This window comes from Clostridium sp. YIM B02506 (genome assembly GCF_022324845.1).
GTDB lineage: Bacteria > Bacillota > Clostridia > Clostridiales > Clostridiaceae > Clostridium_T > Clostridium_T intestinale.
Genome location: NZ_JAKGTG010000013.1, coordinates 1 through 57,671 on the forward strand (window position 1 = coordinate 1; position 57,671 = coordinate 57,671).

Annotated in this window: 59 protein-coding genes (1 of these 59 running past the window's edge); 55 read left to right on the plus strand and 4 right to left on the minus strand. The window is 30.4% G+C overall.

Going from position 1 to position 57,671, the window contains the following annotated elements:
• Positions 1-262: 262 nt before the first annotated feature.
• Genes rsgA through L1S49_RS11245 form a run of 3 tightly spaced genes read left to right on the plus strand, consistent with a single transcriptional unit; the run spans position 263 to position 2,414 of the window.
• Positions 263-1,132, plus strand: coding sequence for a ribosome small subunit-dependent GTPase A (gene rsgA / locus L1S49_RS11235; protein WP_238904451.1), 870 nt, complete (start codon positions 263-265; stop codon positions 1,130-1,132).
• Positions 1,126-1,779 (plus strand): ribulose-phosphate 3-epimerase, encoded by a 654-nt coding sequence (rpe, locus tag L1S49_RS11240; protein ID WP_238904453.1) that lies wholly within the window; start codon positions 1,126-1,128, stop codon positions 1,777-1,779. The genes rsgA and rpe overlap by 7 nt, the downstream gene beginning before the upstream one ends.
• Positions 1,779-2,414 (plus strand): thiamine diphosphokinase, encoded by a 636-nt coding sequence (locus L1S49_RS11245; protein ID WP_238904455.1) that lies wholly within the window; start codon positions 1,779-1,781, stop codon positions 2,412-2,414. The genes rpe and L1S49_RS11245 overlap by 1 nt, the downstream gene beginning before the upstream one ends.
• Positions 2,415-2,628: 214 nt before the next feature.
• On the opposite strand, the gene rpmB is transcribed toward L1S49_RS11245, so the two are convergent.
• Positions 2,629-2,820 carry a 50S ribosomal protein L28 gene (gene rpmB, locus L1S49_RS11250; RefSeq protein WP_021802147.1) on the minus strand — a complete coding sequence of 64 codons (192 nt, stop codon included), beginning with the start codon at positions 2,818-2,820 and terminating at the stop codon, positions 2,629-2,631.
• Between the two features lie 192 nt (positions 2,821-3,012).
• Between rpmB and L1S49_RS11255 the strand changes: the two genes are divergently transcribed.
• From L1S49_RS11255 to L1S49_RS11280, 6 genes are all read left to right on the plus strand, one after another.
• Positions 3,013-3,360, plus strand: a complete 348-nt coding sequence (locus tag L1S49_RS11255) for an Asp23/Gls24 family envelope stress response protein (RefSeq protein ID WP_021802146.1) — start codon at positions 3,013-3,015, stop codon at positions 3,358-3,360.
• A 14-nt stretch (positions 3,361-3,374) separates the two neighbouring features.
• Positions 3,375-5,009 carry a DAK2 domain-containing protein gene (locus L1S49_RS11260; RefSeq protein ID WP_238904457.1) on the plus strand — a complete coding sequence of 545 codons (1,635 nt, stop codon included), beginning with the start codon at positions 3,375-3,377 and terminating at the stop codon, positions 5,007-5,009.
• 45 nt (positions 5,010-5,054) lie between these two features.
• Positions 5,055-7,088 carry an ATP-dependent DNA helicase RecG gene (gene recG / locus L1S49_RS11265; protein ID WP_238904459.1) on the plus strand — a complete coding sequence of 678 codons (2,034 nt, stop codon included), beginning with the start codon at positions 5,055-5,057 and terminating at the stop codon, positions 7,086-7,088.
• Between the two features lie 66 nt (positions 7,089-7,154).
• Positions 7,155-7,712: a 16S rRNA (guanine(966)-N(2))-methyltransferase RsmD gene (gene rsmD / locus L1S49_RS11270; RefSeq protein ID WP_073015952.1), complete on the plus strand. Its 558-nt coding sequence runs from the start codon at positions 7,155-7,157 to the stop codon at positions 7,710-7,712.
• 1 nt (position 7,713) lies between these two features.
• Entirely contained in the window at positions 7,714-8,196 is a 483-nt protein-coding gene (gene coaD, locus L1S49_RS11275; protein ID WP_238904462.1) for a pantetheine-phosphate adenylyltransferase, read from the plus strand.
• A 12-nt stretch (positions 8,197-8,208) separates the two neighbouring features.
• Positions 8,209-8,748: an ATPase gene (locus tag L1S49_RS11280; protein WP_073015954.1), complete on the plus strand. Its 540-nt coding sequence runs from the start codon at positions 8,209-8,211 to the stop codon at positions 8,746-8,748.
• On the opposite strand, the gene ylbJ is transcribed toward L1S49_RS11280, so the two are convergent.
• Positions 8,738-9,775: a sporulation integral membrane protein YlbJ gene (ylbJ, locus tag L1S49_RS11285; RefSeq protein ID WP_238904464.1), complete on the minus strand. Its 1,038-nt coding sequence runs from the start codon at positions 9,773-9,775 to the stop codon at positions 8,738-8,740. The genes L1S49_RS11280 and ylbJ overlap by 11 nt on opposite strands.
• Before the next feature lie 40 nt (positions 9,776-9,815).
• The gene (locus L1S49_RS11290) at positions 9,816-11,048 is read right to left on the minus strand and encodes a nucleotidyltransferase (RefSeq protein ID WP_238904466.1); all 1,233 of its coding nucleotides are present in this window, start codon (positions 11,046-11,048) and stop codon (positions 9,816-9,818) included.
• A 209-nt stretch (positions 11,049-11,257) separates the two neighbouring features.
• Here L1S49_RS11290 and pta point away from each other — a divergent pair, with 209 nt between their 5' ends.
• The 20 genes from pta to L1S49_RS11390 all read left to right on the plus strand — a co-directional run bounded on the left by pta (position 11,258) and on the right by L1S49_RS11390 (position 28,271).
• Positions 11,258-12,259, plus strand: coding sequence for a phosphate acetyltransferase (gene pta / locus L1S49_RS11295; RefSeq protein WP_238904468.1), 1,002 nt, complete (start codon positions 11,258-11,260; stop codon positions 12,257-12,259).
• Between the two features lie 23 nt (positions 12,260-12,282).
• A complete protein-coding gene (locus L1S49_RS11300; protein ID WP_238904470.1) occupies positions 12,283-13,473 on the plus strand; it encodes an acetate kinase in 1,191 nt (396 codons plus the stop codon).
• A 96-nt stretch (positions 13,474-13,569) separates the two neighbouring features.
• Entirely contained in the window at positions 13,570-14,076 is a 507-nt protein-coding gene (locus L1S49_RS11305; RefSeq protein ID WP_238904472.1) for a DUF177 domain-containing protein, read from the plus strand.
• Between the two features lie 2 nt (positions 14,077-14,078).
• Positions 14,079-14,261 (plus strand): 50S ribosomal protein L32, encoded by a 183-nt coding sequence (gene rpmF / locus L1S49_RS11310; RefSeq protein ID WP_021802135.1) that lies wholly within the window; start codon positions 14,079-14,081, stop codon positions 14,259-14,261.
• 53 nt (positions 14,262-14,314) lie between these two features.
• Positions 14,315-15,307: a phosphate acyltransferase PlsX gene (plsX, locus tag L1S49_RS11315; RefSeq protein WP_073015959.1), complete on the plus strand. Its 993-nt coding sequence runs from the start codon at positions 14,315-14,317 to the stop codon at positions 15,305-15,307.
• Between the two features lie 112 nt (positions 15,308-15,419).
• On the plus strand, positions 15,420-15,653 hold the full coding sequence (gene acpP / locus L1S49_RS11320) for an acyl carrier protein (protein ID WP_021802133.1): 234 nt from the start codon (positions 15,420-15,422) through the stop codon (positions 15,651-15,653).
• Between the two features lie 98 nt (positions 15,654-15,751).
• A complete protein-coding gene (gene rnc / locus L1S49_RS11325) occupies positions 15,752-16,441 on the plus strand; it encodes a ribonuclease III (RefSeq protein ID WP_073015960.1) in 690 nt (229 codons plus the stop codon).
• Positions 16,434-17,465 carry a radical SAM protein gene (locus tag L1S49_RS11330; RefSeq protein WP_238904474.1) on the plus strand — a complete coding sequence of 344 codons (1,032 nt, stop codon included), beginning with the start codon at positions 16,434-16,436 and terminating at the stop codon, positions 17,463-17,465. The genes rnc and L1S49_RS11330 overlap by 8 nt, the downstream gene beginning before the upstream one ends.
• 166 nt (positions 17,466-17,631) lie before the next feature.
• The gene (locus L1S49_RS11335; RefSeq protein ID WP_197283172.1) at positions 17,632-17,727 is read left to right on the plus strand and encodes a DUF4044 domain-containing protein; all 96 of its coding nucleotides are present in this window, start codon (positions 17,632-17,634) and stop codon (positions 17,725-17,727) included.
• A 10-nt stretch (positions 17,728-17,737) separates the two neighbouring features.
• Positions 17,738-21,298 carry a chromosome segregation protein SMC gene (smc, locus tag L1S49_RS11340; RefSeq protein ID WP_238904477.1) on the plus strand — a complete coding sequence of 1,187 codons (3,561 nt, stop codon included), beginning with the start codon at positions 17,738-17,740 and terminating at the stop codon, positions 21,296-21,298.
• An 11-nt stretch (positions 21,299-21,309) separates the two neighbouring features.
• On the plus strand, positions 21,310-22,218 hold the full coding sequence (gene ftsY, locus L1S49_RS11345) for a signal recognition particle-docking protein FtsY (RefSeq protein ID WP_073015963.1): 909 nt from the start codon (positions 21,310-21,312) through the stop codon (positions 22,216-22,218).
• Between the two features lie 78 nt (positions 22,219-22,296).
• On the plus strand, positions 22,297-22,635 hold the full coding sequence (locus tag L1S49_RS11350) for a putative DNA-binding protein (RefSeq protein ID WP_073015964.1): 339 nt from the start codon (positions 22,297-22,299) through the stop codon (positions 22,633-22,635).
• Between the two features lie 10 nt (positions 22,636-22,645).
• Complete coding sequence (gene ffh, locus L1S49_RS11355) at positions 22,646-24,019, plus strand: signal recognition particle protein (RefSeq protein ID WP_073015965.1); 1,374 nt, start codon at positions 22,646-22,648, stop codon at positions 24,017-24,019.
• A 31-nt stretch (positions 24,020-24,050) separates the two neighbouring features.
• A complete protein-coding gene (gene rpsP, locus L1S49_RS11360) occupies positions 24,051-24,299 on the plus strand; it encodes a 30S ribosomal protein S16 (RefSeq protein ID WP_021802126.1) in 249 nt (82 codons plus the stop codon).
• Between the two features lie 44 nt (positions 24,300-24,343).
• Positions 24,344-24,571, plus strand: a complete 228-nt coding sequence (locus L1S49_RS11365) for a KH domain-containing protein (RefSeq protein ID WP_021802125.1) — start codon at positions 24,344-24,346, stop codon at positions 24,569-24,571.
• Positions 24,572-24,623: 52 nt separating this feature from the next.
• A complete protein-coding gene (gene rimM / locus L1S49_RS11370) occupies positions 24,624-25,121 on the plus strand; it encodes a ribosome maturation factor RimM (RefSeq protein WP_238904480.1) in 498 nt (165 codons plus the stop codon).
• Positions 25,111-25,821, plus strand: a complete 711-nt coding sequence (gene trmD, locus L1S49_RS11375) for a tRNA (guanosine(37)-N1)-methyltransferase TrmD (RefSeq protein ID WP_238904482.1) — start codon at positions 25,111-25,113, stop codon at positions 25,819-25,821. Before rimM ends, trmD begins: the two co-directional genes overlap by 11 nt.
• Positions 25,822-25,943: 122 nt before the next feature.
• Positions 25,944-26,294, plus strand: coding sequence for a 50S ribosomal protein L19 (gene rplS / locus L1S49_RS11380; RefSeq protein ID WP_021802122.1), 351 nt, complete (start codon positions 25,944-25,946; stop codon positions 26,292-26,294).
• A 305-nt stretch (positions 26,295-26,599) separates the two neighbouring features.
• Positions 26,600-27,442, plus strand: a complete 843-nt coding sequence (ylqF, locus tag L1S49_RS11385; RefSeq protein ID WP_021802121.1) for a ribosome biogenesis GTPase YlqF — start codon at positions 26,600-26,602, stop codon at positions 27,440-27,442.
• Positions 27,443-27,452: 10 nt separating this feature from the next.
• Positions 27,453-28,271, plus strand: coding sequence for a ribonuclease HII (locus tag L1S49_RS11390; RefSeq protein WP_238904483.1), 819 nt, complete (start codon positions 27,453-27,455; stop codon positions 28,269-28,271).
• Here L1S49_RS11390 and L1S49_RS11395 read toward each other — a convergent pair whose 3' ends face one another.
• On the minus strand, positions 28,272-28,637 hold the full coding sequence (locus L1S49_RS11395; RefSeq protein ID WP_238904485.1) for a YraN family protein: 366 nt from the start codon (positions 28,635-28,637) through the stop codon (positions 28,272-28,274).
• Positions 28,638-28,730: 93 nt separating this feature from the next.
• On the opposite strand from L1S49_RS11395, the gene L1S49_RS11400 reads away from it, so the two are divergent.
• The 26 genes from L1S49_RS11400 to L1S49_RS11525 form a co-directional block, all read left to right on the plus strand.
• Complete coding sequence (locus tag L1S49_RS11400) at positions 28,731-30,245, plus strand: YifB family Mg chelatase-like AAA ATPase (protein ID WP_238904487.1); 1,515 nt, start codon at positions 28,731-28,733, stop codon at positions 30,243-30,245.
• A 2-nt stretch (positions 30,246-30,247) separates the two neighbouring features.
• The gene (gene dprA, locus L1S49_RS11405; protein WP_238904489.1) at positions 30,248-31,315 is read left to right on the plus strand and encodes a DNA-processing protein DprA; all 1,068 of its coding nucleotides are present in this window, start codon (positions 30,248-30,250) and stop codon (positions 31,313-31,315) included.
• Between the two features lie 39 nt (positions 31,316-31,354).
• Positions 31,355-33,445, plus strand: a complete 2,091-nt coding sequence (gene topA, locus L1S49_RS11410) for a type I DNA topoisomerase (RefSeq protein ID WP_238904490.1) — start codon at positions 31,355-31,357, stop codon at positions 33,443-33,445.
• A gap of 160 nt (positions 33,446-33,605) precedes the next feature.
• A complete protein-coding gene (codY, locus tag L1S49_RS11415; protein WP_073015972.1) occupies positions 33,606-34,382 on the plus strand; it encodes a GTP-sensing pleiotropic transcriptional regulator CodY in 777 nt (258 codons plus the stop codon).
• A gap of 232 nt (positions 34,383-34,614) precedes the next feature.
• Positions 34,615-35,316: a 30S ribosomal protein S2 gene (rpsB, locus tag L1S49_RS11420; protein WP_073015973.1), complete on the plus strand. Its 702-nt coding sequence runs from the start codon at positions 34,615-34,617 to the stop codon at positions 35,314-35,316.
• Positions 35,317-35,384: 68 nt separating this feature from the next.
• Positions 35,385-36,299 (plus strand): translation elongation factor Ts, encoded by a 915-nt coding sequence (gene tsf / locus L1S49_RS11425; RefSeq protein ID WP_238904492.1) that lies wholly within the window; start codon positions 35,385-35,387, stop codon positions 36,297-36,299.
• Positions 36,300-36,364: 65 nt separating this feature from the next.
• Positions 36,365-37,075, plus strand: coding sequence for a UMP kinase (gene pyrH, locus L1S49_RS11430; protein WP_073015975.1), 711 nt, complete (start codon positions 36,365-36,367; stop codon positions 37,073-37,075).
• A gap of 17 nt (positions 37,076-37,092) precedes the next feature.
• Entirely contained in the window at positions 37,093-37,650 is a 558-nt protein-coding gene (gene frr / locus L1S49_RS11435) for a ribosome recycling factor (RefSeq protein ID WP_073015976.1), read from the plus strand.
• 52 nt (positions 37,651-37,702) lie between these two features.
• Positions 37,703-38,464, plus strand: a complete 762-nt coding sequence (locus L1S49_RS11440; protein WP_073015977.1) for an isoprenyl transferase — start codon at positions 37,703-37,705, stop codon at positions 38,462-38,464.
• A gap of 13 nt (positions 38,465-38,477) precedes the next feature.
• On the plus strand, positions 38,478-39,272 hold the full coding sequence (locus L1S49_RS11445; protein WP_238904494.1) for a phosphatidate cytidylyltransferase: 795 nt from the start codon (positions 38,478-38,480) through the stop codon (positions 39,270-39,272).
• 116 nt (positions 39,273-39,388) lie between these two features.
• Complete coding sequence (gene dxr / locus L1S49_RS11450; protein WP_238904496.1) at positions 39,389-40,543, plus strand: 1-deoxy-D-xylulose-5-phosphate reductoisomerase; 1,155 nt, start codon at positions 39,389-39,391, stop codon at positions 40,541-40,543.
• Between the two features lie 13 nt (positions 40,544-40,556).
• On the plus strand, positions 40,557-41,567 hold the full coding sequence (rseP, locus tag L1S49_RS11455; protein ID WP_073015980.1) for an RIP metalloprotease RseP: 1,011 nt from the start codon (positions 40,557-40,559) through the stop codon (positions 41,565-41,567).
• A gap of 11 nt (positions 41,568-41,578) precedes the next feature.
• Complete coding sequence (gene ispG, locus L1S49_RS11460) at positions 41,579-42,631, plus strand: flavodoxin-dependent (E)-4-hydroxy-3-methylbut-2-enyl-diphosphate synthase (protein WP_238904498.1); 1,053 nt, start codon at positions 41,579-41,581, stop codon at positions 42,629-42,631.
• A 107-nt stretch (positions 42,632-42,738) separates the two neighbouring features.
• Positions 42,739-47,061 carry a PolC-type DNA polymerase III gene (locus L1S49_RS11465; RefSeq protein ID WP_238904500.1) on the plus strand — a complete coding sequence of 1,441 codons (4,323 nt, stop codon included), beginning with the start codon at positions 42,739-42,741 and terminating at the stop codon, positions 47,059-47,061.
• Between the two features lie 218 nt (positions 47,062-47,279).
• Complete coding sequence (gene rimP, locus L1S49_RS11470; RefSeq protein WP_073015983.1) at positions 47,280-47,741, plus strand: ribosome maturation factor RimP; 462 nt, start codon at positions 47,280-47,282, stop codon at positions 47,739-47,741.
• An 18-nt stretch (positions 47,742-47,759) separates the two neighbouring features.
• Positions 47,760-48,812, plus strand: a complete 1,053-nt coding sequence (gene nusA, locus L1S49_RS11475; protein WP_073015984.1) for a transcription termination factor NusA — start codon at positions 47,760-47,762, stop codon at positions 48,810-48,812.
• 13 nt (positions 48,813-48,825) lie between these two features.
• Entirely contained in the window at positions 48,826-49,092 is a 267-nt protein-coding gene (locus tag L1S49_RS11480) for a YlxR family protein (RefSeq protein ID WP_021802104.1), read from the plus strand.
• Positions 49,088-49,405: a ribosomal L7Ae/L30e/S12e/Gadd45 family protein gene (locus tag L1S49_RS11485; RefSeq protein ID WP_034856827.1), complete on the plus strand. Its 318-nt coding sequence runs from the start codon at positions 49,088-49,090 to the stop codon at positions 49,403-49,405. The genes L1S49_RS11480 and L1S49_RS11485 overlap by 5 nt, the downstream gene beginning before the upstream one ends.
• Positions 49,406-49,425: 20 nt before the next feature.
• Positions 49,426-51,486, plus strand: coding sequence for a translation initiation factor IF-2 (infB, locus tag L1S49_RS11490; RefSeq protein WP_238904502.1), 2,061 nt, complete (start codon positions 49,426-49,428; stop codon positions 51,484-51,486).
• A gap of 12 nt (positions 51,487-51,498) precedes the next feature.
• A complete protein-coding gene (rbfA, locus tag L1S49_RS11495) occupies positions 51,499-51,849 on the plus strand; it encodes a 30S ribosome-binding factor RbfA (protein WP_021802101.1) in 351 nt (116 codons plus the stop codon).
• Positions 51,846-52,802: a bifunctional oligoribonuclease/PAP phosphatase NrnA gene (locus L1S49_RS11500; RefSeq protein ID WP_238904590.1), complete on the plus strand. Its 957-nt coding sequence runs from the start codon at positions 51,846-51,848 to the stop codon at positions 52,800-52,802. Before rbfA ends, L1S49_RS11500 begins: the two co-directional genes overlap by 4 nt.
• Positions 52,802-53,677 carry a tRNA pseudouridine(55) synthase TruB gene (gene truB / locus L1S49_RS11505; protein WP_238904504.1) on the plus strand — a complete coding sequence of 292 codons (876 nt, stop codon included), beginning with the start codon at positions 52,802-52,804 and terminating at the stop codon, positions 53,675-53,677. Before L1S49_RS11500 ends, truB begins: the two co-directional genes overlap by 1 nt.
• 20 nt (positions 53,678-53,697) lie before the next feature.
• Entirely contained in the window at positions 53,698-54,630 is a 933-nt protein-coding gene (locus L1S49_RS11510) for a bifunctional riboflavin kinase/FAD synthetase (protein WP_073015990.1), read from the plus strand.
• A gap of 119 nt (positions 54,631-54,749) precedes the next feature.
• On the plus strand, positions 54,750-55,013 hold the full coding sequence (gene rpsO / locus L1S49_RS11515; RefSeq protein ID WP_021802097.1) for a 30S ribosomal protein S15: 264 nt from the start codon (positions 54,750-54,752) through the stop codon (positions 55,011-55,013).
• An 89-nt stretch (positions 55,014-55,102) separates the two neighbouring features.
• A complete protein-coding gene (locus L1S49_RS11520; RefSeq protein ID WP_073015992.1) occupies positions 55,103-57,208 on the plus strand; it encodes a polyribonucleotide nucleotidyltransferase in 2,106 nt (701 codons plus the stop codon).
• Positions 57,209-57,251: 43 nt separating this feature from the next.
• Positions 57,252-57,671: the 5' portion of a pitrilysin family protein gene (locus L1S49_RS11525; protein ID WP_238904506.1), read on the plus strand. The gene runs 861 nt beyond the window's last position; only the first 420 of its 1,281 coding nucleotides appear in the window; it begins with the start codon at positions 57,252-57,254; the stop codon falls past the right edge of the window.

Genomic DNA, 57,671 nt, shown 5'->3' on the forward strand with positions numbered 1-57,671 from the left:
TTCAAGAAAAGAAGAATTCAAGAAAAGAAGAATTCAAGAAAAGAAGAATTCAAGAAAAGAAGAATTCAAGAAAAGAAGAATTCAAGAAAAGAAGAATTCAAGAAAAGAAGAAAAAAGGAATCTAATGGAGTTTGAGAAGAAACTCCTACAGGTCAGAAGTGTAAGAATTTAAGAAAAGTTTTCAAATAAATGAGTAATTTATTTGCATTTTATACCTAAAAGTGTTTATTATAAGTATGTAAATAAAAATTTTGGAGGATATATGAAGGGAATTATTATTAAAGGTATTGGCGGTTTTTATTATATAAAAACTAATGAAGGGACATTTGAGTGTAAGGCTAGAGGTATATTCCGTCATAAGGAACAAAAGCCTATGGTAGGGGATTGGGTAGAAATTGAGGTTAATAACGAAGAAGGGGTAATCGAAAAGATTTATGATAGAACTTCTGAGTTAACTAGACCAACAGTTGCAAATGTTACTCAAGCTTTTGTGGTTTTTGCTATAAAGAATCCAGATTTAAATTTTGATTTACTTAACAAGTTTTTATTGTTATGTGAGTATAATTCAATAAAAGCTGTGGTTTGTTTAAATAAAGGTGATTTAATATCTGCAGAAGAGAAAGAAGTTTTAAAAGATAAAATTAATAATATTGGTTATGAAGTTATATTTATTAAGGCTAAGTTTAAAGAAGGAATAGATGAATTAAAAGAAAAATTAAATGACAATGTTACTGTTCTTTGTGGTCCTTCTGGAGCAGGAAAATCAACTTTAATAAATGTTTTAGGTAGAAGAAAGCTAATGGAAACTGGTGAGGTTAGCGAAAAGATAGGTAGAGGAAAACATACTACAAGACATAGTGAGCTTTTAGAGGCAGCAGAAGGTTTTATTGTTGATACACCGGGATTTTCAACCTTAGATATATCTTTTATAGAAAGAGATCAGTTAAAATATTATTTTCCTGAGTTTAATGAATATAACGATGGATGTAAGTTTACAGGATGTGTTCATCATAAGGAACCAGGATGTCTTGTTAAAGGAGCCCTTGAGGAAGGTCATATTAATAAATCAAGATATGATTTTTATATAAAAACTTTAGAAGAAGTAACAAACGGGAGGAAAAATAAATGGTAAAAATAGCACCATCAATATTATCAGCAGATTTCGCAAAACTTGGAGAGGATATAGTAGCTATAGATAAAGCTGGAGCAGATTTTATACATATAGATGTAATGGATGGAAACTATGTTCCTAACATAAGCATTGGATTACCTGTAATAAAATCAATAAGAAAATATACAGAAAAAACTTTTGATGTACATTTAATGATTGAGGAACCAGGTAGATTTATAGATGATTTTATAGCTGTAGGAGCAGATTTAATTACAGTACATTATGAAGCAGATAGACATGTAGATAGAACTATTCAATATATAAAAAGTAAGGGAATAAAAGCAGGGATTGTTTTAAATCCAGGCACTCCAGTAAGCATGATAAAGGATCTTATTCCAGCTTTAGATATGGTACTTATAATGTCAGTAAATCCAGGCTTTGGAGGACAAAAATTTATAGAGTATTCTTTAAATAAAATTGCTGAAGTTAAAGAATTAAGTGAAAAGTACAACAAAGACCTACTTATACAGGTTGATGGAGGAATTGACGTCTCTAATATAAAAAAGGTAGTAGATGCAGGGGCAAATGTTATAGTTGCAGGTTCAGCTGTATTTAAGGATGGAAAAGTTGAAGAAAATATAGCAGCACTTAGAAAGAGTTTAGAGTAATGAAAATTTTAATTGTCTCTGGAGGTAAAGCACCTTCTAGGGAACTTTTGATGGAACAAGTTGTAACCTCATCTTTAATTCTAGGCGCAGATAGAGGCTGCCAAGTTTTAATAGAAAATGGAATCTTTCCAAACTATATTATGGGAGATTTTGATTCTATAGATAAGGAAGTTTATAAAAAATTAAGAGACTTAAAGATTGAGATGTTTGAATTTAATCCTGAGAAGGATTTTACAGATAGTGAACTTGCTTTTGAAAAAGCTATTGAACTTGGAGCAACAGAAATTGTGCTTTTAGGATTCACAGGAACTAGATTAGATCATGTTTTAGCTAATTTAGGACTTTTAGATAAAGCTTTAGCTTTGGGGATTAAATGTGAAATCCTAGATGATAATAATAGAATATTTCTAGTAGATAAGAATACCATATTAAAAGGAAAAAAAGGACAAACCATTTCTTTTAATTTCTATAATACTGTGGTAGAAAAATTTAATATTAGAGGAGCGAAATATCCTTTAGTTGATTATAGATTTGATGGATTTACTGGAAGAACTGTATCTAACGAGTTTATAGATGGGGATATATCCATAACATTTAAAAGTGGAAAAGTTTTAGTTTTTTATACAAATGATTAGTAACCAATTTACCTAAACTTTCATATAATAAAACAGGAAGCTATTATATATGGGAGGAAAAATGAAAATAGTTGCAATAAAATTACCTAAGTTTGTATCAAAAATAATAAGAATTTTCTATAGAAAGAAATAATAAACTACATAAGACCCTTAGGGGTCTTTTCTTTTTTTATTTAGAGAAAAAGAAAAAAGCGTCTTTAGACGCTTTGTAAGGCTATATAGCTCTTTGAACTTTTCCTGATCTTAGGCATCTAGTGCATACATGAACAGTTTTAGGAGTTCCGTTAACTATAGCTTTAACTTTCTTTATGTTTGGAGCCCATGTTCTCTTAGAAGCTCTATGAGAATGGCTATATTGCGCTCCAGCAATTACACCTTTATTGCAAACTTCACATTTTCTTGACATACGAAAGCACCTCCTTGCTTTATGAAGATAGGCTTTAAATAAGACCTTATTATTCTAACATATTATGTATAAATTATGCAAGTAAAATATATAATTAAATGAAGAGATAAAAGCTAGAAAATGAAAATCTTGAATATTGCTATCAATTAATATAGAATAGATTATATGGATAAAGATTTAGGAGGAATTACCATGTTAGGATTAATCAATAATAATGGGAATGTGACTTACTCTGAAGAAGTAATCTCAAAGATAGTAGGTCTTTCAACTATGGAATGTTATGGTGTAGTAGGAATGGTTTCTAAGAATGCTACAGAAGGACTATGGGAATTAATAAGAATAGAGAATTTAAGCAAGGGTGTTAAAATAGCTTTTAAAGAAGAAAAACTTAACATAGAAGTTTTTGTTATGATAGAATATGGAACTAATATATCTACTATATCAAATAACATAATCCAAAAAATTAAATATAATGTTGAAAACTATACAGGATTAAAGGTTTCTTCTATTACTGTTAACGTTCAAGCAGTTAGAGTCTAGGAGGTAAAGTTACAATGAAGTACACTAAGATTAATGGGCAGCAATTTTACAATATGGTTGTAAATGCAAGTAATAAACTAGAAGAGCAAAGTGAATATGTAAATTCACTTAATGTATTCCCAGTTCCAGATGGAGACACAGGAACTAATATGTCAATGACTTTTAAAGCTGCCGTAAAGGAAATAGAAAATATAAATTCAACAAATATAGGTGAAGTATCAAAAAAGTTAGCTAAAGGAGCTCTTATGGGAGCTAGAGGTAACTCAGGAGTAATTCTTTCACAAATCCTTAGAGGTATATCTAGAGGATTAGAAGGAAAGGAAGAAGTAACTTCAAAAGAAATTTCATTAGCTATTCAAGAAGGTGCTAAATCAGCTTATAAGGCTGTAATGAAGCCAACAGAGGGAACTATATTAACTATTATAAGAACAGCTGGAGAAGCTGCAGTTTCTAATACTAATGTAGATATAACTGCACTTATGAAAGATGTATGTAAAGAATCAGAAGATATGTTAAATAAAACTCCTGATATGTTACCAGCTTTAAAACAAGCAAAAGTTGTTGACTCAGGTGGTATGGGGTTATTAATAATCCTAAAGGGAATGTATCAAGCTATTGATGAAAACATAGAAGCTAAAATAGGAAATGTAACTAAAGTTCAAGCTGGAGAAGTTAAAAGAGCACAAGAACTAGTAGATCAAGATATTAAGTTTGGATATTGTACTGAATTTATAGTATTAGGTGATGGCTCTAAAGCAAAACAATTACAAGAAAAGATAACTTCTTTAGGTGATTCAATGATAGTTGTTGGAGATGAAGATGTTATAAAGGTTCATATACACTCAAACGATCCAGGAGCTGTTTTATCACATGCGGTTCAATTTGGAGAATTATCTAAGATTAAAATAGATAATATGAGAGAAGAACATAGAGCTTTATTAACAGAAGGATATCAGCCTACAGAAATAGCTGTTGAGGAAGAAGCTGAAAAGAAAAAATATGGCTTTATTTCAGTAGCTATGGGAAGCGGAATTAGTGATATTTTTAAAGATTTAGGTGTTGATTATATTATTGAGGGTGGTCAAACAATGAATCCATCTACTCAAGATATGATTGAAGCTATAGAAAAGATAAATGCTGATCATATATTCATATTGCCAAACAATAAGAATATACAAATGGCAGCTACACAAGCAGCTGAAATATCAGAAAAAGATGTAAGGGTTATCCCAACTAAAACTATACCTCAAGGTATTACTGCTATAACAATGTTTAATCCAGATGGAGAGGTTGAATCAAATGTAGATTCTATGAATGATTCACTTAGCGCAGTTAAGTCTGCATCTGTAACTTACGCTGTAAGAGATACAGAGATGGATGGAATAGAAATTAAAGAAGGTAATATATTAGGATTAGTTGAAGGTAAAATCAATGAAGTTGGAGATGAGGTAACTTCTGTAACTAAGAATGTTATAGATAACATCGTTGATGAAGATTCAGAACTTATAACTGTTTTTTATGGTGAAGATGTTAAGGACGAGGATGCAGAGAAATTTGCAGCTGAGTTAGAAGCTAAATATGAAGATTTAGATGTTCAATGTTATAAAGGAAGTCAGCCTTTATACTATTATATAATTTCTGTTGAGTAAAAAAGCGACTTTAGTCGCTTTTTTCTTTGTAAAGTGGAGGTAAAAATGAATTTATATAGTGAAATCTCTTCTTTAAAGGGTGTTGGGCCTAAATTAAAGGAAAAACTGAATAAATGTGGTGTCTATACACTTCTAGATTTGCTTTTATATTTTCCTAGAGATTATGAATTCATAAATGGTAATAGTAAATATGAAGAGATTGATGAAAAAGAAAAACAACTTTTAACATGTAAGGTTGTAGCTTTTAAAAGTGATTATATGTCTAAAAGCAGAAAAAGAATGACAACTATAGAGTTTAGTTATAATGATATAAAAATTACTGGAATATGGTTTAATCAACCCTATATAAAAAAGAATTTTATACTTGGAAACTCATATAATCTTATGGGGAGATATAAAAAGGTAAATGGGGGCCTTGAGACAATAAATCCTATAATAACTCCTGTAGAAGCTCTAAAGGCTGAAATAATACCTGTATATCCCTTAAAAGGTGATCTTAATAATAAAGTTATAATAAAACTTATAAGTGAAATATTTAAATCTATTGATATTAAGGAAAACCTACCTTTAGAGATTATTTCAAAATATAAGCTAGAATCCTTAGATTTTAGTATTAGAAATATACATTTTCCTAATGATAAAGAGGATTTAAGAAAATCAATAATAAGGCTTAAGTTTCAAGAGCTTTTCACTTATTCCTTAAAGCTTATGATGCTTAAATATCATCTAAAAAAATCTTCTAAAGGAATTGAGTTTAAAATGTCAGAGGAACTGGCTCATTTAAAGGAGTCTTTACCATATAGCTTAACTAATGCACAAAGTAAGGTTATAAGAGAAGTATTATTAGATCAGAAAAAGCCTTCTCCTATGAATAGATTAATTCAAGGAGATGTAGGTAGTGGAAAAACCATAGTATCTTTAATTGCCATGTTTAATGTTTATAGAAACGGATATCAGGTGGTGTTAATGGCACCAACAGAAATACTTGCAAAACAGCATTATGTTGAAGCAACTAAGCTTTTTAAAGATTTTGATGTTGAAATAGAGCTGTTAACAGGAAGCACACCAAATAAAGAGAAGCTTAGAATAAAGGAAAAAATAAAAGAAGATAAACCTATTATGGTTATAGGAACTCATGCCTTAATACAAGATGATGTTGAGTTTAGTAATCTTGGGTTTATAGTTACAGATGAACAGCACAGGTTTGGTGTAGAGCAAAGAAGTAGGCTTATAAATAAGGGACAGGAAGTTGATTGTTTAGTTATGAGTGCAACTCCTATACCAAGAACTATTGCATTATATCTATATTCAGATTTAGAGATTTCTATAATAGATGAGCTTCCTCCAGGAAGAAAAGCTATAGAAACTAAATTTTTCTCTGATAATAATAGAATGCTTGCCTATAATAGAGTTAGAGAAGAAATATTAAAGGGGCGTCAGTGTTATGTTGTATGTCCTCTTATAGATGAAAATGATGAAATTAAGTTAAATTCTGTTGAAAAGGTATATAATGAACTGGCAAGTGACATATTTAAGGATATTAAAGTCCAAATGCTTCATGGAAAGATGACTTCAAAAGAAAAAGAGGATATAATTCAAGATTTTAAAAATAATGAAACCAAGATAATTGTATCTACAACAGTAATTGAAGTTGGAGTAAATGTACCTAATGCTTCTATAATGATAATAGAAAACTCAGAAAGATTTGGATTAGCACAGCTTCATCAGCTTAGGGGAAGAGTAGGAAGAGGAGAATATCAATCCTATTGTTTTCTTATAGGAAAAGCCAATAATCCTGTTACTAAAAAAAGAATGGAAATAATGGTTAAAAGTAATGATGGGTTTTATATATCTGAGCAGGACCTTAAAATAAGAGGAACTGGAGAGATGTTTGGAGTAAGGCAAAGTGGTGAAGATGGTTTAGTTCTTGCCAATATAGTTGAGGATATGGATATTCTTAAATATGCTAATATGGAAGCAAAAAAAGCAGTTCTTTCTACAGAACCTGAATATACAAATTTATGTAACGAAATTCTTAAAAATTTGAAAAGAAGTTCTAAATACATTTGTTTTAATTAAATTAAATTGTAGATTATAAAGCTATATGATAAAATGTTAAGGAAGTAATTAGGAGGAGGTTATTATATGAGAATTATAGCAGGAAAAAGAAGAGGACATAAATTACTTTCTCCCGCAACAGATGAAACTAGACCGACTTTAGACAGAATTAAGGAAGCTATGTTTAATATGATACAAGGATACATAATTGATGCAACTGTAGTTGATGTATTTGCAGGAACTGGATCCTTAGGATTAGAGTCGGCAAGTAGAGGTGCTAAAGAGGTATTTTTAGTAGATAAAAGCCCTGTAACATTTCCTATATTAAAAAAGAATATAGAGAATTTAAGGTTTGAAGATTTTTGTCATGCTTTAAATACTGATGCTTATTCTGCATTAAATCACTTAGCGGATAAAAAGAAAGTTTTTGATATTATATTTATAGATCCACCTTATTTAAAGGATATGATTCCAAAAGCACTAGAGATAGTTAAAGAAAGAAATATGCTAGACGATAATGGTATTGTAGTCACTAAAATAGATACCAGTGAGGAAATCTGTCAAGGTTATAAAGATATAAAACTAATAAATGAAAGAAAGTATGGAAATACAACAGTATGTTTCTATAAGTTTGTGGAGGAGTAACATGAGAATAGGGGTCTACCCAGGCAGCTTCGACCCTATAACCAAAGGACATTTAGACATTATAGAAAGAGGCGCTAAAGTTTTTGATAAATTAATAGTTGGAGTTTTGGTTAATGTTGAAAAAAAGGGACTTTTTGATTATTCCGAAAGAGTAGAGTTAATTAAGAGAGTAACTAAACATATACCTAATGTTGAAGTGAAATGTTTTGAAGGTTTATTAATAGATTTTATGAAACATGAAAATGCACGTGTTATTTTAAAAGGATTAAGAGCAGTTGCTGATTTTGAGTATGAGTTTCAGATGGCTCTTATGAATAATAAACTAGATCCAGAAGTAGAAACTGTATTTATGATGACTTCGGGTAAGTATTCATATTTAAGTTCTACAGCTGTAAAACAAGTAGCTAAATTTGGTGGGTGTATTGAAGGATTAGTTCCAGATGAAATAATAAAGGATATCTTATTAAAAATTAAAAGGGAGTAGGAGAGTGTAAAGATGGAGAAGATGGATGTTAATATTGTTGAATTATTAGAATATCTTCAAGATATGGTGGAAAATTCTGCAAAAGTGCCTATCACAGGTAAAGTAGTTTTGGATAAAAAAGAAGTTTTAGATGTTATAGAGCAAATAGTTCACTATCTTCCAGATCAGTTTAAGAAAGCACAATGGGTTGTTAATGAGAGGGAAAGAATATTAGAAGAAGCTGGTAAAGAGCTTGAAGAGGCTAGAAAAGAAACCTCTGAACTTATGAGAAAAAATGTAGAAAATCATGATTATGTAAGAGAAGCAAAAGTTAAAGCTCAAGAGATTATCGCTCAAGCGCAAAGAGAAGCTAAGTCTATAAGACTTGGTGCAAGAGATTATGCAGATGAGCTTTTATGCGACGTAGATAGGCAATTAGAAACAAGAAAAGAAGCCTTAATGAATGCTTTAAAAACATCCGTAGAAGGCTTTGCTGTGTCTCTTGATACTTCTTTAGATGGTATAGGAACTACTATAAAGGAAAATATAAAAGAACTTAGAACTATGAAATAATAAAGATTATATAAGTGATAAACAAGGATATTACTCCTTGAAGTAATTTATACATACAAAATCTTGTCATAGAAACTTTATATTTTGAAGAAAAAGAGCTTACTTGTGCCATAACAGATAAACCACTAAAAGAACATATAAAACTTATTAATGATACCTTTGATATTGTTGATAAGGTACTATTAGCTATGATACTGGAACCATTAGTAATTTCAATCATTCCTAAAAGTAGCCCTTTTATGAGGTCGGAAGAAATATTAAAAAGGGAACTTATATTTTTTATGCTTTCATTAAAAAATGTAGAATTATTGAAAATAGATATTATTACTGAAAATATCATGATATAACCAGCTACGTTAATAGAAGTTAATACAGCATTTTCAATTGAATCTTTTAAGTTAGTCCCAAAGTTTTTAATAACTTTATTTTGAGGGACTAGCTTTTTTTCTTTTAGAGTTTTTTTGCTATCAGAAGTTATTAATGCCATTAAAAACATTGATAAATATCCACTTATTAAAAGGATATAACCAAGGTTTTTATCTCCAAGCATTACATTGCCAACGGAACCTATTAAAAATAATGGACCAGTGTTAGAAGCTATAGAAATCAGTTTAGTATACTCGTCGTAATCATAATAGTTTTGTTCGTAGGCATCTGTTGAATACTTTGCCCCTAAGGGGTTCCCACAAATTATACTCGCTATTAATGGAAAGCTAGCATTTTTGCTAAGTTTTAATGGCGAACATAATAAAGGACCTAAAAGCTTGCTATAGATGTCAATACCACCATAAGCTATAAGGAGGTTACATAAAACCATAAAAGGCAATATGGTAGGGAGAACTGCCTGTACAAATAGTTTAGCTCCAGATAATGATGCATCAATACAAGATTTAGGATTTAAAAGAAAATATAATATTAATATTGAAATCAAAATAGTTGGAAATAAGGTTATTTTTCCTTTTATCTGTATTACTAAAGAAATACAAAGAAGGATAATTATAAAAAATAAAATATAAACACTATACATAAGATTACCTCCTGCTATATAGTATTTATATTAAGTAAAGTCAATAATTATCCATAATTATTATAGGTGATTTTTTATAGTCATCATTAAAATTAATAGATTTACATATAAGGCTATAGGCATTGGTCGCATTAATATCCATAGAAAGCATAGTATTTGGGTATTTAGGTACTTTATTAATTATTTCTAAGTCAGAGTGTTTTTTTATCTCTTTAAGGATTTCTGCACCTCTTTTATTAAGACCAAGTACTCTAGCGTAATCAGGTCTTGATGTTCTTAGAGACTCTATAGGGTATTCTTCAAAACCTAAAAAAAAATGAGAAAGTATTCTACTGATTCTAGTGTAAGTATATCTTTTGCTTTTTACATTCATAATAAGACCGTCTAAAGTTTTAGCTTGTATAAATTCCTTTAAAATCTTATTATCTAAACCTTCTTTAACATCGGGGATATCTTTTAATCTATTAGAAGATGTTGTTAATTTGTATTTTAGGAAAGAAAACATTTTTTCTTTATCTACAAAATCATAATTTTCTTTAAATAAATTATGAAGCATCTTATAAGTTTCAGAAGGTAAATGATTATATAAATCTTCTATATTTCCATGAGCTTTAAGAAACTCTCTTATGGAAGTTGCTGAGGAAATATTATTATCTAGGGTTTTGGAGTTATAGCTACCTCCATTACGTTTAAAAGTAAGAGGAGTTATACTGCTGTTAAGGCGATTTAGAGCTTTAATATATTCAATTCCTAAGATATTATTAGAGGAGTTAAGTATTTTATTTAATTCATCTAAATTAATGCTACCATTAGATTTAGATAAAATTTCTAATACAGTTTTACTTCTTGAAGTTGTAAGAGATTCACCTTTTTTAAGTTTTTCTTTTAGCAGGCTTTTAAACTCTAGAGACTCATCGGTAAGTAGTGAAGAAATATCTTTTAATATAGAAACATCACCACTTTCACTTCCAAAACATATTGAGTTTACAACTCCTAAAGAATCTAATAATGAAACTGATCCAAAGGCAAAAAATTCTGCAGAAGATAAAGCAAATACAGTAGGAAGTTCTATAACTAAATCTACTCCATTTCTTAAAGCTATTTCCGCTCTAGTCCACTTATCTATGAAGGCTGGTTCACCTCTTTGCATAAAATTACCACTCATAACACAAATAACCCCATCACAATGAGATAAACTTCTAGTTGTATCCAAATGGAGCTTGTGCCCTAAATGAAAAGGATTGTATTCTGTTATTATACCTGCAATGTTCATTTATCCACCTCTCTCAAAATGTATTATACCTTAAATAATGGCTAAAATACAAAAGAGAAGTAAATTGTTTGAAAATTGATACTTTTGACAATAGTTAAACTATATGGTTTATAGGGGTTTTTTGATGTTTATATGTTGAAATGTGTTGCCAATTAGGAGTATATTAGTAAGTGTGTAGTACAGTGTGGCTATTGAAAGGAGAAATGAACATGGAACTTATGGAAAAAATATGGGGATTAGCACAGGCAGATAGAAAGAGAATTGTGCTTCCAGAAGGAGACGAGGATAGAACAGTAGTTGCAGCTCAAAGAATACATGAGCTAGGACTTGCTGATGTTGTTCTTGTAGGCAACCTTGATAAAATAAATAAGAAAGCCGAAAGTTTAGGAGTTAATTTGGAGGGTGTTGAAATACAAGATCCAGATACTTCATCTAAACTAAATGAATATATTACTGCTTTCTACGAGATTAGAAAAAGTAAAGGTATGACAATGGAGAAAGCTGATAAGATAGTTAGAGATCCATTATACTTTGGAACTATGATGGTAAAATTAAATGATGCAGATGGAATGGTTTCAGGAGCAGTACACACAACTGGAGATTTATTAAGACCAGGTCTTCAGATAATAAAAACTGCACCTGGAGTTTCAGTAGTATCAAGTTTCTTTATCATGATGGTACCAGGTTCACAATACGGCGAAGAAGGAATGTTATTATTCTCAGACTGTGCAGTTAACCCAAACCCAAATGCGGATCAATTAGCAGCTATAGCTATAGCTACAGCTGATACAGCAAAAAATCTTTGCAAAATAGATCCAAGAGTTGCTATGCTATCATTTTCAACAATGGGATCAGCAGATCATGAAGTTGTAGATAAGGTAAGAAATGCAACTGCAAAAGCAAAAGAGTTAAGACCAGATTTATTAATTGATGGAGAAATGCAATTAGATGCAGCTATAGTTCAAAAAGTTGCAGAGCAAAAAGCACCTAACAGTCCAGTATCAGGTAGAGCTAATGTATTAATATTCCCAGATTTACAAGCAGGAAATATAGGATATAAATTAGTTCAAAGATTTGCTAATGCTGAAGCTATAGGACCTATTTGTCAAGGTTTTGCAAAACCTATAAATGACTTATCTAGAGGATGTAGCTCAGAAGATATAGTAAATGTTGTTGCCTTAACGGCTGTTCAAGCTCAAAGTACAAAATAATAGTGAAATAAAGGAGAAATGAAATGAACATATTAGTTATAAACTGTGGAAGTTCCTCATTAAAATATCAACTTATAGACATGAAAACAGAAGAAGCTTTAGCTACAGGTCTAGTTGAGAGAATAGGGATAGAAGGATCTATATTAACTCAAAAGGCTAACGGAGAAAAATATATAGTTGAAGAAGCTATGAAAGATCATCAAGATGCAATAAAACTTGTGCTTGCTGCATTAGTTGATAAAGATCATGGTGTAATTAAATCTATGGATGAAATAGAAGCTGTAGGACATAGAGTTGTTCATGGTGGAGAAAAATATGCTGCATCTGTAGTTATAGATGCAGATGTAATGAAACAATTAGAAGAATGTGCAAAATTAGCACCACTTCATAACCCACCAAACATAATAGGAATAAATGCATGTAAGGCTTTAATGCCAAACACACCAATGGTTGGAGTATTTGATACTGCATTCCACCAAACTATGCCAGAAAAAGCATATCTTTATGCACTTCCATATGAATTATATAAAGATCATCATATAAGAAAATACGGCTTCCATGGAACATCACATAAGTATGTATCAATGAAGGCTGCTGAAGCTATGGGAAAAGATATAAAAGAATTAAAAATTGTAAACTGTCACTTAGGAAATGGAGCTTCTGTTTCTGCAGTTAAAAATGGTGAATCTGTAGATACAAGTATGGGATTTACTCCTCTTCAAGGATTAGTTATGGGAACAAGAACTGGGGATATGGATCCAGCTGTAGTTACTTACTTAATAAAAGAATTAGGATATTCAGCTAGCGAAGTTGATGATATACTAAACAAAAAATCAGGAGTTTTAGGAGTATCAGGAGTTAGTTCTGACTTTAGAGATGTAGAAGATGCTGCATGGAATAAAAAAGAACATAGATCTAACATTGCTTTAGATATGTTTGTTTATAGAGTTAAACAATATATAGGTTCATATGCTGCTATTATGGGTGGTGTAGATGCTATAGTATTTACAGCAGGAGTTGGAGAAAACTCAGTTGAAATGAGAGAAAGTATACTAGAAGGATTTGAATTCCTTGGAGTAGATTTTGATAAAGAAAAAAATAAGGTTAGAGGAAAACTTGCAGAGATAACAAAAGAAGGATCTAAGGTTAAAGCTTTTGTTATCCCAACTAATGAAGAGCTTATGATAGCTAAAGATACATTAGCTTTAGTATAAAATATTTACCTTAAGCTACTTGACTTTTATTAGTTGCCTCTATATAATAAATTGTGGTTATGTTGAAATATATTACTAAGGAGTGTGGGTGAAGTTATGATAATTAAACTTTCAGAAATCTTTAGTAAGAGAGAAAAGAAAAAACAAATTAACTGTGAAATTCATCAAGAACCTTTTGAATTTGAGGGTGGTTTAATAACTCCATTAAAAGATATAAGTATTCATGGTGAAATGAAGGCATTTGAGGATATTTTAGAACTTAACCTAAAGGTTAATACTGTTTTAGAAGATTCTTGTTCAAGGTGTTTAGAAAACTTTTCATTTGATGTAGATACTACTTTAAATGAAAAGTTTACAAATAAATCTACTATAGAGACTGAGGATATTATCCTTGTAGAAGGTGATGTCATAGATATCGCTGAAGTGGTTATAAATAGTATTATATCAACCTTGCCTATTAAGAGACTTTGCAGTGAGAGTTGTAAAGGTCTTTGTCACAGTTGTGGAATTAACTTAAATCATCATAAATGTAATTGCGAGAATTTGGAAGTTGATTCTAGACTAGAAGTCTTAAAAAGCTTTTTCACTGATAAGGAGGTGTAATAATGGGAAATCCAGCTAGAAAAACTTATAGAGCTAAAAGAGATTCAAGAAGAGCGCAAACTTTCCAAGTAAGTGCTCCTGGAATAGTTGAATGTCCACAATGTCATGAAATGAAACTTGCTCACAGAGTATGTAAAAAATGCGGATATTACAAAGGAAAAGAAGTTGTTGCTTCTGAAAACTAAAGAAAGTCATATGACTTTCTTTTCTTTATATACAAATAAAAGAGGTGTAATTTATGAAATTTGTTGTTGATGGTATGGGCGGAGACAATGCTCCTAAAGCAGTTGTTGAAGGTGTAGTTGAGGCTTTAAACGAATTTAAAGACATAGAACAAATATACATAACTGGACCAGAAGAAAAAATAAAAGAAGTATTATCTAATTATACCTATGATGAGAAGAGACTTAAAATTGTTGATTGTACTGAAGTCATAACACCAGATGAACATCCGGTTATGGCTCTTAGAAAGAAAAAAAATTCTAGTTTAGTAAAAGCTCTTAACTTGGTTAAAAGTGGAGAGTGTGATGGAATTATTTCTGCAGGAAGTACAGGAGCCTTTTTAGCAGGTTGTACATTGATTGTAGGAAGAATAAAAGGGATAGAGAGACCTGTACTTGCACCTATTATGCCAGGCAAAAATGGACGTTTTATGGTGGTAGATGCAGGAGCTAATGTAGACTCAAAACCTCATTATCTGCCTCAATTTGCTTTAATGGGAGAAATATACTATAAAAATGTTATGGGTGTAACTAAGCCCTCAGTAGGATTAGTAAATATAGGAACAGAAGAAGGAAAAGGAAATGAGCTTACAAAGGCTGCATATCCTCTTTTAAAAGATATGTCTATTAACTTTATAGGAAACGTTGAACCAAGAGAAGCTTCAAAAGGAGATGTAAATGTCCTAGTTTGTGATGGCTTTGTTGGAAATACATTGCTTAAAACTTATGAAGGGGTTGCATCCACTTTGTTAGGGATAATAAAGGATGAAATAAACTCATCTTTGTTAAGTAAAATAGGAGCAGTATTTTTAATACCAGTGTTTAAAACAATTAAAAAACGTTTTGATTATAAAGAAGAAGGTGGGGCACCTTTTTTAGGTGTTGATGGTGTATGTATAAAAGCTCATGGAAGTTCTGATGGCAGAGCCTTCAAAAATGCTATTAGGCAAGGGAAAATTTTCTGTGAAAATGATATTTTAAATAAGATTAAATTAGAAATTCAGAAATAATAAAGCAATTTACTTAATTATTAGCAAAAAAAATCATATTTAAAATATAGAATATTGACGTGTAAATCTATATATAATATTATCTAAATAGACAGAAGTGGAGGTGATATTTATGGTGTTTGATAAAGTTAAAGAAATTATAGCTGATAAGCTAAGTGTTAATGGAGACGATATAACAAAAGAATCATCATTTATAGAAGACTTAGGTGCAGATTCACTTGATATAGTTGAGCTAATTATGGCATTAGAAGATGAGCTTGAAATGGAAATACCAGACGAAGAAGCAGAAAAGTTTGTAACTGTTGGTGATGTAGTAGATTATATTAAATCACAAACTGAAGAATAAACAATATCCCGCTATGGCGGGATTTTAATTTTAATCTAGTTTATTCTTGAATTTGTTAATTCAGCAAATTGAAGAATAAACTTCAAGGAGAGATATTTATGAATATAAGAGACTTTGAAGTTAGAAATGGAATTGTTTTTGAAAACAAGAGGCTTATAGACACAGCATTTACCCATTCTTCTTACGCTCACCAGTATAAGAATTTTGAGCACAACGAAAGACTGGAGTTTTTAGGAGATGCCGTTTTACAGCTAACTATTACTGAATATTTGTATAAAAAGTTCAAAGACAAAAGTGAAGGTGAGTTAACGAAAATCAGAAGTTTAATTGTATGCGAAAATTCTTTATTTCAAGTAGCACAAAGTTTAGGTCTTTCAAACTTTATTAAGATGAGTAAAGGGGAAGAGATGACTGGCGGAAGAGAAAGAACAGCATTGCAAGCAGACTGTGTAGAGGCGGTAATAGCTGCTATATATCTGGATAAGGGAATTGAATTTGCTAAAGAATTCATCCTTAATAATTTTAACGATATAATAGAAAAGGCTATTAAAAATGAAATTGTTTTAGATTTTAAAACAAAGTTACAAGAACTTCTTCAAAAACAGGGGGAAATTGATATAAGTTATGATCTTATAAAATTTGAAGGTCCCCCTCACAGGAGAAAATTCTTTACTAAGGTTCTTATTAATAGTGAAGACATGGGGTATGGAGAAGGTTATTCAAAAAAAGAGGCTGAGCAAAATGCAGCTAGACATGCTTTAAGTGTTTTGGGGGATGACCATGAGTAAAAAACATTATATAATCCCACTATTTGTTCCTCACGAAGGTTGTCCTCATGATTGTGTGTTTTGTAATCAGTCAAAGATAACAGGTAAGGAAGAACAAGTTACTAGAGAAACGGCAGTTTCTATAATAGAGGAATACCTAACAACTATAGATTATAAAAACTCAACAGTTGAAGTATCTTTTTTTGGAGGAACTTTTACAGCTATAAAAGAGGAGAAGCAAAAAGAACTTCTTAGTGTAGCTAAGGATTATAAGGATAAAGGTTACATAAAATATATTAGATTAAGCACAAGACCTGATTATATAAGCCCATACATATTAGATTACTTAAAAGAATATGGAGTAGACATTATTGAACTAGGAGTTCAATCATTAGATGAAGAGGTTTTAAAATATTCTGGAAGAGGTCATGATGTTTGTGATGTTGAAAAAGCTTCTAAATTAATAAAGGAATATGGATTTACTTTAGGGCATCAACTTATGATAGGTTTACCTCATGATACTTTTGAAAAGGATATTAAATCCGTTTTGAAATCCATAGAGATGAAACCTGATATTGCAAGAATATATCCAGCCTTAGTTATAAAAGACACTCCTATGGAGCTTATGTATAATAGAGGGATCTATAAACCATATTCTTTAGATGATGCTGTTGAAGTAATAGGAAAAGTTTATGAACATTATAAAAATAATAATGTTCAAGTTATAAGAATAGGTCTACAACCTACCGATAATATTACTGAGGGAAAAGATATGATAGCAGGTCCATTCCATCCAGCCTTTAGAGAGCTTGTAGAAAGCAAGATTATAAAAGATAAGCTAATTTCTAAAAAACATGAAATTGGAGCGGATATAACTATAGAAATAAATTCAAGAGATTTATCTAAACTTTATGCAAATAAAAAAACATATTTCAATGAAATGAAAAAAGAATTTAAAAATATAAATGTAGCTGTTAATGAAAATATAAAAAGGGGAACCCTTTTTATTAAAGCTCAGGAATTTAATGAACTTTTAGAAATTTAGAAATTTAGAAATTTACAAACGTAGAAACGTACAAATTTACAAACGTAGAAATGTACAAATTTAGAAATTTAAGCCCTATGGTTAGCCAAAGGGCTTAAATACTATTGTTTAATATTTACTTTTTTATTAGATTAATTTAAACTTATTAAAGAATGGAGTGTTTATAATGAAAAAGAAAACTAGGGAAAAAGCTCAATATATATTAGTTATTTTTATTATTATTACTTTCTTAATTGGTTTACTTCCAATGGTTTTAAGATAAGGAGTGCTATATGTTTTTAAAGTCGTTAGAAATAAGAGGATTTAAATCCTTTGCAGACAAAACAGAATTAAAATTTGATAAAGGGGTTACTGCTGTTGTTGGACCTAATGGGAGTGGTAAAAGTAATATTTCTGATGCTGTTAGATGGGTTTTGGGTGAGCAAAGTATTAAAACCTTAAGAGGCGGTAAGATGGAGGATGTTATTTTTGCAGGAACCCATTATAGAAAACCTGTGGGAGTAGCACAAGTATCTTTAACTTTAGATAATTATGATAAGGAATTACCTTTAGACTATTCAGATGTAACTATAACAAGAAGAATATATAGATCTGGAGAGAGTGAATATCTTATTAATAACTCTCAATGCAGGTTAAAGGATATAACTACTTTATTTATGGATACTGGTATAGGTAAAGAAGGGTATTCTTTAATTGGACAAGGTAAAATTGACGCAATCTTAAGTGGTAAAGCTGATGAGAGAAGATCTTTATTAGAAGAGGCAGCTGGTATTGTTAAGTTTAAATCTAGAAGAGATGAATCAGAAAAAAAATTAGCTAATACAGATGAAAACTTAATTAGAATAAATGATATAATATCTACTTATGAGGAACGTATAGAGCCTTTAGAGATAGAGTGTATAAAGGCTGAAAAGTTTATTGATTTTTCAAATTCACTAAAGGAAAAAGAAATTGACTTACTCATATATCATATAAATAACATAGAAAAAAATATAAAAGTATATGCTGAGAATATATATGATATAGAAATGAAAAATAATTCTTTAAGAGAAGAAATAAAAGATAAAAGAAGTAAATTAAATATCTATCAAAATGAAATTGAGAAGATAGATAGTCAAACAAATCAAGAAAGAATTGAGTATTTTCAAGGAAAAGAGAAAATAGGAGAACTTAATTCAGAAATTGGGATTTTAAAAGAAAGAATTACAAACATAGAAGAACTTATAGAGAATAATAATAAAGAAAAGATAAGTCTTTTAGAAAAAAGTGAAGAACTTAAAAAAAGTAAGGCTGTACTTTTAGAAGAGATAAGTAAGGAAAAAGAAAATATATCAAAAATAGAAGAAGTTATAAAGAATTTAGATAAAGAAACAAACATTTTTTTAGAAGAAATATCTAAAGAAGAAGATAAGGTAAATAGTTTAAAACAACAAGAAATTGATACCTATAAAAAAGTTGCAGAACTAGAAAAAGAAAATAATATAATAGAGAATTCTATTGAAACAATTAAGGAAAGAATAGTTAACCTTAAAACGGATAAAGAAAATTTAAGTAGCTCAATAGCTATTAATTACTCTACTCGACTAATGATAAATGAAAAAGTAGAAAAGTTTAAGGAAAAAACAGAAATTTTAGATAAAGAAATACTAGAAAATAAAAACTCTATGACAAAACTTCAAGGAAATTTAAATGCAAATGAAAAAAAGTATAGAGAAATAAACATAGAGATAAATAGAACAGATGCAACTTATAAAATGCTTAATAATTTAGAAAAGCATTTTGAAGGATATAATAAATCTGTAAAGCTTCTTATGGAGCATATGTCTAAAGGTAGTATTGGGAATTTAAGCGATAAGTGTGTAATCCTTGGTGAAATTATTTCTGTTCCTAAAAATTTAGAAACAGCCATTGAAATTGCCTTAGGAGGAACTATTTCTAATATTATTACTGAAGATGAAGTTATAGCAAAGAGATTAATTAATTATTTGAAGGATAACAAACTAGGAAGAGCCACCTTTTTACCTTTATCTATAATAAAGGGGAAAAAGGCTTCAATAAATGAAAAAATAACCAAAATTCAAGGTTATATTGGATTAGCTTCTGACTTAATTAGTTATGATAAAAAGTACGATAATGCTATTAATTATTCTTTAGGAAGAACTATAATAACAGATACTATGGATGGAGCCTTAAGGGTTGCAAAGGAAACCTCTTACTCTTATAAGATAGTTACCTTAACAGGAGAAATTGTTAATCCAGGTGGAGCATTAACAGGTGGAAACTATGGTGGGAAAAATAGTTCTATAATAAGCAGAAAAAGAGAACTTGAAGAGTTAAAGATAAGATATGCATCTTTAGAAGAGGAATCAGAAAAGCTTAAAACTGAACTGATTTCATTAAGAGAGAATCTTAAAAAACTAGATGAGGATAATTTAAATAAAAGAGATCAAATTCATTTTAATAATATAGAAATTGCAAAACTTCAAAATGAAATTAAAAACATTCAAAATGAAGAACTAAAATTGCAAAGTTCAATAGAAGATATAGAAGTTAAATATGAGGGATTAATTAAAGAGCAGTTAGAACTAAATGATAATTTTAAAGTTATAAAAGAGATTATTATTAAAACTTCTGAAAGTAAGGAAGATAATAAGATTTTAATAAAATCAATTGAAGAAAACTTAAAAGATGCAAAGGCTTCAATAACTGAAAATCGTGATAAAATAACTGATAATAGAATAAAAAAAGCTTCTTTAGAAGAATTTATATCAGGTAAACTTAGAGAATTAAATAGGTTAGAAGAAGAACAAAATTCCTGTGTAAATAGAGTAAGGGAAATAGAAACCTCTATAAAAAATGGGATAGCGACTAAAAAGATATCTAACGAAGATATAGATAAAAACACTAAAGAAATTGAGAACTTAAGGTCTTTAGTAGAAAAGTTTGAAGAAATATGGAAGCAAAGTGAAATCAAAAGAATTTCTATAAAAGAAAATATGAACAAGGTACAAACAGAAGTTGATGAATTAAATCAAATTCTTCAAAAATCAGAAAATGAATATCATAAATTAGAGATGGGTAAAGCTAAATATGATATAGAAAAAGAAAATTATTATAACAGATTAAATGAGGAATTTTCTTTAACTTATGCAGAAGCTTTTGAAAAAGCTAATGATGTTATAAACGAAGTTGACCATAAGAGAGAAATTACTACATTAAAAAGTCAAATTACAGCTCTTGGGGTTGTTAATGTTGGTGCTATTGAAGAATATAAAGAAGTTAAAGAAAAATATACTTTTATGAGTAGTCAAAAAGAAGATTTAGAAAAAGCAAAAGAAGACTTATTAGAAGTTATAAGTGACATGACCTCAAAAATGAAAGAGGTATTTATAGAGAACTTTAAGATATTAAATGGATATTTTAGTGAAACCTTTAGAGAATTATTTAAAGGTGGAAGTGCAGAACTTATACTTGGAGAAGGTGATGAATTAACTTCAAATATAGAAATTAACGTTCAGCCCCCAGGAAAAAAAGTTCAAAATATAAATCTTATGTCTGGTGGAGAGAAGGTTTTATCAGCAATTGCATTATTATTTGGTATACTTAAGATGAAACCAACTCCATTTTGTATATTAGATGAAATAGAGGCTGCTTTAGATGATGCAAATGTATATAGATATGCAGAATTTTTAAGAAAGTTCTCTGAAAACATTCAATTTATTGTAGTTACTCATAGAAAGGGTACTATGGAAGCATCAGACATAATGTACGGGGTTACTATGGAGGAAAAAGGAATATCTAAAATAGTTTCAGTAAATTTACAAGGCAGATAGGAGGATGTACAGTGTTTGGAGGAATTTTTGACAAACTAAAACAAGGATTAAGTAAAACAAGAGATAATTTTACAGATAAAATAAATGAGGTATTAAACCTGGCTGTAACCATTGATGAAGATTTATATGAGGAATTAGAAGAAATACTAATTACTTCAGATATAGGTATGGAAACCACAATGGATATTATAGAAGAGCTAAGAGCAAAAATTAGAAAAGAAAAAATTGCAGATCCACAGATGGTTAGACCAGCTCTTAAAGAAGTTATTAGAGATATGCTTCTTAAGGATGTTGAAGATAAAAAAGAACCTGATAATAAAATAATTTTAATTATAGGTGTAAATGGAGTAGGAAAAACTACTTCTATTGGAAAACTTTCATCTAAAATGAAAAATGAAGGGCAAAAGGTTTTATTAGCAGCAGCAGATACTTTTAGAGCAGCAGCTATAGACCAGTTAGAAATATGGAGCAAAAGATCAGGGGTTGATATTGTTAAACATCAAGAAGGATCTGACCCAGCAGCAGTTGTGTATGATGCTCTACAAGCTGCAAAGTCTAGAAAAGTAAATAGATTATTAATAGATACAGCTGGAAGACTTCATAACAAAAAAAATCTTATGAATGAACTTGAAAAGATAAACAGAGTTATAGATAGAGAAATGGGAGATACTGAAAGGGAAACTCTTTTAGTATTAGATGCAACCACAGGTCAAAATGCTGTTATTCAGGCTAAACAATTTAAAGAGGTATGCCCTATTGATGGCATAATATTAACTAAATTAGATGGAACAGCTAAAGGTGGAGTTGTAATTTCTATTAAACAACATTTAAACGTACCAGTGAGGTATATTGGTGTAGGTGAAGGTATTGACGACCTTCAAGAGTTTGATGCTGAAGGTTTTGTTGAAGCTTTATTTTAAATTTTATGGTGTTAAGTAAAAATACTTGACACCATTATTTTTATCTGTTATTATCATTTAGGTAGGTAAGGTGGTTATATGGAAGACAGATTTGAAGTTTCTATTCTGCTAGATCACTACGGCAATTTATTGACTCCAAAGCAGAAGAATATAATGGATCTTTATTATAATGAAGACTTTTCTCTTTCGGAGATATCTGAGATAAATGAAACCTCAAGGCAGGCTACTCATGATTTAATAAAAAGATGTTATAAGATTTTATTAGAATATGAGAAAAAGCTTCAATTGATGAGTAAAAATAATTCAAGAATTAACATAACTAAAGATGCTATAAAAGATCTAAAAGAGAAATTTAATGCATCAGATGAAATCATAGATTATATGGGTAAAATTTTTGAGAATATAAATAGTCTATAGGAGGTTTGTCATGGCTTTTGAAGGTTTATCAGAAAAGTTGCAAGACGCTTTAAAAAAGCTAAGAGGAAAAGGAAAATTAAATGAAAAAGATATAAAAGAAGCCATGAGAGAAGTTAAGCTTGCTCTATTAGAAGCAGATGTTAACTTTAAGGTAGTAAAATCTTTTATATCAAAAGTTAGTGAGAAATGTGTTGGAGAAGAAGTTTTAGGAAGTTTAACTCCAGGACAACAAGTGATAAAAATAGTTAATGATGAATTAACAGAACTAATGGGTACAGCTGAAAGCAAGATATCTTATGCTGATGCAGGTCCAACAGTTATTATGCTTGTAGGACTTCAAGGGGCAGGTAAAACTACCATGTGTGGTAAGTTAGCTTTATCCTTAAGAAAGAAAAATAAAAAACCTCTATTAGTAGCTTGTGATGTTTATAGACCAGCAGCTATAAAACAACTTGAGGTTGTAGGTAAAAGCATAGATATTCCAGTGTTTACTATGGGAGATAAGATAAGCCCAGTAGACATAGCTAAAGCTGGTATAAAGAGTGCAAGAGAAAATGGTAATAATATAGTTATAATAGATACAGCAGGTAGACTTCATATAGATGAAACTCTTATGGAAGAACTACAAGATATAAAATCAGGAGTAAAACCTAATGAAATATTATTAGTAGTAGACTCTATGACAGGACAGGATGCAGTAAATGTAGCTGAAACCTTTAATAACTCTCTAGACATATCAGGAGTTATTTTAACAAAACTTGATGGTGACACAAGAGGTGGAGCTGCACTTTCTATAAGAAGTATGACTCAAAAACCAATTAAATTTGTTGGTGTTGGGGAAAAAATGAGCGACTTAGAAGTATTCTATCCAGACAGAATGGCATCAAGAATATTAGGAATGGGAGATGTATTATCTCTTATAGAGAAAGCTCAAGCAGCCATAGACACTGAAGATGCAGAAGCTTTATCAAAGAAAATGTTAACTTCGGACTTTAACTTTGAAGATTACTTAATGGCAATGGAACAAATGAATAAGTTAGGTCCTATAAATAAAGTTTTAGAAATGATACCTGGAATGAATTCTAAACAACTTGAAGGAGTTGATTTAGAAGCTGGAGAAAAGCAAATGGCTAGATCTAAGGCTATAATTCAATCCATGACATCAAAAGAAAGAAAAAATCCACAGCTTGTTTCATCATCTTCATCTAGAAAGAAGAGAATAGCAAATGGTTCAGGAACAAGCATACAAGAACTTAATAAACTTCTTAAAGGTTTCGAAGCTATGAGAAAACAAATGAAGCAATTTAAGGGTTTAACTCAAAATATGAAAAAAGGTAAAAAAGGCAAAAATGGACTATTTGGAAATCTTCCCTTTTTGAAATAGTATACCTTAACTTTTAAAGGAGGTGAAAAGCATGGCAGTAAAAATAAGACTAAGAAGAATGGGTGCAAAAAAAGCTCCTTTCTATAGAGTAGTAGTTGCAGACTCAAGAAGTCCAAGAGATGGTAGATTCATCGAAGAAATAGGATACTACAATCCAGTAGCTAAACCAGAAGCAGAAATCAAAATTGATGCTGATAAAGCAGCTGCATGGTTAGGTAATGGTGCTCAACCAACTGATATAGTTAAAAAGTTATTCGTTAAAGCAGGAATTAACAAATAATATCTGGGAGGTGAACTCTGCTAAGGATATCCCTAGCAGTCAATATGAAAGATTTAGTAGAAATTATCGCCAAGTCTTTAGTTGACAATCCAGATGCTGTTGAAGTTAAGGAGGTTGCCGGTGAGCAATCCCTTATCCTTGAACTTAAGGTTGCCCCAGAAGACATGGGTAAAGTTATAGGAAAACAAGGAAGAATAGCCAAAGCAATAAGAACAGTTGTAAAAGCAGCAGCAGTTAAAGAAAACAAAAGAGTAGTAGTAGAAATTATTTAATAAGAGTTAGGTGTTGGCCTAGCTCTTTATTTTTAATTAAGGAGGAATATCCTTGGAACAATTTTTAAATGTTGGTCAAATAGTAAATACTCATGGGGTTAAGGGAGAAGTTAAGGTATTCCCATTAACTGATGATCCTATGAGATTTAAAAAATTAAAAAAAGTTATTATAGATAACAAAGAAGTACAAATACTTAGCTATAAATTCCAAAAAGATCGTGTTATATTGAAGCTTGAAGGCGTAGATACTATGGATGACGCTATTAGACTTAAAGGGAAGTATCTTAAAGTATCTAGGGAAGATGCTGTTAAGCTACCTAAAGATACATATTTCATAGCAGATTTAATAGGTTGTTCTGTATTTGATACAGATGAAACTCCATTAGGTGAGGTTTATGATGTAATAAAAACAGGAAGCAACGATGTTTATTGGGTTAAAGGGATAAAAGAATTATTAATTCCTGTACTTAAGGAAATAGTATTAGACATTAATGTAGAAGATAAAAAGATAGTTATTAAACCTGTGAAGGAATGGCAAGATGAAGATTAATATATTAACCTTATTTCCTGATATGTTTAATATCTTTAATCACTCTATAATAGGTAAGGCTCAAGAGAAAGAAATATTATCCATAAAGCCTATAAATATTAGAGATTATAGCTTAAATAAACATAAAAAAGTTGATGACTATCCTTATGGTGGAGGAGCTGGAATGGTGATGGCACCTCAACCAATAGTATCTTCTATAATAGAAACCAAAAAAAATAATAACGGTAAAGTGATTTTTTTAGGACCTAAAGGAAAAACATTCAATCAAAGTCTAGCTAAAGAGTTATCAAAAGAGAGTGAACTTATTTTCTTATGTGGACATTATGAGGGTATAGATGAAAGAGTCTATGATTATATAGATATGGAAATATCCCTTGGAGATTTTGTTTTAACTGGTGGAGAAATGGCTTGTATTCCTATTGTAGATAGCATAGTAAGACTTATTCCAGGAGTTCTTGGAAAAGAGGAAAGTTATCAAGAGGAATCTTTTTATGATGGATTATTAGAGTATCCTCAATATACTAGACCAGAAGTATTTGAAGGAAAAAAGGTACCTGACGTATTAATATCAGGACATCATGAGAACATTCGAAAATGGAGAAGAAAGCAGTCTTTAATAATAACCAAAGAGCGAAGAGCAGACATGTTTAAAAAAATAACTTTATCAAAAGAGGATATAAAGCTTTTAAAAGAAAACTGATTGTAAAATTATGTTGCACATTGCATTTTCATATGTTACAATTATCGTTGTGCTAGTACGGGCGGTCCTCTGGCAAAATAATTTGTTAAGAACGTCAAATTAATATTTAGGAGGGAATGCACATGAACGAAATAATTAGATTAATAGAACAAGAACAATTAAGAAGTGATTTACCAAACTTCAGTATAGGTGATACTGTAAAAGTTCACGTAAAAGTTAAAGAAGGTAACAGAGAAAGAATACAAGTATTCGAAGGAACTGTTATAAAGAAACAAAACGGTGGAACTAGAGAAACTTTCACAGTAAGAAGATTAGCTTATGGAGTTGGAGTTGAAAGAACTTTCCCAATTAACTCCCCAATCATAGAAAAAGTTGAAATCGTAAGATACGGTAAAGTAAGAAGAGCAAAACTTTACTACTTAAGAGACAGAGTGGGTAAAGCTGCTAAAGTTAAAGAGTTAATAAAGAAATAATTGAACTTAAAAATGGGGCTTTAGAGTTCCATTTTTTTATTTATAAAAAGAATTTAAAATATTCATGAAAATAATTGTGAATTATGAATAAATAGCCTAAACCCGCATGAACACTATATATAGTTATATAGTTATATAGTTATATAGTTATATAGTTATATAGTTATATAGTTAAAAATATTTCTTCTTATATTCTTATATTTTTAAGAATATAAAAGAATTTAATGAGTTTAGATAATACTAAAGAAGATACATTTTAATATTAAAACATAAAAGATAGATTTTAACAAAAAGGAGATGATATCATGGCTATAAATTGGTTCCCAGGGCATATGGTAAAGACAAAAAGAGAAATAAAAGAAAATTTAAAACTTGTAGATGTAGTAGTTGAAATAAGAGATGCCAGAATACCTAGAGCTTCTGCCAATCCAGATATAGATGTTTTATGTAAAGATAAACCTAGATTAATAATACTTAATAAAAGTGATTTAACAGATGTTCAGTTAACTAAAAAATGGATTGAATTTTTATCCAAAGGAAATACAAAAGCAATTGCCTTAAATTCTTTGAAAGGCGAAGGGATACGATCAATAAAACCTGCTTTAGATGAACTTCTAAAAGAAAAACACGCTAGATTAAGAGCTAAGGGTTTAGTAAAAATTACTACGAGAGTAATGGTTGTTGGAATTCCTAACGTAGGAAAATCTACATTTATTAATAAAATGGCAAAAAATAATATAGCTAAAACAGGTGATAGACCAGGGGTAACAAAAAGTAAACAATGGATTAAAACATCTATTGGGGTAGAACTTATGGATACACCAGGAGTTTTATGGCCTAAGTTTGAGGATGAAGAAGTTGCTTTAAATTTAGCTTTTACTGGAGCTATAAAAGATGAAATTATGGATATTGAAGAACTTGCGCTTAAATTAATAGAAAGACTTCAAACTAACTATCCTGAAAATCTAAAACTAAGATATAAGCTTGAGAATCTACAAGAAACTCCTCTAGAAAATATGGATATGATAGCTAGAAAAAGAGGATGTATAATCTCAGGTGGAGAAATAAATTACAATAGAATTTCTGTAATATTATTAGATGAATTTAGAGGTGGAAAAATAGGTAATATAACTTTAGAGTTACCTTAAAGGAGTAAAAATGTTTTTATTTAATGAAGATTTAGATAAACTTCCATATAAAAGTATAAATGATTCATTAAAAGATATATCAATTAAAGATTATTATAATAATGAAGAATTTAAGTTTCTTATGGAGTCTCTTATAAAGGACAAAAGAAAAAATGTATCTTCTTTAGGAAGTAGACTTCTAAAAAGATGTGAAAACCACATAGTGGAAATAAAAAGAGTACAAGGAATGTATTCTTTTGATAAAGGATTTGGAGATTATAAGTATGTTGCAGGAGTTGACGAGGTAGGAAGGGGTCCTTTAGCAGGTCCCATAGTGTCTTGTGCTGTGATTTTAGATTTAAATGCATCTACTGACGATTTATTATTAGAAATAAAAGATTCTAAGCAGCTTTCACATGAAAAAAGAGTAGAGTTATCTGAAAAAATAAAGGAAAAAGCCCTTGCCTATTCAATAGCTTTATGTACAAATGAACAGATAGATAATATAGGAATTGGTGTCTGCAACAATAAGATATTCATAGACGCTTGTGATAATCTTAAAATAAAGCCAGAATTAATATTGTCAGATGGATATCCGATTAAGGGAATAAAGATAAAAAATCAAGCGGTTATAAAAGGGGATACAAAAAGTGCGTCAATAGCTTGTGCATCAATAATTGCTAAAGTGTATAGAGATAATCTTATGGAAGAATACCATAAAAAATATCCTCTATATAATTTTGATGAAAATGCAGGTTATGGCACACCTAAACATGTTGAAGCAATTAAAACCCATGGTCCTTGTGACATACACAGAATGAGTTTCCTGAGAAATATATTAAATACTTAATTAAAGTCTAAAAGCATCCTCATAATGTTGGATGTTTTTTTTACTTTCTTCTAGATTTAAGTCTATATTTATAATATCGTAACGAACATTTAGGTCGTATAAACTTTTAAGGTGAATATAGAACTTTGAGGATGATATAATTCTTTTAACTTTTGTAGAATTTATGGATTCAATTCCAACACCATAATTTAATGAATATCTACATTTTACCTCTATAAAAACAAGAAGTCCTCTATACATACAAATTATATCTAACTCTCCCAGTTTACAGTTAAAATTTCTTTCTAATATTATATAGCCTTTCTTAATGAGAAATTCACAAGCTAAATCCTCACCGTAATTTCCTAAAGATTTTTTATTTATCATAATTTTATACCTCCTTTAAAATTATTGACTAAAAAAATATTTTTAAGTTAATAATGTAGAAAAATATTAGTATTAAAGTTTAGAGGTGGTTTTATGGCGGTAATTATAAATAGTGCCACAATAAATAATTTAAATGGTTTTGTTATAAAGGTAGAGGTAGAAATATTCAAAGGCTTGCCTTCTTTTACCATAGTAGGTTTAGCGGATCAATCTATAAAAGAATCTAAAGAAAGAATTAGGGCAGCTATTGTTAATTCGGGGTTTAAGTTTCCACTAGGAAGAATAGTAATAAACCTAGCACCTGCTAACTTAAAGAAGATAGGCTCTTTATTAGACTTACCTATGAGCATAGGCATACTTATTTCAAGTGGACAAATTGAAGCAGAGCAGGTTGAAGATTATATAATAGCAGGGGAACTTAGCTTAAGTGGTGACATAAAAGAGATAAAGGGATTATTTCCTATATTAGAGGCAGGAATAGATGGCGGATTTAATAAATTTATTATTCCAAGAGAAAACTCTTATCAAAGCAGTTTCTTCTACAAGGGAGATATATTTGATTTTGATGAATTAAAAGGTGTAATAAATTATTTAACTTACAAAGATCAGCTTCCTTCTGAAAAAATACCCTTCAAAATTAATAAAGTCTCTTCAGAAGATTTAAGTGAGATAATAGGTCAGGAAAGTGTGCTTAGAGCAGCAGAAATTGCCGCAGCAGGTTTTCATAATATATCTTTTTATGGCCCTCCAGGAGCAGGAAAAACCTTAATAGCTAATAAAATAGCTAATATTCTACCAGAAATGTCCTATGAAGAGGCGGCTGAAATATTCAAAATATATAGTACAACAGATATATCAGAAGAGATGTTTAAAAATGTGAGAAGACCATTTAGAAATCCTCACCATTCCTGTACTTCAGCAACACTTATAGGTGGAGGCATAGGGAAAGTTGGAGAAGTAACATTAGCTCATAATGGTGTTTTATTTTTAGATGAATTTTTGCAGTTTAATAAAGCGTGCATAAACCAACTGAGAGAACCTCTTGAAAATAGAGAAGTTCAAATAAGTAGACTAAATAACAATGTTAAGCTTCCAGCTAATTTTATGTTAATAACCGCCTTTAATCCATGCCCCTGTGGTTGGAATTTAAGCTTTAGTAAGGATTGCATGTGTTCTGATTTAGAAAAAAAGAGATATTTAAGTAAGTTGTCTAAACCCATACTAGATAGAATAGATATATTTACTTATGTTCCTAGAGTTGATATAAGTAAGAGAAATATTAAAAATCAGAAGGCTTTAAGTAAAAAGATAATAAAAAATATAAAATCAGCTACGGAGATACAAACTATAAGATACCAAAATGAAAAAGTTAAACATAATGCTAATGTAAAAAGTAAGGATATAATGAGACTTTTTAATGTTGATAATGAGGCGCTAGATAAATTAGAAGCAATATATGATAAATTTAATTTATCAATGAGGGGATATTATAAAATACTTAAAATATCAAGAACTATAGCAGATTTAAATGGAGAAGAATCATTAAAAGCTAGTCATATATATGAGGCATTAAGTTATAGGAAATTTATAGATGGTGAGGTGATATAAATATGAAAAGAGAAGAAATGTTTTATAAAATCTGGATGGCTATCTCAAATGTGCCTGAGAGTTGTAAAAGATTTTTAAAAGACAGATATAATAATGAAGAGGAAATCTATAATCTTTATAAAATATCTAAATCAAATTATATAAAAGAAGATTATTCTGACAGAATAAAAAGAGTCAGTGATGAAGAAGTTGAAAAACTATTAGATATTATGCACAAGAATAATATTGGTGCTGTATTTTATAGAGATGAAGATTATATGGATGAATTATATCATGTTTATGAGCCACCATATGTACTTTTTTATAAAGGGGATATCTCTAAAATTAAGTCTCATAAGAAAGTATCTATAGTTGGTTCAAGAAAGGCCACTTTGCAAGGAACTCAGTTAACAGAACATATATCAAAAGAGTTAGTTGAAAATGGAGTCATGGTAATAAGCGGGGGAGCGTATGGAATAGATACAGCAGCACATAGAGGGGCTTTAAGAGGTAATGGTGTTACATGTGCAGTACTTGGATGTGGTATAAATGTAGTCTATCCCAAATCAAACTACAAATTATATAATGATATTATAAAAAATGGAGTAATTATATCAGAGTTTTTACCGTATGAGAAACCTGCTTCTTATAATTTTCCAAGAAGAAATAGAATAATTGCTGCCTTATGTGAAATATTAATTGTTACAGAAGCGGCTGAAAGAAGTGGAAGCTTAATCACTACTGGATACGCTTTAGATCTTGGAAAAACAATATTTGTATCTCCAGGAAACCCTATAAACCCTCAGGCTAAAGGTTCAAATAGACTAATAATAGATGGAGCTAATCCATTATATGAAGTACAAGATGTCTTAAAGGAGCTAAATATAACATCAAAAGATCCTTCAAGTAAGAATTTTTCGGGTGAAAAAGGGGTAGTACTAAAAGAAATAGGAGTGAATCCAATACATATTAATGATTTAATTAGAAGATGTAATATTGACATTTCTCTAATTTATGGTATATTATTTGAATTGCAACTTGAAAATGAAATTATTAGTTTATCAGGAAACTATTATGCAAGGATTAGTTGATTTATAAGGGGGTGAAGACTCCTAATTTAGGAGTGAGAAATGGGACAAAATTTAGTAATAGTTGAGTCGCCAGCTAAAGCCAAAACCATAGGAAAGTATTTGGGAAAAAATTATATCGTTGAAGCATCAATGGGACATTTAAGGGACTTACCAAAGAGTCAATTAGGAGTTGATGTAGATAATGAATTTTCTCCTAAGTATATAACAATAAGAGGTAAAGGTGATCTTTTAGATAAATTAAAGAAGTTAGCCAAAAAAAGTGATAAAGTATATTTGGCAACTGACCCTGATAGGGAAGGTGAAGCTATTTCTTGGCATTTAGCTCACATATTAAAGATACCTACTACCGAAAAATGTAGAATTGAGTTTAATGAGATAACAAAAGAAGCTGTTAAAGGCTCAATAAAGAAATCAAGAGAAATAAATCAAAATTTAGTAGATGCTCAGCAAGCAAGAAGAATTTTAGATAGACTTGTGGGATATGAAATTAGCCCTATACTTTGGAAAAATATTAAATGGGGTTTAAGTGCAGGAAGGGTTCAATCTGCTGCACTAAAATTAATTTGTGATAGAGAAGAAGAGATAAAAGCATTTGTACCTAAAGAATATTGGACAGTAGAATGTAAATTAATAAAAGATAAAAAGAAGTTTCCTGTAAATCTTGTTCAATATAAGAATAAAAAATTAGAAATAAATACTGAAGATGAAGCTGACAAGGTAATTAAAGATTTAAAATCTGGGAATTATGTTGTAAAGGATGTTAAAAAAGCAGATAAACAAAAAAATCCACTACCGCCTTTTACAACTTCCACTTTGCAACAAGATGCCAATAAAAAATTAAACTATATGACAAAGAAAACTATGATGATAGCTCAGCAACTTTATGAAGGAGTTGAGATAAAGGGTCATGGAACTATAGGTTTAATTACTTATATGAGAACAGATTCTGTTAGAATATCAAGTGAAGCTCAGGAAAAAGCTTTAGATTTTATAAAAGGAGCTTACGGAGAAAAATATACTCCAGATAAACCTAGAGTGTATAAAGGTAAAAAGAATATCCAAGATGCTCATGAAGCTATAAGACCAACATATATAGAGATTACTCCTGAAATAGCTAAAGAAAATCTTACAAATGATGCCTATAAACTTTATAGTTTAATATGGAAGAGATTTGTAGCAAGCCAAATGAGTTCTTGTTTATTAAATACCAATACCATAACTATAACTAATGGTGATTATAAATTAAGAGCAACAGGCTCAATAGTTAAGTTTGAAGGATTTATGAAGATATATGAGTATAGTACAGAAGAAGAAAATCAAGATGTATTACTTCCAGAGTTAGAGAAGGATGAAGTTTTAGAGGAAGATTCATTAACTCCAAAACAGCATTTTACTCAACCTCCTAGTAGATATACTGAAGCATCTTTTGTTAAATTACTAGAGGAAAAGGGTATAGGAAGACCAAGTACCTATGTTCCAACTATATCAACCTTAACTAGTAGCAGAAACTATGTTGTAAGAGATAAAAAACAATTAGTGCCTACGGAATTGGGTTTTATTGTTAATAATATAATGTCTGAATATTTTAAAGAAATAGTTGATACAGATTTTACAGCTGAAATGGAACTTAAGCTAGATTCTGTAGAAGAGGGAACAGAAAACTGGACTAAGATTGTTGGTGAGTTTTTTACTCCATTAAAGACATCCCTTGAGAAAGCTGAAAGTGAAATGTCTAAAATAGTTTTAGAAGATAAGGTGTCTGATGTACCATGTGATAAATGTGGAAGAATGATGGTTATTAAGCATGGTAGATTTGGTGACTTTTTAGCTTGTCCTGGTTATCCAGAGTGTCAAAATACAAAACCTATAGTACATGAAGTTGATGCACCTTGCCCTAAATGTGGGGGAAAGGTATTACTTAAAAGAAGTAAAAAAGGTAATAAATTCTATGGATGTTCTAACTACCCAGAATGCGATTTTGTAAGTTGGCATGAACCAGCTAAAGAGAAGTGCGATAAATGTGGTTCATTTATGGTATATAGATTCTCAAAAGCTAAAGGCAAATACTTGGAATGTACTAATGGAGAATGTAAAAATAAAGTTCCTGTAAAGAGTGAAGAAAAAGAATGATTTGTCGAAAATAGAAAAAGGGTGTTGAAAATAAAAAAATCCTATGATATATTAATTGATGTAGAACTTTTTTAAAAATTTTAAAAATTCAAAAATTTTAGAATATTTTATAGTTAAATGAATTATGGATAATGAATATGGATACATGAGGAGGAGTTTTATGTCTACACTACTTTCTAAGACAAGAAAACTTAATAAGATTTTACAAAAATCAGGTACTGAACCAGTAGCATTTGAAGACATATGTGAGTTATTAAGTGACGTTTTAGAATGCAATGTTTATATTGTTAGCAGAAGAGGAAAAATGTTAGGACATACATTCGCTAGTGGATTTGAATGCGAAATAATGAAAAAGAAGGTTCTTGAGGATAAAAAATTCCCAGAAGAATACAACAATAAACTACTAAATGTACAAGAATCACTTTCAAATCTTTATAATAGAGGAACTTGCGTTTTTGAAGGTGAAATTAAATGCGATATGGATAACAAAATATCTACTATAGTGCCTATAATAGGCAATAGAGAAAGATTAGGAACTTTATTACTAGCTAGATTTGGCAAGCCATTTACTGATGATGACTTAGTTTTAGCAGAATATTCTGCTACTATTGTAGGAATTGAAATGTTAAGAGGTAAGCAAGTTGAATTAGAAGCAGAGGCTAGAAAAAAAGCTGTGGTTCAACTTGCAATTGGTACCCTTTCTTATTCAGAATTAGAAGCTGTAGAACACATATTTGACGAATTAAAAGGTAGTGAAGGACTTCTAGTTGCATCGAAAATTGCGGACAAGGTTGGTATAACAAGATCTGTTATAGTAAATGCATTAAGAAAATTTGAAAGTGCAGGGGTAATAGAGTCAAGGTCTTTAGGTATGAAGGGAACTCATATTAAGATTTTAAATGACAAGCTATTAGACGAATTAAAGAAGATAAAATAGATAAAAAGAAGGCTTTTGCCTTCTTTTTATGTTTTAAAAGTAAAATTATGATTATTTTATTAAAAAATATGTAAATAATTAAAAAAGTATATTGAATGATAAAAAACACTGTGATATACTATCAGAGGTAAGAAATACACACATTATCTTATTTGTAGAGTGGTGCCTTTATAAAAGGAAGATCTACAATGTATGAAGATAATGGAGGGCTTAACCATAAGGAGGTAACAAAATGTCAGTAATTTCTATGAAACAATTATTAGAAGCAGGTGTTCATTTCGGACATCAAACAAGAAGATGGAACCCTAAGATGGCTCCATATATATTCACAGAAAGAAATGGAATATATATAATAGATCTTCAAAAAACAGTTAAAAAGGTTGAAGAGGCTTATCAGTTTGTTAAAAGCGTTTCTGAAGAAGGAAAAGATATTCTTTTCGTTGGTACTAAGAAACAAGCTCAAGAAGCTATACAAGAAGAAGCTGTTAGATCAAACATGCACTTCGTTAACAATAGATGGTTAGGTGGAATGCTAACTAACTTCAACACAATAAAAACTAGAATAGCAAGATTAACAGAATTAGAAAAAATGGAAGAAGAAGGAATATTCGAAGTTCTTCCTAAGAAAGAAGTTACAAACCTAAAGAATGAAAAAGAAAAATTAGTTAAAAATTTAGGTGGAATAAGAAACTTAAATGTTAGCAACGTAGGTGCTATGTTTGTTGTAGACCCAAGAAAAGAAAAAAATGCTATATCTGAAGCTAAAATTCTTGGTATTCCAGTTGTAGCTATTGTTGACACAAACTGTGATCCAGATGAAGTTGACTACGTAATTCCTGGTAATGATGATGCTATAAGAGCAGTTAAATTAATAACTGCTAGACTTTCAGATGCAATAATTGAATCAAGACAAGGTGAACAAGTAACTGAATAATTTTAGTAAAGGGTAGGTGGATATATTCCATTTACCTTTTACCTTAATGATATTAAGGAGGAATAATAATGATTACTGCTCAATCAGTTAAAGAATTAAGAGAAAAAACTGGTGCAGGGATGATGGACTGCAAAAAAGCCTTAACTGAAACTAACGGAGATATGGAAAAGGCTATAGAAGTATTGAGAGAAAAAGGATTGGCAGCAGCAGCTAAAAAAGCTGACAGAGTTGCAGCAGAAGGTGTAGTTAAAACTTATATATCAGAAGATCAAAAAGTTGCTGGTATAGTTGAATTAAATTGTGAAACGGATTTCGTTGCAGCTAATGAAGAATTTGTAGGTTTTGCTGGAAAATTAGCAGAAATGGCTTCAACTAGTGCAGCTAAAGATATAGAAAGCTTTGTTGCTGAAAAATTCAATGAAACTCAAACTGTTCAAGAAGCTCTAACAGCTTTAATAGCTAAATTAGGCGAAAATATGACAGTAAGAAGATTTGAAAAATTCGCGGTTGAAAATGGAGTAGTTCAAAGCTACATACATGGTGGCGGAAGAATCGGAGTTGTAGTTGAACTAGCATGTGATACAGCTTCTCCAGTTCTTGCAGAAGTTGCTAAAGATGTTTGTATGCAAGTTGCTGCTGCAAACCCATCATACTTAAGCAAAGATGATGTTGATAACGAAGCTTTAGATAAAGAAAAAGAAATATATAGAGTTCAAGCTTTAAACGAAGGCAAACCAGAAAATATAGTTGAAAAAATGGTTATGGGAAGAATTCAAAAATATTATAAAGAAGTGTGTCTTTTAGAGCAAGCTTGGGTTAAAGATGGAGATAAGTCAATAACTAAACATCTTCAAGAGAAATCTAAAGAAGTAGGTTCTCCAATTACAATAAACAAATTTGTAAGGTTTGAAAGAGGAGAAGGTATAGAAAAGAAAGAAGAAAACTTTGCTGAAGAAGTTGCAAGACAAATCGGTGCAAAATAATTTAAAAGAGAACACAAAGTGTTCTCTTTTTTTAAAAATAACTTGAAAGATATGGAGGTTAACTAATGTCTAAATGTAAATTTAAAAGGGTAATGTTAAAATTATCAGGTGAAGCTTTAGCCGGAGCTAATGGATTTGGTATAGATTTTAATGTTGCACAAAGAATAGCTATGGAAATAAAAGAATTAGTAGAAATGGGTGTTGAAGTAGGCGCTGTTGTTGGTGGCGGAAACATATGGAGAGGTAGAGATGGATCTGATATGGACAGAACTACAGCAGATTATATGGGTATGTTAGCAACATGTATAAATGCTTTAGCATTACAAGATTCCTTAGAAGGTTTAGGGGTTATGACAAGAGTTCAAACTGCTATAGAAATGAAGGAAGTGGCTGAACCTTTTATTAGAAGAAGAGCTATGAGACATTTAGAAAAAGGTAGAGTAGTTATTTTTGCTGCAGGTACTGGAAATCCATATTTTTCTACTGATACAACAGCTGCATTAAGAGCTGCTGAAATAGAAGCGGAAGTTATACTATTAGCTAAGAAGGTTGATGGGGTTTATGATAAAGATCCACATAAATATTCAGATGCTAAGAAATATGATTCTCTATCTTACATACAAGTTTTAGAGCAGGGTCTTCAAGTTATGGATTCAACTGCAACTTCATTATGTATGGATAATAATATTCCTATTTTAGTATTTGCTTTAGATGAGCCTGGAAACATTAAAAAGGCTATAATGGGTGAAGAAATAGGAACTATGGTTTGTAAATAATAAAGGAGGTTCTCTTTATGATAAAAGATGTTATTAAGTCTGCTGAAGAAAAAATGAGTAAATCTATTAAGGTATTAAAATCTGATCTTTCAACAATGAAGGCTGGAAGAGCTAATCCAACTATGTTAGACAGAATTGAAGTTGACTATTATGGAAGTATGTGTCCATTAAGTCAGGTGGCTAGTGTTTCTGCTCCAGAACCAAGACTTCTTATGATAACACCTTGGGAAAAAACTTTACTAAAAGATATAGAAAAAGCTATATTAAAGTCAGATTTGGGAATAAATCCATCTAATGATGGTTCTGTAATAAGATTATTAGTTCCTGAATTAACTGAAGAAACTAGAAGAAATCTAGTTAAGAATGTTAAGAAGGCTGGAGAAGATTCTAAGGTAGCTATAAGATCAATAAGAAGAGATGGGAATGATAAATTTAAGTCTTTAAAGAAAGATGGAGATATATCAGAAGATGAATTCAAAAAAGCAGAAGATGATATCCAAAAGGTAACAGATAGCTATGTTAAAGAAATAGATAAGATTATAGCGGACAAAGAGAAAGAGATAATGTCAATATAAAGCCTGCTTTCTAGCAGGTTTTTTTACCATATTCATTATGGAGGAATAGTAAATGTTTAAGTGGCTAAAAGGTAAAAAAGATAATAAACCTAATGATGTAAATATAGATTATAATAGAATTCCTAAGCATATTGCAATTATAATGGATGGTAACGGTAGATGGGCAAAGGCTAAAGGTTTACCTAGAACTTTTGGACATAGAGCAGGGGTTGAAACCATAAGAAAAATAATTAAGGAATGTGATAAGATTGGTGTAAAATACCTAACTTTATATGCATTCTCAACAGAGAATTGGAAGAGACCTAAGGATGAAGTTGGTGCACTTATGAACCTGCTTGTAGAGTATTTGAAAAATGAGTTCGAAGAATTAAATAGTAATGGAGTGGTAATAAATCATATTGGGGATATAACTAAGTTACCAAAGCCATGTAGGGATGAATTGGTTTCAGCTTATGAAAAAACCAAAAATAATTCTGGTGTTGTAATGAATCTTGCACTTAACTATGGCGGTAGAGATGAAATTATTTCAGCTGTTAAGGATATAATTGAAGACATAGAAGATAAAAAAATATCTAAATATTCTTTAGATGAAAATCTTTTTTCAAATTATCTTTATACTAAAAAAATGCCTGATCCAGATTTAGTAATAAGACCTTCTGGAGAACAAAGGCTAAGTAATTTTCTATTGTGGCAATGTGCATATTCTGAGTTCTGGTATTCTAACATAAATTGGCCAGATTTTACAGAGGAAGATTTACATAGAGCTATTTTTGATTATCAGAACCGAGATAGAAGATATGGGGGAATCAAATAGTGGAGGTATCCTTATGAAATCGAATAATAGGTATTTAGGAGCGTTAATAATTGCACCTTGTGTAATATTTGTTTATCTAGGGGGGGATTATTTAAAATACCTAATACTTTTGTTATCTATAATGGGACTATATGAATTTTATAAAGCGCTTAAATCCCAAAATTATAAACCTATAAGCATAGCAGGATATGTACTTTTAGTAGCATATTATATGTTTAATAATGATTTTTTGATTTTAATGTATATGCTTATCTTAGCTGCTTTTATATTATTGTGTATACCAGTAATAAACTTAGAAATAACCTTTATAGATGTGGCCTTAACTCTTTTAGGTTTTATGTACGTTTGTGTACTATTTTCTTTCATATACCTTGTAAATCAAAGTTATGGAGGTAAATATTTAGTTTGGCTCATATTTATAGGTTCATGGATGTGTGATACTACTGCTTATTATGCTGGAAGATACTTAGGAAAACATAAACTTAATCCTAAAGTCAGCCCTAAAAAAACCATAGAGGGATCAGTAGGCGGACTTTTAGGAGCTACTATATTTTGTGGGATATTTGGATATTTTATAAGTAGCTATGTACCTGGTATTGCTATATATCATTACTTTCTTATAGGAGCATTTTGTGGAGTTTTCTCTCAATTTGGAGACTTAGTAGCATCTTCAGTTAAAAGATATGTAGGAATTAAGGATTATTCTAATTTAATTCCAGGTCATGGAGGGATTTTAGATAGATTCGACTCCATACTTTTTTCAGCAACAGTTGTATTTTATTATTTAACATTTATAATAAGATTGTAGTTTAAGTTTGCAGTGTTTTAACTGCAAGCTTTTTTATTTTTCTTTTAAATTGGAACATTTTTGATATAATAAGAATATGATTGACTTTTTAGAAAGGCAAATATAGGAGGCAAAATATGAAAAAAATATCGATATTAGGGGTTACTGGATCCGTAGGAACGCAAGCTTTAGACGTAATTAGATTTCATAGAGAAACTATGGAACTTGTAGCTGCATCTGCATTTAAAAACTTTGAAAAAATGATAGAAATATTAGAGGAATTTAAACCTAAATATATTGTATTAGAAGAAGATGATGCTTACAACAAATTCGAAAATTATATTAAAGATAACAATAAAGAAGTTATACTTTTAAAGGGAATAGATGGACTTAAAAAAATAGCATCTTTAAGTGAAATTGATGTTGTTTTGACATCTGTAGTTGGTATGATAGGTCTTGAACCTACATTAGAAGCTATACGAGCTGGTAAGGATATAGCTTTAGCAAATAAAGAAACTTTAGTTGTAGCCGGAGCTATTGTTATGGAGGAAGCAAAAAAATATGGTGTAAAAATATTGCCTGTAGATTCAGAACATGGGGCTATATTCCAATGTCTAAATGGAGAAAAGTATGAAGATATTAACAAAATTCTTCTTACAGCATCTGGGGGACCTTTTAGAGGGAAAGTTTCTAAAGAACTAGAAGATGTAACTTTTAGGGAGGCTTTAAAACACCCTAACTGGAGTATGGGGAGAAAGATATCTATAGATTCTGCTACGTTAATGAATAAGGGGTTAGAGGTTATAGAAGCTCATTGGCTATTTAATGTACCGTTTGAAAAGATACAAGTTGTTGTTCATCCTCAAAGTTTAGTACATTCTATGGTGGAATTTAAAGATGCAAGCGTAATTGCTCAAATAAGTTCTACAGATATGAAATTACCTATACAGTATGCATTAAACTATCCTAATAGGGAAAGTAATATATGTAAAGAGTTAGATTTTTGGAATTTAGCTAATTTAAGCTTTGAAAAACCTGATTTTGATACATTTAAATGCCTTAAACTAGCTTTTGATGCAGGGAAAATTGGTGGTATAATGCCGACAATTTTAAATGGTGCTAATGAGGTTTTAGTTGAATTATTTTTAGAAGAAAAAGTAAAGTTTCTAGAAATTCCAGAAATAATAGAAGAGTGTATGAATAGATTTTATGTAGATGAATATTTAACTATAGAGGGTATTTTATCTACTGACAAATTAGTTAGAAGCTATATTTATCAAAAATATAGTTAGAAGGAGGAAATAGATGTATATAGTAGCAGCTATATTAGCATTTTCTGTGCTAATAATTGTTCATGAATTAGGTCACTTTATAATGGCAAAGGTAAATGGGGTAAAAGTTGAGGAGTTTTCTATAGGTTTTGGACCTAGGGTTATAGGTGTTAAAGTTGGTGAGACGGATTATTGCTTAAGAATTCTCCCTCTAGGTGGAAGAGTTGCTATGCTTGGGGAGGAAGAAGAAGTTAATGATAAAAGAAGCCTTACAAGCAAATCCCCACTAAGAAGGATAAGTATTATAGTAGCTGGTGTTGTTATGAATTATCTTTTAGCAATAGTTATTTTTATTACCATGGGTATGAATTTAGGTTTTAGTACTCCAGAGGTTAAGGATATAGTTGATAATTCCCCAGCGAAAGAGGTTGGTCTTAAAGCTGGAGATAAGTTCACTAAAATAAATGATATGAAAATACTAACAGCTGAAGATGTATCTGTAGCTGTAGCATTAGCTAAAGGAAATCCATTGGATGTTGAGATTAATCGTAATAATGAAACAAGAAAATTTAATATAACACCTAAGTTGACCGAGGAAGGAACCTATCAAATCGGATTCTACTTTGGTAGAGTTGATAATCCTTCATTTACTCAATCAATTAAATATGGTGCTAATCAAACAGTTTCATTAGTTAAGCAGACATTTTTAGGATTTAAGATGTTATTTTCAGGTAAAGCTAATCTAAAAACAGATATTGGCGGACCTGTAACAATAGTAAGAATGAGTGGAGAAGCTGCAAAAGCAGGGATTTGGAGTCTTCTATATTTTACTGCATTTATTTCAGTAAATTTAGCTGTATTTAACTTATTACCTTTCCCAGCATTAGATGGTGGTTGGGCATTCTTTATATTAATTGAATTAATTACAGGCAAAAAAATACCTGATAGAATATTAAATTACGTTAATAGTGTGGCATTAACCCTTTTATTAGGAATAATGATTTTAGTAACAATTAAGGATATACTTTTTCCAGTTCAATTTTAGAGGTGTAGAATATGTTTAGAAAAGAAACAAGAAAGATTAAGATTGGTAATAAAACATTTATAGGTGGAGATAGCAGAATAACAGTCCAATCTATGACCAATACAGATACTAGAGATATTAAAAGTACAGTAAATCAAATAAGAAACCTAGAAATTGCTGGGTGTGATATTATAAGATGTGCAGTTCCAGATATGGAGGCGGCAAAAGCTATAGGAGAAATTGCTAAACAAATAAGTATTCCTCTAGTTGCAGATATTCATTTTGATTATAAATTAGCTTTAGAATCTATAAAAAATGGAGTTTCAGCCTTAAGGATTAATCCAGGCAATATTGGTTCAATTGAACGAGTAAAAATGGTTGCTGAAGCATGTAATGATAAAAACATACCTATAAGAATAGGTGTTAACTCAGGTTCATTAGAAAAAGAGCTTCTAGCTAAGTATGGAAAGCCATGTCCTGAAGCATTGGTTGAAAGTGCTTTAAAAAGTGCAGATATATTAGAAAAGATGAACTTTAGAGATATTGTTATATCTATAAAATCTTCTGATGTTCAAACTATGATAAATAGTTATAGACTTATGAGTGAAAAGTCAGATTATCCTCTTCACTTAGGAGTTACAGAGTCTGGAACCCCTTGGAGAGGAACAATAAAGTCTTCTGTTGGAATAGGAACTTTACTTGCAGAGGGGATTGGAGATACGATAAGAGTATCTTTAACTGGTGATCCTGTTGAGGAAATTAAAGTTGGGAATGAAATTCTAAAAGCTTTAGGAATTAAAAAAGGTGGTATAGAATTTGTTTCTTGTCCAACATGCGGAAGAACTCAGATTGATCTTATAGGAATAGCTAAAGAGATTGAAGATAAACTTTCAAGCTGCAAAAAAGATATAAAGGTAGCTATTATGGGGTGTGTTGTTAACGGCCCAGGAGAAGCTAGGGAAGCTGATATAGGGATTGCAGGAGGAAAAGGTGAAGGTATAATCTTCAAAAAGGGTGAAATATTAAAAAAAGTTAAAGAGGAAGATTTAGTTCAAGAATTAATGAAAGAAATTGATAAACTTTAGATAACAAGTTAAAATAGAAAAAGTATAGTTGAAATTCAGCACGCTGGATTTCTTCTTTTGCTTTTGGTATTCAAAATTATTTTTAATTATGCTAGGAGGAATTTTCCTTGGGTAAGGAATTTATAGAGTCAATAAATAAAGAAATTTATAAACTTGAAGATATTGAGGAAAAAGCTCTTAGAATTTCAGGTTTTCAATATATGAAAAAAAGTAATAAATTAAAGGTTATCTTAAGAAGCAAAGAAGCCTTAAGCAGTAAGGAAGAATTAAGTGTTAGAGAGATAATTACAAAAAAGTTGAATTTGAATGTTGACATAGATATTTTATGTATTATAGATATATCCAATATAAGCTTAAAAGAGATTGTAGATAAGCACTGGAACGAATTGATTGAAGAAATAATTAAAAAGCATCCATTAACTAAAAATATATTATTGTCCGGAGAAAAAGAAGTTATAGATAACTCTTTAATAATTTCTTATGGCTCAGAGATACTAATAAATTTTGCAAAAAAACAGAAGATGCAAGACTTATTAAGAAAATATATTAATTCTATATTTGGATTTAAAGCAGTAGTTAGTTTAAAGTTTGATAGTGAAATTGACATAAAGATAAATGAAGAATATAAAGTCTATAAAAAGCAAGAGACAGAAAAAATAATAAAAGAAATAAAAAGCAATGTCCAGGTTGAAAGACCAAAAATGCCAGTAAAGTCAGCAGAAGTACAGAAGAAAGATTATAGTAATAAAGATGTAAAAATAGATAATGAAAATATAATTATGGGAAGAGCTATTGTAGAAGAATCTATTCCTATAAAGAGTGTAAATGAGGAATTAGGGATAGTAGCTTTAACAGGAGAGATATTTAAAGTTGAAACAAGAGAAACTAAAAGCGGAAAGATACTTCTAACCTTCTTTATTACAGATAATACATCATCTATTGTTGTAAAAGCCTTCTTGAATTCTAAAGTTCAAGAGAGAGTTTTGGAGAATGTTAAAAAAGGTTTATACTGCAAGATTAGGGGAGAGGCAAGATACGATAATTATTCAAGAGAAATAACCTTTAGTGTTAGAGATATAGTAAAGATGCAGAAAATTGTAAAACAGGATTTGGCTTCTGAAAAAAGAGTTGAGCTTCATTGTCATACTACAATGAGTACTATGGATGCTGTCACATCACCTTCAAAACTTATAGAAAGAGCAGCTAAGTGGGGTCATCCTGCAATTGCAATAACTGATCATGGTGTAGTTCAGGCCTATCCTGAAGCTATGGATGCTGCTAAAAAACATGGAATAAAAGTTATATATGGACTAGAGGGATATTTAGTTGATAATGGGGTTCCTATAGTTATAAATTCTAAAAATCAAAGTATTAAAGATAATTACGTAGTTTTTGATATAGAGACAACAGGGTTTTCACCTAAAAATGATAAAATAATCGAAATAGGGGCAGTTAAAGTATGTGATGGTAAAGTAATAGATAGATTTTCAAGTTTTGTTAATCCAGAGAGACCAATTCCCTTTAATATTACTGAACTAACGTCAATAGAAGATAGTATGGTGATGGATGCACCTACTATTGATAAAGTGTTGCCAGAATTTTTAGCTTTTTGTAAAGGTTCAGTTTTGGTTGCTCATAATGCAGGATTTGACTGCTCTTTTATTAAAACCAATTGTAACAATTTATCACTAGAATTTTCTTTTAGTATTTTAGATACTGTTCCTTTAGCGCGATTTTTATATCCAGACTTAAAAAGAGTGAAACTTAATATAATAGCAAAACATTTAGGTATTTCTTTAGAAAATCATCACAGAGCAGTAGATGATGCAAAGGCAACAGCTGAGATTTTATTAAAATGTTTTGAGAAATTAGTAGAAGATTTCAATATAGATAACTTAGATAAGCTAAATGAAGAGTTTTTAAATAATGTTGATATTGGTAAGCTGCCTATGTACCATGTAATAATACTTGCTAAAAATCAAGTGGGGATTAAAAATTTATATCAACTAGTTAGTAAAGCCCATTTAGATAACTTCTATAGAAAACCTAGATTACCCAAAACACTTGTATCTGAGTTTAGAGAGGGGTTAATAATTGGGTCTGCATGTGAGGCTGGTCAAGTATATAGAGCTATTTTAGATGGTAAATCTCAAAATGAAATAGAAGAGATTGCAAGTTTTTATGATTATCTAGAGATACAACCTATAGACAATAATATGTTTTTAATTGAAAAGGGAAATGTAAAAGATAGAGAAGAATTAAAAACAATAAATAGAAATATATATGATCTTGGACAAAAACTAGGAAAAGCAACTGTAGCCACTTGTGATGTGCATTTTATGGATCCAGAAGATGAAGTTTATAGAAAAATAATATTAGCGGGACAAGGCTTTAGCGATGCTGACAGTCAGCCACCATTATATCTAAGAACAACTGATGAGATGTTAAAGGAATTTGATTATTTAGGTGAAGATAAGGCTTATGAGGTTGTTATTAAAAATACTAATTTTATAGCAAATCAAATAGAAGGCTGTAAGCCAATACCAGATGAAACCTATCCACCTAAAATTGATGGGGCAGAGGACGATATTAAAAATATGACTTTAAATAAGGTTCATAGTATTTATGGAGATAATTTACCAGAAGTGGTTCAAAAGAGGTTGGATAAAGAACTTAATTCAATTATATCAAATGGATATGCAGTGCTTTATTTAATTGCTCAAAAATTAGTTGCCAAATCAATTTCAGATGGATATTTAGTTGGTTCAAGAGGATCTGTTGGTTCTTCATTTGTAGCAACTATGTCTGATATTACAGAAGTTAATGGGCTACCACCCCATTATGTATGTCCAAATTGCAAAAAATCGCAATTCTTTTTAGATGGATCTATAAGTTCTGGAGCTGATTTACCTGACAAAAATTGTCCTGATTGCGGAACCTTATATAAAAAAGATGGTCATGACATTCCATTTGAAACCTTCTTAGGTTTTGAGGGAGATAAAGAACCAGATATAGATTTAAACTTTTCTGGAGATAACCAAGGTGTAATTCACAAATATACTGAGGTTTTATTCGGAAAGGGGTTTGTATTTAAAGCAGGAACTATTGGAACTGTAGCAGAAAAAACTGCATATGGATATGTTAGAAAATATTTAGATGAAAGAAATATAATAGCATCATCGGCGGAAATAGAGAGATTGACACTAGGATGTACAGGTATAAAACGAACTACAGGCCAGCATCCAGGCGGTATAATGGTTGTACCTAGAGATAATGATATTCATAATTTTTGTCCAATACAACATCCAGCAGATGATCGTGATTCTGATGTAGTTACAACGCACTTTGATTATCATTCAATAAGTGGTAGACTATTAAAATTAGATATATTAGGTCACGACGATCCAACAGTTTTAAGAATGCTTCAAGACTTAACAGGTATAGATCCCAAAACAATTCCTCTTCATGATGAAAAAGTATTAAGTTTATTTACAAGTCCTGATGCACTTGGGATAACAAAAGAAGAGCTTGAATGTGAGGTGGGAACCTATGGACTTCCTGAGTTTGGAACTAAATTTGTTCGACAAATGCTTTTGGATACTAAGCCAAAAACTTTTGCAGATTTAGTTAGAATATCGGGACTATCACATGGTACTGATGTATGGCTTAATAATGCTCAGTATTACATTAAAGAAGGATATACTACATTAAGTGAATGTATTTCTACAAGAGATGATATTATGGTTTACTTAATTTACAAAGGGGTTCCTCCTAAGACGGCATTTAATATAATGGAAAAAGTGAGAAAAGGAAAAGGTGTATCCGAGGAGTATGAACAGATAATGAAGGAGAATAGTGTTCCAGAATGGTACATAGAATCCTGTAAAAAGATAAAATACATGTTCCCAAAAGGGCATGCTGTTGCTTATGTTATGATGGCAGTAAGAATAGCATATTTTAAGGTTTATTATCCTTTAGCTTACTATGCAACTTACTTTACAGTTAGAGCAGATGATTTTGATGCTGAACTTATATGTAAAGGTGAGAGTGCTATTAAAAATAAGCTACAAGAGATATATCAAATGGGTAATAATGTAACCCAAAAAGATAAAGGATTAATGACTATATTAGAAATAGCTTTTGAAATGATTAAGAGAGGATTTAAGTTCTTAAAAGTTGATCTCTACGAATCAGATTCTGTAAAATTTAAAATAGAAAATGGTATGATAAGACCACCTATTAATTCTCTTCAAGGTGTTGGAGATAATGCAGCAAAAAGTATAGTAGAGGTAAGAAAAGATGGAGAATTTATATCAAAAGAAGATTTAAGAATAAGAGCTAAAATATCAAAAACAGTTATAGAAACTTTAACGATTCATGGATGTCTAGAGGGTCTTGGTGAAACAAACCAAATTTCATTATTTGGATAAAAAAAGATAATTTCAAATAAAGGTTGTAATCCAATTATTACTATGTTATTATAAAAATAGAAAGTTTATTTAAATAGAAGCGTAGAAGGGAGTGGACAATTTGTCCGCTCTTTCTATTTGTAAAACGCAACTATAAATGTTGCGTTTTTATATAGCTTATATTAATAAGCTAACTATTGGCTATACTAAACGGTAAGGCTAGTAAAGGAGGTTAAAAGATGAAAAAGATTGAATTGGAAGATAAGCTTAAAGAACTTATAAAACCTTTGGTAGATGAACAGGGATATGAGTTCTATCATGTTGAATATGTAAAAGAAAATAATGAGTATTATTTAAGGGTATATATTGATTCAGATAATGGTATATCCTTAAGTGATTGTGAAAAAATCAGTAGATTAGTAAGCAATTTAATGGATGAATCAGATCCTATAGAAGGTCAATATTATCTAGAAGTATCTTCACCAGGCATTGATAGACAGCTATTTACTAATGAACATATGATTAAAAGTATAGGTTCTAAAGTAGTTGCAAGACTTTTAAAGGCTGTTAATGGTGAAAAAGTTATTAAAGGAACGTTATCCGAAATAAAAGAGGATGAAATTGTTATTTTAAGGGATAATAATAGTATTATAATTCCAAAAGATAAAATCAAGTCCATAAATATTGAAGGGGAGATATAGATTAAGGAGGGTATATCAATGAATGAGGAATTCATTAGTGCATTAAAAGAAATCATTAGAGATAAGGGAATAAGTGAAGAGTTACTATTTGCAACTATAGAAGATGCTTTGATTAACGCTTATAAAAAGAACTATTCTTTTGGAAGTGACAGAGGGGCTCAAAATGTTAGAGTAAGTATAAATACAGAAACTGGAGAGCTACATGTTTACTCACAAAGAGAAGTTGTTGAAGACGTTTATGATGCTTTAACTGAAATAGAGCTACCAGATGCAAAAGAAATTGATCCAAGATATGAACTTGGTGATATTGTTGAAATAGAAGTAACTCCAAGAAATTTTGGAAGAATAGCTGCTATGCAAGCAAAACAAGTTGTGCTTCAAAGAATAAAAGAAGCTGAAAGAAAAATTGTTTATAATGAGTTTAAAGAAAAAGAATTTGATATTATTACAGGAACTGTAATAAGGAAAGACAGAGGCAATGTCTTTGTTGATTTAGGCAAATTAGAAGCAATTTTAGGTCCAAATGAACAAATGCCAGGAGAAGAGTATAATTTTAATGAAATGCTAAAATTATATATAGTTGAAGTTAAAAATGGATCTAAGGGTCCTCAAGTTTTGGTTTCAAGAACTCACCCTGGTTTAGTAAGAAGATTATTTGAATTAGAAGTTCCAGAAATATATACTGGAATAGTAGAGATTAAATCAATATCAAGAGAAGCTAGTTCAAGAACTAAAATAGCAGTTCATTCAAATGAAGATGATGTTGATCCTATGGGTGCATGTGTTGGTCCAAAAGGTCAAAGAGTACAAAACATTGTAAATGAACTTAAAAATGAGAAAATTGATATAATTAAATGGAGTAAGCTTCCAGAAGAATTTATTGCGAATGCATTAAGTCCAGCAAAAGTACTTGATGTAACAATAGATGAAGAAGTTAAATCAGCAAAAGTAGTTGTTGACGATTCTCAGCTTTCTTTAGCTATAGGTAAAGAAGGTCAAAATGTTAGATTAGCAGCAAAGTTAACTAACTGGAAAATAGACATTAAAAGCAAATCTCAGATAAAAGAATAGAGAGGTGTTATTAATGAAAGTCAAAAAGATTCCAATGAGAATGTGTAATGGATGTATGGAGATGAAACCTAAAAAAGAGTTAATAAGAATAGTAAAATCTCCTACAGGAGAGATATCTGTTGATTTAACTGGCAAGAAGTCAGGAAGAGGCGCATATATTTGCAAAAATGTTGAATGTTTAGAGAAGTCATATAAAGCAAAGCGCTTAAATAAGAACTTAGAAAGTGAAATAAATGCTGAAATCTATGAAAAATTGAAAGAAGTGATTTCAAATGATTAATAAATTTTTTCAATTTTTAGGATTGGTGAAAAGAGCCGGTAAAGTTATTGAAGGATATAATAAATGTGAAGATTCCTTAGGGAAAAAGAAAATACATCTATTTATATTTTCAAATGATTTATCAGAAAGATCCTACAAATTATTTTCTACTTATTGCATAAAAGAAAACATACCATTTATCGATGAATTTTCAAAAGAAGATTTAGGAATGGCAATAGGAAGAGTTGAGATAAATGTGATAGGAATTACTGATAAAAATATGGCAGATAAATTATTGATTAACTATAAAGAAAATAAAAATAATAAAATTTAATAATATTCGGGGGTGAATACATGTCTAAAATTAGAGTGTATGAATTAGCGAAAGAGCTAGGTATTTCAAGTAAAGATTTGATAACCTTACTAGCCGAAGAATTCGCTGTTGAAGTAAAAAATCATATGAGTGTAATTGAAGATGAAGATGCTGCATTAATTAAGGAACTTTTAGCAGGGTCAACTACTGTAGTAAGTGATGACGAGAAAAAAACTATAGTAGATGAATATGAAGAAAGAATTGCTGAAGAAGTTAATAATCAAGCTAAGAAAAAGAAAAAGAACAGAAACAAGAAAAGTGATGAAGAACTAAATGATGGGTCAATAGAAGAAGTTATAGAAATTGGCGACAGCATCACAGTTAAGGATTTAGCTGATAAATTTAAGAAACCAAGCACAGAAGTAATTAGAACATTAATGTTCGAAGGTGTTATGGCTGGATTAAATCAAGAGATAGATTTTGAAACAGCTCAAAAGGTTGCAGAGAAATTTGAAATAATTTTAGAGAGAAAAGCTGATGATTTAACTTTAGAGAAAATAGAAGAAGATATTGATAAGGAAGAAAATCTTTCTAAGAGACCACCAATCATAACAGTAATGGGTCATGTTGACCACGGTAAGACTTCTCTTTTAGATGCTATAAGAAAATCTAGCGTTACAGAAAAAGAAGCTGGTGGAATAACTCAACATATTGGAGCTTATACTGTAAAGGTAAATGATGAAAAAATTACTTTTCTAGATACTCCAGGACATGAAGCATTTACTGCTATGCGTGCAAGAGGTGCTCAAATTACAGATATAGTTATATTGGTTGTTGCAGCTGATGATGGAATAATGCCTCAAACTAGAGAAGCTATAAATCACTGTAAGGCAGCAGAAGTTCCAATGATTGTAGCAATTAATAAAATAGATAGACCTGGTGCTAACATAGAGAGAGTAAAACAAGAATTGACAGAATATGGATTAGTATCTGAAGACTGGGGTGGAGATACTATATGTGTACCTGTATCTGCTAAAACACAAGAAAATTTAGATTCTCTTCTAGAAATGGTTCTTCTTACAGCTGAAATACAAGAATTAAAAGCAAATTCTGATAGAAGAGCTAAAGGAACTGTAATTGAAGCTAAATTAGATAAAGGAAGAGGAGCTGTTGCAAGTCTTCTTGTTCAAAATGGTACTTTACACGTAGGTGATTCTATAATAGTAGGGTCAACTTATGGTAGAATTAGAGCAATGTTTGATGATAAGGGTAAAAAGATAAAATCAGCAGGACCATCTATACCAGTAGAGATATTAGGTCTTTCAGAAGTTCCATCAGCAGGAGATAGATTTAACGTAGTTAAAGATGAAAAAACTGCTAGAACAATGGCTGAATCAAGAAAAGATAAAGATAGAACTGATCAACTTAATTCAAGTCACAGAGTATCTTTAGAAGATTTATACTCTCAAATCAAAGAAGGCAAAATCAAAGAGTTATCTGTTGTTGTTAAAGCTGACGTTCAAGGTTCTGTTGAAGCAATAAGATCTTCATTAGAAAAATTATCAACAGATGATGTAAAAGTTAGAGTTATACATGGAGGCGCTGGAGCTATTACTGAAAGTGATGTTATTTTAGCAGCTGCATCAAATGCATTACTTATAGGATTTAATGTTAGACCAGATTCTAATGCAACTATTACAGCAGAAAAAGAAAATGTTGATATGAAGACATATAGAATTATATATGATGCTATTGAAGATATAAAATCTGCTATGATAGGAATGCTTGATCCAGAATATAAAGAAGTTATACTTGGAAAAGCGGAAATTAGGCAAACTTATAAAATTTCTAACGTTGGAACTATTGCAGGATCTTATGTTTTAGATGGAAAGCTTGTTAGAAATTCAGATGTAAGAGTAATAAGAGAAGGCATTGTTATTTTTGAATCAACATTAGGCTCATTAAAGAGATTTAAAGATGATGTTAAAGAAGTTAATGCTGGATACGAATGTGGAATAACAATTGAAAGATTTAATGATATAAAAGAAGGCGATATAGTAGAAGCTTATACTATGGAAGCTATAAAGAGAAAAGAACTGTAAAGAGGTGATTTTATGGCTAATTATAGAGGTGGCAGAATTAATGAAGAAGTAAAGAAGGTAGTTTCTTCTCTGATTCAATATGAAATAAAGGATCCTAGACTTTCAGCAATGGTATCTGTTACTGATGTAAATGTAACTAAAGATTTAAGATATGCTAAGATTTTCGTTTCAATTTTTACAAATAATGAAGAAGAAAAAGCAGCAACATTAGACGCTTTAAAAAGTGCTAGTGGTTTTGTAAGAAGAGAATTAGGTCATAGAATAAACTTAAGATATACTCCAGAAATCATATTCGAAGAGGATAAATCAATTTCTAGAGGAATGTATATAGATTCTCTAATTGAAAAGACTAAGGAGAAATAATCATGGAAGATATAATAAATAAAATTAATGAATCTTCTATAATAGGGATTACTTACCATGTATCTCCTGATGGTGATGCGGTAGGAAGTGCACTTGCTTTACTACAAGGTATTAGGAAGCTAGGTAAAATTTCTTATATACTTTCAAAAGATGTTATTTCAGAGGACTTGGGTTTTCTCCCTTGTTCCTCCGAAATAGATAACGAAGTCTATGAACCTAAAGATGATACAGATTTAGTGATTATTTTAGATTGTGGTAATCTTGAAAGAGTATCAGCAGAGCTAGGTAATTATAAAGGAACCACAGTAAATATAGACCATCACTTATCAAATGATAAATATGCACAAATTAATTATGTTGATACTAACGCTTCAGCTACAGCAGAGATAGTTTATTCACTTCTTAAGGCTATGAATGTTATCGTTAATAAGGACATGGCTACATGTCTATATACGTCTATTGTTACTGACACAGGATCATTTAGGCATTCGAATGTAACTAAGAGAACCCATGAGATAGCTGGGGAATTAATATCCTTAGGTATAAATAATTCAGTAGTACATTCAGAACTTTTTGATAATAAACCTATAGAGAGTTTGATTCTATTAGGTGAGGTTATAAAAAACATAAGAACATATTTTAATGGTAAAGTATCGGTTTTAGAAATAACAAATCGTATATGTGATGCTATAGGTATACCTCCTGAAGAGGTAGCAGATGTCGTTAATTTTGGATTACAGGTTAAAGGAGTAGAAGTTGCTGTATTACTTAAGGAAGCTTCTAACGGGATTAAAGTAAGTTTAAGAAGTAAAAATAATTTCGATGTTAGAAATATTGCAGGACTTTTTGGAGGAGGCGGACATTGTAAGGCCTCAGGTGTATTTTTCAAGGAGAAATCAATAGATGAAGCTAAAGAATTACTCCTTAGCGCAATAGAAAAAGAGTTGATATAATGAATGGTGTAATTATTGTGAATAAACCCAAAGGAATAACATCTTTTCAAGTTGTTTCTAGGGTAAGAAAGATTGTTGGAGTAAAAAAGGTTGGTCATACTGGTACTTTAGATCCTTTGGCGACAGGTGTTTTGCCTATTTGTATTGGAAAAGCTACCAAAATAATTGATTATATAATGGAAGGTAAAAAAGGTTATAGTGTATCTTTTGAGCTTGGAAAAATTACTGATACTTACGACAGTGAAGGTAAAGTAATTGATGAAAAATCAATTATTGGAATTGACGAACATAGAGTACTTGAAGTTATAGATTCTTTTAAAGGACCTATAATGCAAGAACCTCCAATGTATTCAGCGCTAAAACAAAATGGTAAAAGATTATATGAGTTAGCAAGAAAAGGAATAGAGGTCGAAAGAAAGAAAAGACCAGTTACTATTTACAGTATAGAAAATATACAAATATCACTTCCTAAAATATCGATGGATGTCGTGTGCTCCAAAGGAACTTATATTAGAAGCTTGTGTTATGATATAGGTAAAGAACTTGAAGTAGGGGCTTTCATGACTGAATTAAAAAGGACTTTATCTAGTCCGTTTTCAATAGATGATGCTATAAATTACGATGATTTGGAAAATGTTATTATAGAAGATAACTTAATGACTATGGATAAAACATTAGATTTCTATGATAAAATTATTATAGAAAATGGATATGAAAAGTTACTTTTAAACGGGGTTAAAGTTTCAGATAAAAGATTTTGTAAAGCAAGAGTTGAAGAGGATAAGCTTTTTAGAGTATATACCAGTGAAGAAACGTTTATAGGTATAGGTAAAATGGATTCTTATGGTTTTAAACTGGAAAAAAATCTAATGTAATAAAATCAAGAGGTATATGAATGGTTGTAATAGATGAGAAGTACGAAGGAATTATTTCTGAAGACACATATATAGCACTTGGAAGCTTTGATGGTCTACATATTGGACATTTAACATTAATAAATAAAGCTATTGAGCTAGCTGATAAGTTTAATGGAAAAAGTATGGTTTTTTCTTTTAAAAATCATCCTTTAAGTTTTATAAGGCCAGAATCTGCCCCTAAATTACTAATGAATAAAGATGAAAAATTATCAGTATTAGAAAAGTTAGGGATAGATATCTGTTGTCTAATAGATTTTAATGAGAATGTTATGAAAATGCAGCCAGAAGATTTCGTAGAGCTTTTGAGTAAAAAGTATAAAGCTAAAGGAATAATCGTTGGATTTAATCATAAATTTGGATATAAAAATAAAGGTGATATTAACCTTTTAAAAAGTCTTGAAGCTGTTTATGGCTATAAAGTTTATGTGTTGGATGCTTATTCTTATGGGGAAGAAGTAGTTAGTTCTTCAAGAATAAGAGAAGAAATATCCAATGGAGATTTAGAGGAAGCTAATAAGATGCTATCAAGAGAATATTTTTTAGAAGGCAAAGTCATACATGGTAAGAAGTTAGGGAGACAGCTAGGATTCCCTACAGCAAATTTAGAGTATAATAGTAATTATGTATTACCTAAAACAGGTGTATATTATACAAATGTTTTGGTTAATAATGAAATATATAAGGGTATAACTTCAGTTGGATATAATCCAACGGTAAGTGGAGATAAAAAACTTACTGTTGAAACGTATATATTGGATTTTAGTGAAGAAATATATGATTTACAAATGAAAGTATATTTCATTAAAAGAATTAGAGATGAAGAAAAATTTAATTCTATGGAAGAGTTAATAAATCAACTAAAAGACGATAGAAATTTTGCGTTAAATGAGGAAATAAAAATATCTTTTTAAAAATACATTTACAAAAAAAGATGATTTTGCTATAATACCCTTTAGGAACCTACTTCTAAGTGTTAAGAGTAGCCGACTTTTTTCTTGGTAGTAGGGGATAAATTACGGAGGTGTTTTACATGGATAAAATTAAAAAGGCAGAAATTATAGGAAAGTATGCAAGACATGAAGGAGATACTGGATCTCCAGAAGTGCAAATAGCTTTATTAACAGAAAGAATAAACTCTTTAACAGATCATTTAAGAACTCATAAAAAGGATCACCATTCAAGAAGAGGACTTCTAATGATGGTTGGTCAAAGAAGAGGACTATTAAACTATCTATCTGGAATAGATATTGAAAGATATAGAGCTATAATAGAGAACTTAGGTTTAAGAAGATAATTTAGAGCGGTTTATCCGCTCTATTATTTTAATGAGGCAAAATTTGTAAAAATATGTAGAATTTATATTAACCAAAAGGAGGTTAGTTTATGAATAATTTTCATCAAACTACTGTAGCTGGAAGAAATATGAAGGTTGAGTCTGGTAAAGTTGGAATGTTATCAGATTGCGCTATATTTATGAGCTATGGAGATACAGTTATATTAACAAATGTTAATGCATCTGAAAAACCAAGAGAAGGGATTGATTTTTTCCCACTAAGTGTAGAGTATGAAGAAAGATTATATGCAGTAGGGAAAATACCAGGTGGATTTATAAAAAGAGAGGGAAGACCTTCAGAAAATGCTATTTTAAATGGTAGAGCTGTTGATAGACCATTAAGACCATTATTCCCTAAAGGATATAGAAATGATGTTCAAGTAGTTTGTACAGTAGTTTCTGTGGAAAATGACAATCTTCCAGAAATCCTAGCTATAAATGCAGCATCTACAGCTTTATGTTTATCAAGCATTCCATTTGATACACCTGTTGCAGCTGTACAAATAGGATTGATAGATAATAACTTTATAGTAAATCCAACTTCAAAGGAAAGAGAAATTTCTGATATGGAGCTAACTATATGTGCTACTAAGGAAAGAGTAATGATGATTGAAGCTGGTGGAAATGAAATTCCAGAAGAAACAATGATTAACGCTATATCATTTGGATTTGAAGAGTGTAAGAAAATAGTTGCTTTTCAAGAAGAAGCTATGAAAATGTTTGGAAAAGAAAAAAAAGTTCCAAATTTATATCATGTAGATGAAGAGATAGAAAAGAATGTAAGAGATTTTTCATTTGACATAATTAATGAAGCTATGCATATTATTGATAAAGATGAGAGAAACTTATCAATGAATGATGTTAAAGCAAAAATTTCAGAAGAGTTTAAAGAAATATATCCAGACAACATGAGTGATGTTAACGATGTAGTGTATAGAATTCAAAAAGAAGTAGTTAGAGAAATGCTACTTAAAGAAAAGAAAAGACCAGATGGAAGAGCGTTTGACCAATTAAGAAAGATATCTTGTGAAGTTGATATTTTACCTAGAACTCATGGAACGGGTCTATTTACAAGAGGACTTACTCAAGTAATGACTGTAGCAACTTTAGGAGCTATAGGAGATGTTCAAATATTAGATGGAATCGGAGAATCTGTTTCTAAAACATATATGCATCATTATAACTTTCCATCTTACAGTGTAGGAGAAGTTAGACCACTAAGAGGACCAGGAAGAAGAGAAATAGGACATGGAGCATTAGCAGAAAGAGCTTTAGAACCATTAATACCTTCTCAAGAAGATTTCCCTTATACTATTAGATTAGTATCAGAAGTATTAAGTTCAAATGGATCAACATCCCAAGCTTCAGTATGTGCATCTACTTTAGCCTTACTTGATGCAGGGGTTCCACTAAAGAGACCTGCTGCAGGAATAGCTATGGGATTAATAACTTCAGAAGATTTAACTGAAGAAGGTGTAATCACAGATATTCAAGGTATAGAAGATTTCTTTGGAGACATGGACTTTAAAGTTGCAGGAACTGAAGTTGGAATAACTTCAATTCAAGTAGATACAAAAATTGCAGGTCTTTCTGATTATGTAATAAGAACAGCTATAACAAATGCAAGAAAAGCAAGAATGGAAATTTTAGATAAGATAAAAGAATGTATACCAGAGCATAGAGAAGAGGTTTCATTATACGCTCCTAAAACTTCAACTATGTCTATAGATCCAGAAAAGATAAGAGATGTTATCGGAGCTGGCGGAAAAGTTATTAATAAAATAATAGCTGATACTGGTGTTAAGATAGATATAAAGGAAGATGGAAAGATATTTATTTCTTCATCTGATTCAACAGGAGTAAAAGAGGCTTTAAAAATAATCGAGGGATTAACTAAAGAAGTTAAAGCTGGAGAAGTTTATTTAGGTAAAGTTACTAAAATAGCTAATTTTGGAGCATTCGTAGAAATACTTCCAAGTAAAGAAGGTTTAGTTCATATATCAAAATTAGATGTGAATAGAGTTAACAAGGTTGAAGATATAGTATCGGTAGGAGATGAAATCCTTGTTAAAGTAACAGAAATAGACGCTCAAGGAAGAATAAATCTTTCAAGAAAAGATGCAATAGTGAATACAGAGAAAAAAGATGAAGAATAGAAGGGCATAAATTGCCTTTTTATTTTTTAATATGGAGGTTATTATGTACAATTTATATACTCTAGAGAATGGTCTAAGGATTGTAACTGAACAAATAGAACATGTAAACTCCATAAGCGTTGGGGTTATAGTTAAAAATGGTTCTAGAAATGAGACGGAAGATTTAAATGGGATTTCTCATTTCATAGAGCATATGTTGTTCAAGGGAACAGACAAAAGATCAGCTAAAAGTATTGTAGAAGAAATAGAAAATGTAGGTGGTCAAATTAATGCATATACTAGTAAGGAATCGACATGTTACTATATTAAGGCATTAAATACGCACTTAGAGTTATCTATAGATGTACTTTCAGATATGATATTGAATTCTAAATTTGATGATGAGGAAATAAAAAAAGAGCAAAGTGTTGTAGTTGAGGAGATTTATATGAGTGAAGATTCTCCAGAAGATGTCTTAGGAGAT

Coding starts and splice junctions, on each gene's coding strand:
- rnc (WP_073015960.1), top strand. CDS start 15,752: ATGAATATAAGAGACTTTGAAGTTAGAAATGGAATTGTTTTTGAAAAC.
- coaD (WP_238904462.1), top strand. CDS start 7,714: ATGAGAATAGGGGTCTACCCAGGCAGCTTCGACCCTATAACCAAAGGA.
- L1S49_RS11390 (WP_238904483.1), top strand. CDS start 27,453: ATGTTTTTATTTAATGAAGATTTAGATAAACTTCCATATAAAAGTATA.
- rplS (WP_021802122.1), top strand. CDS start 25,944: ATGAACGAAATAATTAGATTAATAGAACAAGAACAATTAAGAAGTGAT.
- L1S49_RS11365 (WP_021802125.1), top strand. CDS start 24,344: ATGAAAGATTTAGTAGAAATTATCGCCAAGTCTTTAGTTGACAATCCA.
- ispG (WP_238904498.1), top strand. CDS start 41,579: ATGTTTAGAAAAGAAACAAGAAAGATTAAGATTGGTAATAAAACATTT.
- acpP (WP_021802133.1), top strand. CDS start 15,420: ATGGTGTTTGATAAAGTTAAAGAAATTATAGCTGATAAGCTAAGTGTT.
- rsmD (WP_073015952.1), top strand. CDS start 7,155: ATGAGAATTATAGCAGGAAAAAGAAGAGGACATAAATTACTTTCTCCC.
- ffh (WP_073015965.1), top strand. CDS start 22,646: ATGGCTTTTGAAGGTTTATCAGAAAAGTTGCAAGACGCTTTAAAAAAG.
- recG (WP_238904459.1), top strand. CDS start 5,055: ATGAATTTATATAGTGAAATCTCTTCTTTAAAGGGTGTTGGGCCTAAA.
- L1S49_RS11335 (WP_197283172.1), top strand. CDS start 17,632: ATGAAAAAGAAAACTAGGGAAAAAGCTCAATATATATTAGTTATTTTT.
- L1S49_RS11245 (WP_238904455.1), top strand. CDS start 1,779: ATGAAAATTTTAATTGTCTCTGGAGGTAAAGCACCTTCTAGGGAACTT.
- rseP (WP_073015980.1), top strand. CDS start 40,557: ATGTATATAGTAGCAGCTATATTAGCATTTTCTGTGCTAATAATTGTT.
- infB (WP_238904502.1), top strand. CDS start 49,426: ATGTCTAAAATTAGAGTGTATGAATTAGCGAAAGAGCTAGGTATTTCA.
- dxr (WP_238904496.1), top strand. CDS start 39,389: ATGAAAAAAATATCGATATTAGGGGTTACTGGATCCGTAGGAACGCAA.
- ylbJ (WP_238904464.1), bottom strand. CDS start 9,775: ATGTATAGTGTTTATATTTTATTTTTTATAATTATCCTTCTTTGTATT.
- codY (WP_073015972.1), top strand. CDS start 33,606: ATGTCTACACTACTTTCTAAGACAAGAAAACTTAATAAGATTTTACAA.
- rpsP (WP_021802126.1), top strand. CDS start 24,051: ATGGCAGTAAAAATAAGACTAAGAAGAATGGGTGCAAAAAAAGCTCCT.
- L1S49_RS11280 (WP_073015954.1), top strand. CDS start 8,209: ATGGAGAAGATGGATGTTAATATTGTTGAATTATTAGAATATCTTCAA.
- L1S49_RS11510 (WP_073015990.1), top strand. CDS start 53,698: ATGGTTGTAATAGATGAGAAGTACGAAGGAATTATTTCTGAAGACACA.
- ylqF (WP_021802121.1), top strand. CDS start 26,600: ATGGCTATAAATTGGTTCCCAGGGCATATGGTAAAGACAAAAAGAGAA.
- L1S49_RS11520 (WP_073015992.1), top strand. CDS start 55,103: ATGAATAATTTTCATCAAACTACTGTAGCTGGAAGAAATATGAAGGTT.
- tsf (WP_238904492.1), top strand. CDS start 35,385: ATGATTACTGCTCAATCAGTTAAAGAATTAAGAGAAAAAACTGGTGCA.
- L1S49_RS11480 (WP_021802104.1), top strand. CDS start 48,826: ATGAAAGTCAAAAAGATTCCAATGAGAATGTGTAATGGATGTATGGAG.
- dprA (WP_238904489.1), top strand. CDS start 30,248: ATGAAAAGAGAAGAAATGTTTTATAAAATCTGGATGGCTATCTCAAAT.
- truB (WP_238904504.1), top strand. CDS start 52,802: ATGAATGGTGTAATTATTGTGAATAAACCCAAAGGAATAACATCTTTT.
- L1S49_RS11440 (WP_073015977.1), top strand. CDS start 37,703: ATGTTTAAGTGGCTAAAAGGTAAAAAAGATAATAAACCTAATGATGTA.
- topA (WP_238904490.1), top strand. CDS start 31,355: ATGGGACAAAATTTAGTAATAGTTGAGTCGCCAGCTAAAGCCAAAACC.
- rpmB (WP_021802147.1), bottom strand. CDS start 2,820: ATGTCAAGAAAATGTGAAGTTTGCAATAAAGGTGTAATTGCTGGAGCG.
- smc (WP_238904477.1), top strand. CDS start 17,738: ATGTTTTTAAAGTCGTTAGAAATAAGAGGATTTAAATCCTTTGCAGAC.
- L1S49_RS11350 (WP_073015964.1), top strand. CDS start 22,297: ATGGAAGACAGATTTGAAGTTTCTATTCTGCTAGATCACTACGGCAAT.
- L1S49_RS11260 (WP_238904457.1), top strand. CDS start 3,375: ATGAAGTACACTAAGATTAATGGGCAGCAATTTTACAATATGGTTGTA.
- L1S49_RS11330 (WP_238904474.1), top strand. CDS start 16,434: ATGAGTAAAAAACATTATATAATCCCACTATTTGTTCCTCACGAAGGT.
- rpmF (WP_021802135.1), top strand. CDS start 14,079: ATGGGAAATCCAGCTAGAAAAACTTATAGAGCTAAAAGAGATTCAAGA.
- rpsO (WP_021802097.1), top strand. CDS start 54,750: ATGGATAAAATTAAAAAGGCAGAAATTATAGGAAAGTATGCAAGACAT.
- trmD (WP_238904482.1), top strand. CDS start 25,111: ATGAAGATTAATATATTAACCTTATTTCCTGATATGTTTAATATCTTT.
- pta (WP_238904468.1), top strand. CDS start 11,258: ATGGAACTTATGGAAAAAATATGGGGATTAGCACAGGCAGATAGAAAG.
- rimP (WP_073015983.1), top strand. CDS start 47,280: ATGAAAAAGATTGAATTGGAAGATAAGCTTAAAGAACTTATAAAACCT.
- L1S49_RS11305 (WP_238904472.1), top strand. CDS start 13,570: ATGATAATTAAACTTTCAGAAATCTTTAGTAAGAGAGAAAAGAAAAAA.
- rbfA (WP_021802101.1), top strand. CDS start 51,499: ATGGCTAATTATAGAGGTGGCAGAATTAATGAAGAAGTAAAGAAGGTA.
- L1S49_RS11290 (WP_238904466.1), bottom strand. CDS start 11,048: ATGAACATTGCAGGTATAATAACAGAATACAATCCTTTTCATTTAGGG.
- L1S49_RS11300 (WP_238904470.1), top strand. CDS start 12,283: ATGAACATATTAGTTATAAACTGTGGAAGTTCCTCATTAAAATATCAA.
- L1S49_RS11400 (WP_238904487.1), top strand. CDS start 28,731: ATGGCGGTAATTATAAATAGTGCCACAATAAATAATTTAAATGGTTTT.
- L1S49_RS11395 (WP_238904485.1), bottom strand. CDS start 28,637: ATGATAAATAAAAAATCTTTAGGAAATTACGGTGAGGATTTAGCTTGT.
- L1S49_RS11445 (WP_238904494.1), top strand. CDS start 38,478: ATGAAATCGAATAATAGGTATTTAGGAGCGTTAATAATTGCACCTTGT.
- rsgA (WP_238904451.1), top strand. CDS start 263: ATGAAGGGAATTATTATTAAAGGTATTGGCGGTTTTTATTATATAAAA.
- rpsB (WP_073015973.1), top strand. CDS start 34,615: ATGTCAGTAATTTCTATGAAACAATTATTAGAAGCAGGTGTTCATTTC.
- plsX (WP_073015959.1), top strand. CDS start 14,315: ATGAAATTTGTTGTTGATGGTATGGGCGGAGACAATGCTCCTAAAGCA.
- nusA (WP_073015984.1), top strand. CDS start 47,760: ATGAATGAGGAATTCATTAGTGCATTAAAAGAAATCATTAGAGATAAG.
- pyrH (WP_073015975.1), top strand. CDS start 36,365: ATGTCTAAATGTAAATTTAAAAGGGTAATGTTAAAATTATCAGGTGAA.
- frr (WP_073015976.1), top strand. CDS start 37,093: ATGATAAAAGATGTTATTAAGTCTGCTGAAGAAAAAATGAGTAAATCT.
- rpe (WP_238904453.1), top strand. CDS start 1,126: ATGGTAAAAATAGCACCATCAATATTATCAGCAGATTTCGCAAAACTT.
- L1S49_RS11255 (WP_021802146.1), top strand. CDS start 3,013: ATGTTAGGATTAATCAATAATAATGGGAATGTGACTTACTCTGAAGAA.